A 57671-nucleotide genomic window follows, 5' to 3' on the forward strand; every position below is an offset into this window, starting at 1 on the left:
GGTGAAAACACCAACAATGGCATAAAAATGCGTATTCTAATTCACTCATTCAATCAAAATTCAATTATTGCAACCCGCTGCCTTGCGTTAAAGCAAACGTTAAAATGTTAGCACCCATCTGTAAGGCTTCGCGGCGTTTGTTTTCGGGGTCGTTGTGTACTTCGGCATCTTCCCAGCCGTTACCCAAGTCAGTTTCGTAACTATAGAAACACACTAATCTGCCTTTGTGCATAATACCAAAGCCCTGTGGCGGTTTGTTATCATGTTCGTGTATCTTGGGTAGGCCATTCTTAAAAGTATACTTCTGGCGGTAAATAGGGTGGTCGAAAGGCAACTCTACAAAGTCATACTCCGGGAATACCTTCTTCATTTCTTTGCGGATGTATTTATCCAGGCCATAGTTATCGTCGATGTGCAGAAAGCCGCCGCTGGTAAGATAATTGCGTAGATTTTGTGCATCCGCATCCGAGAAAACCACATTACCGTGGCCCGTCATGTGCACAAACGGATAGCTGTATAGTTCAGGACTACCGATCTCCACCACATCTTCGTCCGGCTTTATGTTCATGTTCAGGTTTTGGTTGCAGAAATTGATAAGGTTAGGTAACGATGTTTTATTCGCATACCAGTCGCCGCCGCCGTTATATTTTAGTTTGGCAATTTTTAAACTATAGCGTTGCGCCAGTAGTGGTGTAGCCAGCAGCAATGCAAAAAACAGGAGAAGGGTTTGTTTCATAGCTATAGTTTATAGTTCGATTTAATGTTACGCTGAATAGATCTCGTGCAATACCTGTAACGTGTGGCAGGCAACCAAGGCGGCAGTTTCGGTTCGAAGGCGGCTTTCGCCCAGTGTAACCGGACGGATACCCGCTTCATAAGCTGCCTTTATTTCATTTGGTGAGAAATCTCCTTCCGGACCTATCATAATGCAGTGCGGCTTTCCGGAGTCATAGTAATGCTTTATAGATTTAGTAGCATCTTCTTCTAAATGAGCAATAAATGTACGATCCTGTATAGACTGTTGTACAAATTTTGTAAAAGGAGTGAGGTCGTGCAGTAAGGGCAGATACCCTTTCTGTGACTGCTTCATGGCACTGATCGCGATCTTCTCAAGCCTGTCTAAACGCAGCTGGCGGCGCTCCGAATGCTCGCACAACAGGAATGTGATTTCCGTAACACCTATCTCAACTGCCTTCTCTACAAACCATTCCATACGGTCCATGTTTTTGGTGGGAGCTACGGCTATGTGCGATATGTAAGATAGTTTACCATATTCAGGCTGTTTTTCTATAGTTTGCAGCTTACATTTCTTCTGGTTGGCATCCTGAATAATGGCCGTAAACAAATTACCTTTCCCATCAACCAGGTACACGGTGTCGCCCTGCTGCAGGCGCAAAACACGAGTACAGTGCTTCGATTCCTCTTCGTTTAAGGTGTAGAATTCTGAATGTATATCCGGCGTGTAGAAAAGGTGCACTTGTTTAATTGTTAGATGGTTGATTGTTAAATTGCTACTGCCTTATAGTTAACCTGTTAGCTATAGTTAAGTTTACAGTTCTGATGTAATTATGAACTTTAGAAACTATACGGATAAATATACGAAACTATAGCCTTTACGCTAATATAGGTTTTCAATAAAAAGCCCCGCTACGTGGTGGCAGCGGGGCTTAATGTTATAGTTATGAGATGGTTAGTCTATGGTTACCTCAACCTGAGGTGCACCGGCCAGAATCTCATCGTTAGCGTAACTTGCGTATTTCGTAAAGTTCTTCACGAATTTAGTACCCAGGTCTGTCGCTTTTGCATCGTACTCTTCCTTATTTGCCCATGTGTTACGTGGGTTCAGGATCTCATCCGGTACATTAGGGCAGGTGTTAGGCATCTCTACACCAAAGATCGGGTGCTTGGTATACTTCACATCATTCAGTTCGCCGTTAAGCGCAGCCGTGATCATGGCACGCGTGTAAGGCAACTTCATACGTGAGCCTACACCGTAAGGTCCACCGGTCCAGCCTGTGTTAATCAGCCATACGTTTACGTTGTTCTCTTCCATTTTCTTACCCAGCATTTCTGCATATTTGGTTGGGTGAAGTGGCAGGAACGCCGCACCGAAGCAGGCAGAGAAGGTAGTTTGCGGCTCAGTGATACCAACCTCAGTACCGGCAACCTTTGCAGTGTAACCAGAGATAAAGTGGTACATGGCCTGGCTCGCATTCAGTTTAGAAATCGGAGGCAATACGCCAAATGCATCAGCTGTCAGGAAGAAGATATTTTTAGGAATATCTGCTCTTGATGGCTCCACAGCATTGTCGATGTGGTTAATAGGGTAGGCTGTACGTGTGTTTTCTGTTACAGAGCTGTTGGTATAGTCTACAGTTCTTGTTCCTTCGTAGAAACGCGTGTTTTCAACTATAGCTCCGAATTTAATGGCATCCCAGATTTGTGGTTCTTTCTCTCTTGTCAGGTCGATAACTTTTGCATAGCAACCGCCTTCAAAGTTAAATACTGAGTCAGCAGCCCAGCCATGCTCATCGTCACCGATCAGGCCACGGTTAGGGTCAGCAGAAAGAGTAGTTTTACCTGTACCTGACAGACCAAAGAAAATAGCAGTATCACCCTCCTGGCCAACGTTGGCAGAGCAGTGCATCGATAATGTGTTCTTTTCGTGTGGTAGGATATAGTTCAGCACACCGAAGATACCTTTCTTCATTTCGCCGGCATAACCTGTACCACCGATCAAGATCATGTTCTTGGTAAAGTTGATGATCGCGAAGTTTGGCTGGCGTGTTCCGTCTACTTCCGGATCAGCCTGGAACTCAGGAGCACATATGATAGTAAACTCCGGGTTGTGGTTGGCAATCTCTTCTTCCGTTAAACGCAGGAACATATTATTGCAGAATAGATTCTGCCATGCCTGGGTATTAACTATACGAAGGTTTAAGCGGTAATCAGGATGAGCACCTGCATACGCATCACGTACATACAGCTTCTTATCCTTCAGGAAATCCACCATTTTAGCCTGTAACTGGTCGAATTTCTCTGGGTCAAATGCGATATTGATATCACCCCACCAAACAGAGTTTTCTGTTTTGGCGTCTTTAACTACGAAGCGGTCTTTTGGGGAACGACCGGTAAATTTACCTGTATCGCACATCAATGCACCGGTATCGGTAAGGGCACCTTCGCCATTTTTAATGGCTTCTTCTACCAGCTCAGCCGGACTCAGGTTCCAAAGCACTTCTTTCGCCTCTTTAATACCTAAGCTGTCTAAACCTGCTGCATTAGATTTATGTCCAGATTCTTTCATTTGAAATTTATTGGGTTTATTAAAATAAGGTGATGTTTAATAACTAATTATGTGACAAAAATATGAAAAATAATATATCAACGTAATGGTTAGGTAATTTATAATAACATGGATATAACAGTTATACTATATAACGTAAAATATTTGCCAGTTTGTGTGTAAACTAATATATTTACCTTCTTTGTATGCGTAACTTCACTATTTAAACTAACAATCAACTAATCTAAATCTATGTCTGTCAACCTACAACACCCTGATGCTGCAGCGGATAAAGAAAATCTGAAGCATCCCAAAGGGCTGTACCTGTTATTCTTTACTGAGTTATGGGAGCGCTTCAGCTACTACGGGATGCGTGGCCTATTAATGCTATATCTTACAAAAACTGCCCTGGAAGGCGGTTTGGGCTACAGTGTAGCAGATGCAGCTTTAATTTATGGTTACTTTACCGGTTTCGTTTATTTTACGCCTATTATAGGTGGTTGGTTGGCCGATAAATTCTTAGGTCACCGACGCGCCATCCTGATAGGTGGTGTGCTGATGGCTCTTGGCCAGTTCAGTTTGTTCTCAACGCCTTACGTTGGCGTCGAAATGACCTACCTTGGCCTGTTACTGTTAATTATAGGTAATGGTTTCTTTAAACCTAACATTTCTTCTATAGTTGGTAACCTGTATGCCCAAGGCGACCCACGCCGCGATTCTGCTTTTACAATCTTTTATATGGGTATCAACATCGGTGCATTTTTTGCGCCACTGGTGTGCGGTTACCTTGCCGAAGATTATTTTGCTACAAAAGCTGTAATTAATGGTGTAGAGACTGTAACCAACTATGGTTTCCAGTATGGTTTCCTTGCTGCCGGTATCGGTATGGTTATCGGCCAGATCGTATTTAATACCTTAGGACCAAAGTTACTTGGTGATATTGGTCTGAAGCCAGTGAAAGCTGAGACTGACGAATCAACTGGACTGCCTAAGAAAGCGGATAAGCTTACAAAAGAGGAGATCGACCGTGTATCTGTAATCTTCATCATCTCAATCTTCGTTATTTTCTTCTGGGCTGGTTTTGAGCAGGCAGGTAGCTCGCTTACAGTTTACACAGATAAATACATCGATCGTGAAGTATTTGGTTACCTGATCCCAACTTCTTGGTTCCAGTCTGTTAACCCATTGTTCATTGTAATGTTTGCCCCACTTACTGCACAGCTTTGGTTGTTCCTGGCCAAGCGCGGCAAAGACCTGAGCATCCCAACTAAAATGGGTCTGGGTATGATCCTGCTTGGTGTTGGTTTCTTCTTTATGGTTGGTGCCGTAATGGAGCGTGGTGGCGTTGAAGATGAAACGATCAAAGCAAGCATTGCCTGGTTGATCGCCACTTATTTCTTCCATACTATTGGTGAGCTTTGCCTTTCTCCGATCGGTCTTTCTATGGTTACGCGTCTTGCACCAGTTACATTGGTATCTATGCTGATGGGTGTTTGGTTCCTGGCACCGTTCATTGCCCAGATCGCAGGTGGTTACATTGCTTCTTATGTTGAGGAACTGGGTGCCTTCACTATTTTCTCTGCCATCGGTGGTTTCGTGATCCTGGCTGGTTTAATACTGATAGCGCTTACCCGTAAGTTAATGTACATGATGCACGGTCGCGGCTAAGCATCGTTTTAAAATAATTTTATAAAAAAGGTCCTGCTAAAAATAGCAGGGCCTTTTTTATGTTATAAATTTTATACTTTTGCTTTATAGATGCGAAGCTTATAGTTGCTTAAACGTCAGGGATTTATATATACTATTGCATATACTTTAAAAATTAACTTATAGCCAAAATTTTACACTTTTAGCCCATGTTTTCTTTACCCGGAAAGTGGCAGCCATTCGTTGCGCTTTCGTTTATTGCCCTTGCTGCCTGCCAGACAGTAACCGTTGCCCCTGTGCCTAAAACAACAGAACCTGAAACTATAGTTTATACTATAAAAGAAGGGCAGCATAGTTCCGATTCCCCGTTTGTTATCCGAAATGTGAGTGAGCTTACGTTTGAAGCCACTTTTGATGCATCAGCCATTTACCAGACTACTGATAAAGCCAACCAGGCGGACATAAACAAACTATACGGCGTAGCCGATTGCCGCACCGACCACCACAGCAACAGCGCCCGTTTTGGCTGGCGCTGGTTCGACAACCAACTCGAGATACACGCTTATACTTACCTGAATAAAGTAAGGCACTCGAAACTGGTAGGTGCGGTAGAGCTAAATAAAGCTTATAGGTACGAGATAGGTTTACAGGATAATAAGTATGTATTTATACTTAACGGTGAGAGTGTAGAGTTGCCAAGGCATTGTAATGGCATTGCAGAGGGTTATCAACTATATCCCTATTATGGAGGAGATGAAGTTGCGCCACATGACATAACAATTGCTATCCGCGACATCTAAAAAATAAGCATTCACTAAATTAATATAACTTTACCTGTTTATAGTTGCCTTATAGGTTTAACAAAACGTAAGTAGGTAGCAAACTCTGGGCTTGTCAAAGTCCAGACTATGCTACCTGCTAACTATAAAACTATGGCAAACTATAGACTGATCCTGAATGGTATATTAGCACTCGGCTTAACTATTCTTTTTAGTGCTTGTGAACAAGATTCCAGTACAGATGTACGTCCGGGGTTAAGATCGCAAACTATAACTCAGAATGCCCGAAAGGTTAAACCTGCCGCGTACACAACTTATCTGATCCAGAAAGGGGAACATTCGGCTACGAACAATACATTTAAGAGCCTACGTACCAATACCCTGCGCTTTGAAGCTATTTTTGATCAGTCGGCTATTTATACTTCCATTGACCCGGTTAATCAATGGGACATAAATAAACTATACGGCATGGCCGACTGCAGCTCATCACATCAGACCAACAGCGCCCGCTTTGGCTGGCGCTGGCTGAATGATCAGCTAGAGATCCATGGGTATGTTTATCATAACGGCAATCGAGCATCGGCCTATATCAGTACAGTAGATTTGAACAAAGCCTATACTTATGAATTAAGATTGGATGGTAGTAACTATATTTTCAGGGTGAACGGAGCTGAAATTACTTTACCGAGAGGTTGCAGCGGAACGGGAAACGGCTACCAACTATACCCATATTTTGGCGGCGATGAAGTGGCTCCGCACGACATAACTATAAAGATAAGGCAGTTATAGAGTTTAGGAGTTAGTGAGTTAAAGAGTTAGAAATTTTGGAAGTTAGAAGGTTAGTAAGTTTGTGATAAACTACCGCGTTTTACAGATTTGGGAGTGACTTTGTGGAGTATGATAATAGGAGGTGCTAATCTGAATGAAGCCTATAGTTCTATTGCGATTGAACAAGCCTAATCCTGAAAATTCTTTTCAATCCTGTAAATCCTGATTCAGACAGAAAACAAAAATCCCCTGCACCAAACGCTACAGGGGATTTTTTTATATACTATTTACTATGGGATGTCTGATTACATCATGCCGCCCATGCCGCCCATGCCACCTGGCATGCCACCGCCCATTGGAGCACCTTCTTCAGCAGGCTCTTCTGATACTACACACTCTGTAGTAAGAAGCAGGCCAGCAATAGAAGAAGCGTTCTCTAAAGCAAGACGTGTAACCTTAGTAGGGTCGATGATACCAGCTGCGAACATGTTCTCATATCTGTCATCACGGGCATTGTAACCGAAGTCAGCTTTGCCTTCGCGGATAGCCTGTACCACTACAGAACCTTCGCCACCAGCGTTGGCAACAATCGTTCTAAGCGGAGCTTCCAGTGCAGTTTTAATGATGCTTACACCAGTCTGCTCGTCAGCATTGTAAACGTCGATGTTGTTAAGGGCATCCAGCGCACGGATAAGTGCAACGCCACCACCAGCTACAATACCTTCTTCAACGGCAGCTCTTGTAGCGTGCAATGCATCGTCTACGCGGTCTTTCTTCTCTTTCATCTCCACTTCAGTAGAAGCACCGATATAAAGGATAGCAACACCACCAGAAAGCTTAGCAAGACGCTCCTGAAGTTTTTCTTTATCGTAATCAGATGTAGTTGATTCCATCTGAGATTTGATCTGGTTGATACGGGCTACGATATCATCTTTAGAACCACCACCATTAACTATAGTTGTGTTGTCTTTGTCGATGATCACTTTTTCAGCCTTACCAAGATACTCCAGCGTAGCGTTTTCTAACTTGTAGCCACGCTCTTCAGAAATTACTGTACCGCCAGTCAGGATAGCGATATCCTCCAGCATTGCTTTTCTTCTGTCGCCGAAGCCAGGAGCCTTAACAGCAGCAATTTTAAGCGAGCCACGCAGTTTGTTAACTACCAATGTAGCAAGTGCTTCGCCGTCTACATCTTCAGCTACTATAACCAGGCCTTTACCAGTCTGAACAACCTGCTCTAATACCGGCAGAAGCTCTTTCATAGTAGAAACTTTCTTGTCGTAGATCAGGATGAAAGGATTGTCGAAGTCAGCTTCCATTTTCTCTGCATTCGTCACAAAGTAAGGAGACAGGTAACCGCGGTCGAACTGCATACCTTCTACAGTCTTCACTTCAGTTTCAGTACCTTTTGCTTCCTCAACCGTGATAACGCCGTCTTTACCAACTTTATCCATCGCATCAGCGATCATTTTACCGATCTCAGCGTCGTTGTTGGCAGAGATTGTACCTACCTGGGCAATTTCAGATGAGTTCTCGATCTTTTTAGACTGCTGGCGCAGGTTCTCAACCACAGCATGCACTGCCTTGTCGATACCACGCTTTAAGTCCATTGGGTTTGCACCAGCAGCTACGTTCTTAATACCCGCAGTGTAAATAGCCTGAGCTAGTACAGTTGCAGTAGTAGTACCGTCACCCGCCTGGTCAGCAGTTTTAGAAGCAACTTCTTTTACTAATTGCGCACCCATGTTCTCGATAGGATCTTTCAGTTCGATCTCTTTCGCAACTGAAACACCATCTTTTGTGATAGTAGGGGCACCGAATTTTTTGTCAATGATTACGTTACGGCCTTTAGGACCCAATGTAACTTTTACAGCATTCGCCAGTTTGTCTACACCGGCTTTAATTTTGCCACGTGCGTCGGCATCAAATGTGATGTTCTTAGCCATATTTTATATGATCTGATTAAGTTTTTACTTATTGAATAGATTAAAGTACTGCCAGGATATCTGACTCTCGCATGATCAGGTAGTCACCGCCATCTATAGAGATCTCAGTACCGGCATACTTGCCATACAACACCTGGTCGCCTACTTTAACTTGTGGCTGCATTAATGTACCTTGCTCTGATACCTTGCCTTCGCCAACGGCTACTACCTCACCACGCTGTGGTTTTTCTTTAGCAGTGTCCGGAATGATGATACCAGACTTCGTTTTTTCTTCTGCTGCAGCAGGAGCTACAATTACTCTGTCTGCTAATGGTTTAATGCTGATTGACATAGTTTGTTAATGTTATTAGGTTTTATGGTTGAAATTAAACTTTGAAACCGAAGAGTACTTATCACTTCTTGTGCCAAGCTGCTTTTAACTATAGTTTAAGCCAATTTTGCAGACTAAGCAGCTGTCATGCCTGACAATTTTGTCATTTTGTGACAGACAACGGAACTTTTTTGGTGAACAGGACCGAAATGATGGCAGAAACTATAAATAAAAAAGCCAACCTTATGCAGGTTGGCTTACTGATATTCTGAGGGTATAGTTACCTAGTTTCCGTTGTTTGCTGTGTCAACCATTGCTGGTATATCAGCAGGAGATGGAATAGCAGCAGTTGTATCTGTTGTTGAGCCTGGCAATGTAGCAGGAGCAGCACCCGGAACCTGCGACTGACGTGCACGCTCTTCGTTAATGCTGGTACCAGCAGCACCTTCGTTAGCTGTGCTAACCATCATGTGAGTACCAAGTGTTAATACTACCAGGGCAATTGCGAAACCCCAGGTTAATTTTTCAAGAAGGTCACCAGTACGTTTTACACCCATTAGCTGGCTGGTGCTACCTCCGAACTGGCTGGAAAGCCCGCCTCCTTTAGGGTTTTGTGCTAGCACAACCAGAATTAGCAACACGCAAATGAAAACGATAATACTGATAAGGGCGATGTACATCTTAGTTTATGTTTTGTAATTTTTCTATCTGTTCAGCAAAGTAACTCTTTTTTTCCGGATTTTTCAAAATGAGTTGCTCATATATTTTGATAGCCTTTTTAACTTTGCCTTGTTTTAAGAAGATATTAGCAAGGTTTTCGGAGGCCATTCCTTTTTTGATCTTCGAACTTTTAAGAGAAAGGTCTTCCTGCGGCTCTTCTTTAAGCTTGATGTTAGCCATTGTTTTCAGCCTTGGGTTAAGCTTAAGGAACTGATCAATGATATCCAGTTGCTCGCTTAATATATTCGTTGCAGGCTGAATGGCTTTCTCAAGTTCGTGGGTCTTATTGTATTCCAGTATCAGTTCCGGATGGAAAGCATATGGCTTAGGGCGTGTATAGTCGTTTTTAAGCTGCAACTGTTCACCCATTCTGCTCGAGCCCATCCAATAGCCCAGGGCATCTTCCGCGTACATGCGGTCTATCTCATCAAAGTTATAGTTTACCTGAGCATCTTCTGGATTATGAGCCGTTTTAACTTCCGATACATCCGCGTTAATTACTAAAGCAGGGGCGACAGGGGAGGCATCAACTATAGTTTCCTGTGATGTTATAGCTTCTGGTTGTAGCTCAATTTCTTGGAGCGCTGCTTCCGTATCATGCAAAAGCTGCGAGTTGTCTGTTGCTAAACTTTCTTCTGTTATCTCAGGATCAGGTGTTTGAGTGAGCAGGGCAGTAAATGAAGTATTCAGGCTGCTTATAGTCAGCAGATCTGCCAGTTCGGCATCCGAAGTAGCTACTGGTTCTGTTACTAAACTTGCAACGGCATCGGCCTGGTTCTCTATCTGCTCTTCGTCAGTAACTGATTCAGTAGGGTTAAGCTCCGTTTCAGTAAATATAGTTTCTTCTTCTATAGTTTGTTCTTCTAAAAGACTTTCAGTGTCAACTATAGTTTCGGTTTCATTATTATCCTGGCTGATTTCAGGAGCCTCTTCAATTATGGTTTCTGATTCTATTATGGATTCATCAACTATAATTTCCGGCTGATCTATAGTTGCTGTTTCTTCAAACTTCTTAACTATAGTTTGCTCTTCTAATATTGCTGCTTCGTCAAATTCCGGTGCCTGAACAGGCGAAGTGTAGATGACACGCTTCAGTAACTGGCGGTCGGTGGCGTAAGAGGCTGCCCGGCGCAAACGCTGTGTAGAAAGCATGCTTCCCTTGTCGTAAGCAGATTTGGCCAGGAGCAGGTGGGCAGTCTGGCAGTAGGGGAAGGCATGTGCTACCTTTTCCAGTTCCGCAGTCTGCAGGTCTGTAATGCTCGAAGCTTTCTGTATCAGTTCAAGAAAAGCTGATTTATTCATTAGGTGATCTGTACTTAAAGGGCTAAAAGTTACCAGTTTGCAACTGTTTTGTTAAACACATCCGTTACCAGACGCTCTGTTAAAGCTTCTATTTCTGCAGGCGATAGTTGCGTAACGTCCCTGTCCTGTGCAAAGTCCTGTGATATAGAGAACAGTTGGTCGAAATTCTCATCGGGGTTCATGTTGTTTGTAAAGCGAACCTGTATGCCCAACGTAAGCCTGTTCAGGGATGCCTGGTCAAGCTCGCCTTCTCGTTGAATAGCAGCCGGCGTAACGGTAAAGCTCACAATCTGGCCTTCGAGTTGCAGGTCGCCTTCCTGTTGCAATATATTAAGGTTAGTATTGCGGCGATAGTAGTCTTTGAAATTGTTTGTTACCAGCTGCGTTAAATTGGCAGGTCCTTCACCCGTCGGGTTCTCAAAGTTCTGAATCGAGATGGTTTTGATGTCCGGGGAGATGGTAGTACCGGTAAAAGAATATACTCCACAGCCGCTAACTATAGTTAGTAGTAATAGCAGGGGCAACATATAAAGTTTTGTTAGTTTATTCTTCAATTTCATACTGTTTCAGTTTTCTGTACAGCGTTCTTTCTGATATGCCAAGGTCCTGTGCAGCGTATTTACGCTTGTTGTTATGCTTCTTCAGCGCCTTCACGATCAACTCTTTTTCCTTATCTTCTAAAGATAGACTTTCTTCGGCATTTTCGTGCTGGATGTCCTCTATTTTTTGATCGTCATACTCGTGTGGCTGTGCCTGTTTCATTGGCAGGTAGAAAGCATCAGATTGTTCCTGGGTTGGGTAAGTACGACCTTCAAACTGACCAATATTTTCAAACAAATGTTCGTGTTCTTTCAAAAGATCAGCTTCAACCGGCTGTTGCGTGAGCATTTCAAACACAAGCTTTTTCAGATCCGACACGTCGCGGCGCATCTCAAACAACACTTTATATAAGATGTCGCGTTCCGAGAAAGGCTGTTCTGCAGCTTTTTCAGCATTCAGTAAAGCAGGAACATGGCTGGCCTGATCGCGTGGCAGGTAACGTTTCATTGTCTCTGCATCAATCTCACGCTCATATTCCAGCACCGAGATCTGCTCCACTATATTTTTTAGCTGACGAATATTACCAGGAAACCTGAAGGCAAGTAAAAGTTTTATTGCTTCTGGCGTAAGCGTGATTGGTTTAACACGGTATTTTTCAGCAAAGTCGCTGGCAAACTTGCGGAACAGCAGGTACACATCGTCGCCTCGCTCGCGCAATGGCGGTACTGTAATCGGAACCGTATTTAATCTATAGTATAAGTCTTCCCTGAAACGGCCTTTCTCGACAGCATTAAGCAAATTCACGTTAGTAGCAGCTACTACGCGCACATCTGTTTTCTGTACTTTAGATGAGCCAACCTTAATGAACTCACCATTTTCCAGCACTCTCAGCAAACGGGCCTGGGTTCCGAGCGGCATTTCACCTATCTCATCCAGGAAAATTGTACCACCATCTGTAACTTCAAAATAGCCTTTGCGGGTATCGTGCGCTCCGGTAAAAGAGCCCTTTTCATGGCCGAAAAGCTCAGAATCTATAGTTCCTTCCGGAATGGCGCCGCAGTTAATAGCTATAAACTGACCATGTTTGCGCGGACTAAGGTGGTGGATGATCTTGGAGAAAGACTCTTTACCACTACCACTTTCACCTGTTATCAGCACTGTCATTTCGGTAGGAGCCACCTGCGCCGCTACCTGTATGGCATAGTTCAGCTGCGGCGAATTGCCAATAATCCCAAATCGCTGTTTTATACTTTGAATATCGATGTTGCGCATTTTTATAGTTTGAAGATTTGGAAATGTGGAGATTTGAAGATGTGCTGAAGTAGAATTTTCACATCTTCAAATTTCCAAATCTAATCAATGGCTTCCCCGAAAAGGGTGCCTACGCTGCAATCGTGTACCAGCACGTTCACATAGTCGCCTTTTTTATAGTGCTTCTTATCGAAGATCACTACTTTATTCTGGTCGTTGCGTCCGCTCAGCTGGTCTTCCGATTTCTTGGATGTACCTTCCACCAATACTTTATGCACCTTGCCAATATCACGTTTGTTGCGTGCCAGGGAGGTTTCACGCTGCTTGTTAATGATCTCGTCCAGACGACGTTTTTTCACTTCCAGCGGAATATCGTCCTCCAGTTTGCGAGCTGCCAGTGTACCTGGACGCTCTGAGTAGAAGAACATGTAAGAGTAGTCGTACTGCACGTAATCCATCAGGCTCAAAGTGTCCTGGTGTTCTTCTTCGGTTTCCGTACAGAAACCAGCGATCATGTCTGAAGAGATACCGCAGTCTTCGCCAAGTATAGCACGTATGGCATCAACACGGTTAATGTACCAATCGCGGTCGTAAGTGCGGTTCATCAACTCCAGCACGCGGGAGTTACCACTTTGTGCTGGCAGGTGTATGTATTTGCAGATGTTGTCGTACTTTTTCATGGTGTAAAGCACTTCATCTGTAATGTCTTTCGGGTGCGAAGTAGAGAAACGAATACGCAGATCAGGGGAAAGCAGCGCTACCATTTCAAGCAACTGTGCAAAGTTCACGTTCTCAGTGCCATCTTCCGAAGCCCACTTATACGAGTCCACATTCTGGCCAAGCAGCGTTACTTCTTTATATCCCTGATCAACCAGTGCCTGGGCTTCACGAACTATAGAATGAGCATCACGTGAACGCTCACGGCCACGGGTAAATGGTACCACACAGAAAGAGCACATGTTATCGCAACCTCGCATAATCGAGATAAACGCACTTACACCATTGCTATTCAGTCGGATAGGATTGATATCAGCGTACGTTTCTTCGCGGGAAAGTAAAACGTTAACTGCCTTTTGACCGCCATCTACTTCGTTTATCAGGTTTGGCAGGTCGCGGTAAGCATCCGGGCCAACTACCAGGTCAACAATTTTCTCTTCTTCCAGCAATGATTTTTTCAGGCGTTCGGCCATACAGCCCAAAACCCCAACCATCATTCCCGGTTTTTTTTTCTTGAAATGATTGATCTGACCTAAGCGGTTACGAACCGTTTGCTCAGCTTTCTCACGTATAGAGCAGGTGTTTAGGAAAACCAGGTCAGCCTGAGCAATATCAGCAGTGGTATCAAAGCCCTGTTCAAACATGATCGACGACACGATCTCACTATCCGAGAAATTCATGGCGCAACCATAGCTTTCGATGTATAGTTTGCGGGAACGGCCTGTATTTGTCTCTTTCGAAACCTGCGTATCGCAGGATGCAGCCGCATTGGCTTGTTCCGGCGTACGATTATCTATAAAATCAAGATCTAGGATTGGATTCATGCTAATAAACTCTTTGAGCTACAAATATACTACATTCCGTTTTAAAACCGTGACAGAATGGCAGAGAGAATGATTAATTAATAATGATTAAAGAATAGTGATTAGTTCAAGGAAACTTAATTATAAGTATATCAGATTAATTACTCATTAGAACATTCATCATCGCCTGAGCTTTCAATAAACATTCTTCGTATTCGCGTTCGGGGTCGGAATCGTAAGTAATGGCGCTACCAACCATAAAGTTCAGGTATTTTTGTGCAGCATTATATTGAATACTTCGGATGACCACATTAAAATCGCAGTCCTGGGTTGGGGTAATGTAACCAAAAGCTCCGGAGTAAAGTCCACGCTTTGTAGCTTCTAGATCATCAATGATCTTCATGGCGCTGATCTTGGGTGCACCGGTCATGCTGCCCATCGGGAAGGCACCTATTATAACGTCTGAAATGCTATTCCCAGGTTTTATAGTTCCTGTTATAGTTGAGATCATCTGCCACACCTGCCTGAAACCATAGGTTCCAAACATTTCTTCAACGTTTACAGACCCCACCTCGCAGGTCCGGCTCAGGTCGTTGCGTACCAGGTCCACGATCATCATATTTTCGGCCAGCTCTTTTTCGTCGTGGCGCAACTGGTAACGTAGTTTTTCGTCTTCTTCAGGTGTTATGCCACGTCTTATAGTTCCTTTAATAGGCTGTGAAACTATAGTTGTACCAGCTTTTTTCAGGAAACGCTCAGGTGATGCGCAAAGCAGGTAGTTGTCGTCAAATTTCAGGTAACCGGAAAATGGAGTAGGAGACGTTTCGGATAAAGCCAGGTATAAAAATAGCGGGTCTATAGTTGCTTCTTCGGCAAAGAACTCCATGCAGTAATTCAACTCATAAACATCGCCTTCCAGAATGTGCTGACGTACCTTTTCAACCTGGGCCACATAGTCGGTTCTGGTAACGCGTTGCTGTATAGTTATGCCTCTCGGTTTTGCTGGTTGTGCTGCCGGAGCAGCCAATATATATTCAAGTACGTTCTGAATATAAAAACCTGAGTATTCTATAGTTATGCTTGCTTCATTAAAGTATAAAGTAATTTCCGGAACAAAGAAAAATATAGTTGGAAAGCCCAAACCATCAGGGTTTTTACTCTCCAGTTTTTCGATGTTATTCTTCAGGTCATAGCCTAAGTAACCACACAGCATTTGTTGCTTTTGAAGTTCATCCCGAAGGCTATCAAAAGGGTTGGTAGGATCAAAAACTATAGTTGCCCCACCAGATACAGCGAGCATGTGCTTAAAACCTTGGTGCGGGTATGGTATGTTGTGATCGTAATAATAGGCAACCTGCGGAAAAGCATCTGCCCAGGAAAGCGCTTTCAGCCGGAATTCCTCAGGAGTAACAGGTAGTTCTTTATAGTTTATTTCTAGAGACGGCATTGGGTGAAACTATGGGAGAGTGGAGAGCGCTAATTTAGCTTTGGCCTGGATACTGTTCTTGTAAGCATGGTTGCTATAGTTTTGTGCCTGCAGGTAATACTTTCTGGCTAGATCGTTTTTCTGTTGTTGCTGATAAATATAACCCAGCTGAAGCGATGCATGAGCAGAGAAATACAAAGGCTCATCAGCAGAGGCAGTTATAGTTTTTTCGTAGTTTTTAATGGCTGGTATTATTTGCTGCTCACCATGATAAATGCGGGCCTTACGGTAATAATATTCAGCACGAACGGGCAAAGGCGTTTCTTTTGTAATTTCCAGTTTGTTCACTTCTTTTAGCGCCTTATCAAAATACCCGCCATCTGAATGTAGTCGGGCAAGCAACAAATAACGATTCGGCTCTTCGTTTCTGCTGACATAGTTATCAGCGTATTTATCTTCTTCAGTTATAGTTGCACCCACTTGCCTTACTTGCTGGAAATGCCACTTTGCCTGCGGTTTATGGTTGCTTAGCCAGTAAGCCAGGTATAGTTTAAAGTTAGCCGCCTTCAGGTAATGTTTGCCCTTATGCTGTGCCAGAAAATAACGGTTCTCTTTTACAGATGCGTCATAATCTCCCCGGAAAAGGTACAGGTCTGCCGCCATATGATGCATGTATGGAAACGAACTATAATTGCCACTTGTTGGTCGGGTTTGATAAAACTGCAGCGCTACATCTGCTTTTTTGGCTTTTTTATGCAGCAATACAGCCACAAAGTTAAATAGCAGGTTGTCAGATTGCGCTTTAGCTAAGGCTGATATCTGTGGTAATGTAGATCTGGCATTATCCTCATCAAGTAGCTGCAAAAGCAGGGCGTGTAGTAATTTTGCTTCATCCTGGAAAAGGTTTGGTTCCGTAGCAGCTTGGCGCAGATTCAAAAGTCCGGCTGCCGTATTTCCACCCAGACCAACAATATTTAGAAACCATTTGTACTCGTCGGGCACCGAACCTAGCAGCACCTGCATTACGCCCAGCGTTTTCCGGTTAGGGACAAATTCAGGGTACTTTCTGGAGTTCGATTGAAACTGCAGATACGCTTTCCGGAAATCCCAGGCGGCAGCTACGCGGTTGCCAAACAGCAATTCGCTCATGGCAAGTTGCGCTCTTATTTCCGCCTTCGCATAAGCCACCCAAACCGACTTCTCTTTTAGATCATCGAGTTTATCTAGCCGTACTTCCTGTGCCTCTATCAGCTTATCAAGTTCTGTCTGGTCCTGTTCCGTGCAGATATCCAGGAAATCGTTATAGTTGGCAAGCAACAGCGAGACTGCATTCTTTTCGTTTTGCCGAAGTTCTTTCTGAACTATAGTTCTGCTGTTGGCCAGCTTTAGTTTCAGGGTTTCGGAATATGCTTTGGTTAGCTGCGCGTTAAGATACGAATTGGCAAAAGAGGGCAGGTGCAGGCAAAGGAGAGCCAGCAGTAACAAAAAAAAAGGATGGGGTTGAGCCATCCTTTTTACTATACTATGTGTGCGATTAACGCGCAAAATTCTGAATTAGAATACACGCTGCTCAACACCAGCCAGAATACGGCCGCAGTGTTCGCAAACGATAACTTTTTTCTGAGCTGCAATGTCAGCCTGGCGTTGCGGAGGAACTGTGTTAAAACAACCGCCACATGCATCACGCTTAACCTGTACAACAGCAAGGCCGTTGCGCACATTCTTACGGATACGATTGTAAGCAGAAAGCAGGCGCTCCTCGATATTATGTGAAGCAGACTCTCTGTCTTTCTCTAAAGCTTTTTCTTCTTCTTCGCTCTCAGATACGATCTGATCAAGTTCGTGCCTTTTGTTGTCAAGGTCTTTACGACGCTCTTCCAGGCGGCCTTTTGTACCTTCAATCTCAGCAATTTTCTGCTCGATCTGGTAGTGGGCTTCTCTGATCTTCTTTTCTGCTACCTGAATCTCCAGCTTCTGCAGTTCTATCTCTTTCGTGATAGCATCATACTCGCGGTTGTTGCGAACGTTCTGCTGCTGGTCTTCATACTTACGGATAAGTGACTCTGCGTCTTTGATAGACTGTTTGCGCTGCGCGATAGAATCGTTTAGGGCTGCAACTTCGTCATCAAACTTGCGAACACGAACCTCGTAGCCTTCAATCTCATCCTCAAGGTCCTGAACCTCTTCGGGTAAATCACCCCTTACGCGTCTAATTTCATCAAGCTGCGAATCGATGCTCTGAAGCTTTAGTAATGCTTCCAATTTGCTGGCTACCGTACTTTCCATGTATTAATAGGTGTATCTGATAGGGTTTGTGTTTATTTCTGATAAATAGACTGCAAAATTAGGAAAGTTTTTTGATATAGTACCATAAAAAATCTCCTTTGTATATACTTCGCTTTCATAATGGCCAATATCGGCTATCATCAGCTTGCCTTCCGCATCAAAAAACTCATGATATTTTACGTCGCCAGTCACAAAAGCATCAGCACCTGAGCGTATTGCATCTTTGATCAGGAAACTTCCGGCACCACCACAAACAGCCACTTTTTTTACCTTTTTATTTCCTATAGTTGTGTAGCGCAGGCCCTGCAGGTTCATTTTCTGTTTCAGGTAAGCCAGGAATGCTTCTTCTGTCAGTTCGTTCTCAAGCTCACCGATCATACCAATGCCTACTTCCTGGTTCGGGTTTTCGAGCACCGTCAGGAAATGGGCAACTTCTTCGTATGGATGCGCTTTAAGCAGGGCATCCATAATTATATGCTGCTTAAAAGCTGGGAACACCATTTCGATGCGGTTTTCCTGTACCTGTTCCGGTTTACCTCTTTCGCCTATAGTTGGGTCGGCATTTTCAGAAGGGGTAAAGCGGCCCGTTCCCTGCACCTGGAAACTACAGTCACTGTATTCCCCGATCTGTCCGGCGCCGGCTTCATGCACGGCTTCCAAAACTTTTTCGGTATCAGCAACAGGCACGAAAAAAGCGAGCTGCATTAACGTGTGAGATTTTTTGGAGAGAACTTTTACGTTTTTGAGTCCAATCTTTTCAGCGATCTTAGCATTTACGCCATTATGCACGCTATCGAGGTTGGTGTGCGAGGCATAAATGGCAATATTATTCTGAATGGCTTTAATAATAGTTCGTTCTACATAACTTTTACCGGTCAGTGATTTTACACCTTTAAAAATAACCGGGTGATGGGCTACCACCATGTTACAGCCTTTTTCTATAGCTTCTTTAATAACGGCTTCCGTGCAGTCCAGGCTCAGCAAAACTCCGGTAACTTCATCATTCACATCACCGGTTTGCAGGCCGGCATTATCGTAACTTTCCTGGTAAGCGAGCGGAGCATATTGTTCCAGTACACGAACTATATCTTTTATCTGTGGCATCGTTTATAGTTTATAATTTAGACAGCCTTTGTCAGGTCGTTAAAATTAATTTTAAATTTGCTTTCGATACAAACATACATGGATAAACTGAAACTGTTGCTCTGGCCTTTTGCTGCATTGTACGGTGGCATTACGTCGCTCCGGAATACGGCCTATAATAAAGGCTGGTTTACTTCTCGTAAGTTTGATATGCCTGTTATTGCGGTTGGTAACTTAACAGTTGGCGGAACCGGCAAAACGCCTCATGTAGAATACCTGCTTCGGTTGTTACATAACTATAAAGTAGCTACCCTAAGCCGGGGGTATAAACGATCTACTAAAGGTTTCGTGTTGGCAGATGATAAAGCTACTGCCACAACTTTAGGTGACGAGCCTTTCCAGTATCACTCAGATTTTCCGGAGGTGCAGGTCGCGGTTAGCGAAAAAAGGGTAGAAGGCGTAGAGCAGCTTTTACAAGGTAGCCCTAAACCGGAAGTTATAGTGCTGGATGATGCCATGCAGCACTGCGCCATTCAGCCATCTTTAAACTTGCTCATTACAGACCATAACCGCCTGTTTTTTAAAGATCACATGCTGCCGGCCGGTTTATTGCGCGAACCAAAGCATGGAGCCCGACGGGCCGATGCCATTATAGTCAGCAAGTGCCCTACAACTATACAGCCTTCCGAAATGGATAGCATTCGTTCACGCATCCATAACTATAGCCGACCCGATACGCCTGTTTTTTTTACAGGGTTCCGGTACGGACAACTGGTATCTATGGGGGCAGAAAAGCAAGTTAGTAAACACATCGTTTTGCTAACGGGTATTGCCAATGCCGAGCCACTAAAGCAATATCTGAAAGAACACCAGTTTAAGCTCCTGCATCATGCCTCCTTTCCTGACCATTACAGCTATAGTTCAACAGATCTGGTGGGGTTAAAGAAAGAACTAAAAAAGCTTCCTAAAGATACGATCGTACTAACTACCCGTAAAGATGCAGTAAAACTGATGGATGCATCGTTACAGAACTATAGTTTACAATTACCACTTTTTTATATACCTATAGAAGTCTACTTTTTGCGAGGTGGTGATGCCTTCAACGAACTGGTACTGCAACATGTACAGAGCTACACCGGCAGGTAACTATTTCGCTGTTTGTTGTGATAAAAACACTAATTTTGAACTGTGAGAATTAAAAGCTTCCCAATAATCCTGTTTTTGCTGGCCATACTCAGCCTAACTGAAACCTTTGCCCAGATACGACCCCGTCAGCGACAGCCTGAGCGCACCAATACGGCCAGACCTGCACAGCAAAATCCGCAGAGAACCCAGCAGCAACAGCAACCAAACCGGCCGGATCAGGATACAACCCTGACCAGTAAGCCGGGTAGTATTCTGGATGATACAACCAGAGCGTTATATGGTCCTAAAACTACGCTTCGCCTGTATGAGATTGATGTGCTGGAAGGCCGTTACCGCGAGCAACGCATTGATACAACAATTCAGAACATTCATAACCAACGCTACTGGTTTCAGGATACTGCTTATTACCAACACCTGGGAAATATTGGGACAGCATCGCAGCCCTTACTATATAAACTACCTACCCGCATAGGAGCAAGGTTCGGCAAAAACGCATTCGACCGGTATGCTTATAATCCCGACAATATAAATTACTACGATACCCGTTCTCCTTATTCGCATTTGTATTATGTGCAGGGCCAGCGCGGCGAACAGGTGTTTGAAGTTACCTATGCACGTAACATTACGGAGCGGTTTAACTTTGGCGTGGCTTACCAGATAATTGCTGCTAATAAACAAATCGGGCCGACTAACCTGCGCGACGACGGTCTGGTAGATAACCAGGCCGTGAAGGCATTTACACATTACCGATCTAAGAGCGAGAAGTATGAACTATTCTCGAACTATACCCACCTTAACCACGAGCATATCGAAACAGGTGGCCTGAAACCTAGTGATACTGACGATACCCCGGACAGCCTTTTCACTTATGAGAATGAACTGGTATTTCTAAATGAAGCTGTTACAGACGAAGTACGCCACAATTATCATTTGTTGCACATGCTCAAGATTGTTGGCGAAAACCTGAAAGCGTATCATCGTTTCGATTGGCGTAAACAAAATACTACCTACCGCGACGATCGTTTACCAGAGCAAGGAGATAGTATCAGAGATTTTTATTCGCAGGAAATTTATAGTTCGGCCCGAACACTGGATAAGACCAACTATAGAGAGTTCGAAAATGAGTTCGGTTTTGCGGGTAACACAAGTATCTCTTACTACAAAGCCTACATTAAACAACGAAACAGCAAAGTAGACTATAGCGCTATCCAAACTATAACCCCGGATACAACTGTAGTAGGCGACATTATTTCGGATGATTTAACTCAGAACCAGGTTTTTGTTGGCGGTAAGTTGCAGTTTAATTACCAGGACAAATACCTGTTGTTCGGAGAGGGGGAGTACCAGCTTGTAGACAACTACAGATTGCAGGCAGGAGCTCGTTTTAAGGGCCTGGAGTTACTTCAGACCAGAGTAAGACAATCGCCTTCTCTGCTGGAGCAGTACCATATCAGTAATCATTCTATCTGGGACAACCGCGACTTTAAGACAACTATAACTGACCAGAGCAAGGCAAGTCTGCGTCACCAATTCGGTACCCGCTTATTTGTAAAACTCAGTGGCGCCTATACCAATATCAGCAGGCTTGTAGTATATAACACGGATGCAGAGCCGATGCAGATCAGCGAAAGCCAGCAACTACTGGAAGCACAGTTTGTAAACCACCTTCGCCTGGGCAGTATCCACTTCGAGAACTTTATAAACTATACCAACACCGACAACGCAACGGCTATCCGCATACCGGAATGGCTGGTTAATTCTAAACTATACTTTCAGGGGCACATCTTCAAAAATGCTCTTTTTACCCAGATCGGGGTTGAAATGTATTTGCCGACTGGTTACAGAGCAGATGCCTATATGCCGGTAACGCAGCAGTTTTATTTGCAGAACGACTTCACAACCAAAACGTACCCGGTATTCGACGTTTTCCTGACAGCTGACATTAAAACGGTAAATGTTTTTGTAAAACTGGCCCACGCCAACTATAATCTATGGGAGCCTGGCTATTACGAAACTCCGGGGTATCCTGGTCTTCGCCGCAGCTTTACTTTTGGTCTTAAATGGATGTTCTTTGATTAAAAATTCTAATTGTTAAATGGATAAATTGCTTAATTGTTGAAAAAGTAAACTGAAACTAATTAAGTGAGCCATCTGATTAAACAATTAAACCTTCCAACAATTAAGCAATTAAGTTTAAATGTCTGAACTACAGCCTACCAAAACCATACTTCGCCTGCATTTGCCAACAGACCCGCGATGGGTCAATGTTGCCGAAAAGAACATTGAGGATATACTGGTTGATCATGCTTACTGCGAACAAAAAGCAGCTACTTCGGCTATCTCGCTTATAGTAAAGTACCCTGATAAAACGCGCCTGGTAGAAGAGATGACCGACCTGGTTGCTGAAGAATGGAGCCATTTTGAGCGTGTGCTGGAACAGCTTAAAAAACGAGGCTATGGTTTAGGCAGAAACCGGCCAGATGAATACGTGGTAGAACTGGCAAAGCATATCAGAAAAGGCAATAAACGCGAGCGGCAGTTGATGGACCATTTGCTCGTAAATGCGCTGATAGAAGCCCGCAGTTGTGAGCGCTTTAAACTGCTCTGGAAAAATATTGCTGACGAAGAACTTCAGAAATTCTACTATGAACTGATGGTGTCAGAGGCTGGGCATTATGTAAGCTTTGTAAAGCTGGCCAAAGAATACATGCCCGCCGAAGAAGTGGACGCAAGACTAAACGAACTCCTCGAGATCGAAGCCAACATCATTAAAAACCTTGAGCCCCGCCCGGACAGAATGCACTAATTCAGAAAACAGTTAACAATTATCATTTAGCAGTAAACTATAGCAAAAAGGCCACTGAAGTTCTCAATGGCCTTTTTGCTTTTTTTGGACTTACTCCATTATATCCATTAACAATTCTAACTCTCATCATTACATGTTAGTTGACAAATGATTACTGCTAATTGTTTACTGTTAACTGAAATCAAGTTTTCTGCTTCTTTTTCTTAGCTGCCGGGAAGAGAATGTTGTTCAGTATTAGCCTATAGCCCGCTGAATTGGGGTGCAGTGCAAGGTCTGTGGGGTCTTCGCCTACTAAATGCTGGTAATCTTCCGGGTCGTGGCCTCCATAAAATGTCCAGGTGCCTTTAGCGTAAGTGCCATGCATGTATCGTATCTCACCAAGCTCTTTATTTTCGCCCATAATTACTACTTCCGGTTTAACCAGGCTTTTTCTGAAGGCTGTGGTCTGGCCCATAAAGCCTTTTATAGTTTTGGCGTGGTTCTGCGTCAGCATGGTCGGGATCGGGTCCCATTTAGCTGAGAAGGTAAACAGCTGAAAAAAATCGTTCTCTTCTGATACAGGACGCTCCTGTGGCTGCACATCAATGTTTGAATACTCGTACTCCAGCGGGTTGCGTACCAGTTTGAAATCACGGAAGGCAAAGGTCTTACTGAAATCGAGCTTTTGCTGCGCATTCGGGTCAGAGCCGTCACCATCATACATCGACTCAATAAAATCAAGTCCTTCGGCTGCTAAGGCAATGTCATAGGTATCGGTAGCAGAACACATGGCAAACAGGAAACCACCACCGGCACAGAACTCCTTGATCTTGTTTACCACAGCTAGTTTCATCTGCGAGACTTTTTTAAAACCGTGCTTCGTAGCAGATTCTTCTGCATCGCGCTGCTGTTCCTGGTACCAGGGGTAATGGCGGAAACTGGCATAGAACTTACCATACTGGCCTGTAAAATCTTCGTGGTGCAGGTGAATCCAGTCGTATTTAGGGAGATCGCCTCCTAAAATTTCATCGTCATACACTATATCGTAAGGTATTTCGGCATACGTAAGCACCAGCGTTACGGCATCGTCCCAGGGCATTTTAGATTTTGGAGAGTACACCGCAATTTTAGGCACTTTCTCCAGTTTCATAATGTCCATATTGGCCTCCGGATCGGAGATCTGGTTTAGAATGGAATTGTATTGCGCATCAGAGATAACCTGGTAGGAGATACCTCTGACTATAAGCTCGTTCTCGATTTGGGGAGCGTGAGTAAAAGCAAAACTGCCGCCTTTAAAGTTCAGCAGCCAGTCTACAGATATATTTTTGGAAAGTACCCAATACGCCGCTCCATACGACTTGAGGTGATCTTTCTGAGACTCATCCATCGGTATCAGTACCGTGCTGGCAAAAGCTGTTACCTGCAACAAAAAAGCACAGAAAATAAGCGCGATAGTCCTTAAAATCATCGGGTTTGCAGTTAAAATCTTACTAAAAGTATAAATTTCAAATCTTAATTAAAGAAAAGAAGCTAACTTAGTTGCCAGCCTTTTGTTATTATAAACGATAAAAGCTCCAAAAGCGCACAAAGTAAACTATGAACTTCATCGAAAATATACGGGAAGGCCTTCGTGCTATCCGGAGTAACCTGCTCAGAACCGTACTTACCGGGCTCATTATCTCGATAGGAATCATGTCGCTGGTTGGTATACTTACGGCTGTAGACGGTATTAAGCACTCCCTTGACCAGACCTTTTCGAGCCTTGGCGCTAATGCTTTTGACATTGAACGCAAAGGAAACAATAACCGTGGTAACCGACAGGGCCGGGCCGAGAAAGTATACCCTGAAATTACGTACGAGCAGGCTACACAGTATAAAGATCTTTTAAGCGATAAAGCTAACGTGAGTTTATCGGCTTACATATCAGGGGCAACGGTTGTTAAAAGTGCGACTGATAAAACAAACCCCAACATTAATATCATTGCCGGCGATGAGCATTACCTGCTGGGCAAAAGCCTGGAACTGGAACAGGGCAGAAGCTTCTCAAACTATGAGCTTGAGTTTGGTGCTAATGTGGCCATTATCGGTAGTGAAATCAAAAAGAATCTTTTCCCGAAAACAAACCCGATCGGCGAGTATATTTCTTTTTTGGGTCGCAGGTTTAAAATTGTGGGCATGCTGGAAACGAAAGGAAGCAGCATGGGCGGCAATGCGGGCGATCGATCCATTATTATTCCGCTGGAAACAGGCAGACAGATACCACGTACCGGAAATTCACAACTGAGCTTTGAGATCAAAACCATCATATCAAAACCGGAAGAACTGGACTATGTTATGGGCGAAGCTACCGGTATTATGCGAAATGTGCGCCAGGACCCTTTGGGGCAGGCGGAGTCATTTGAAATACAGCGCAGCGACTCCTTACTGGAAAGTTTAAATGAGATATCCGGATATCTGAAGATCGGTGGCTTTGTGATCGGGTTTATTACGCTGCTAGGTGCATCTGTAGGTTTGATGAACATTATGATGGTGTCCGTAAACGAGCGTACCCGCGAGATAGGAGTAAGAAAGGCATTAGGAGCTACAGCTTTCCAGATCCGTCAGCAGTTCCTGATCGAAGCTATCGTTATTTGTTTGCTTGGTGGTTTTGTAGGGGTGATGTTGGGTATACTGATGGGGAATGGCATTGCATCACTTATAGGCGATGGCGGCTTTATAGTTCCGTGGCTCTGGGTTATAGTTGGCCTTACTATTTGTGTGGTTGTTGGCGTGATATCCGGTTCTTACCCAGCCTACAAAGCCTCAAAACTAGACCCAATAGAAGCACTTCGTTACGAGTAAACTATAGTTGAAACTATAAAAAGAACGGCCATTACATAACTGTAATGGCCGTTCTTATTTACATGAGTTCTATAGTTGGCTGTTAAATTGAATAGTTATGTCGTAACTATAGTTACCCATACTTTTTATGTATTGTCTATTGCTCGCAGGCAAAATGGAGAAATTGGTGTTCAGGACATCTGTTTCCGAAACTTTGCCTGCTGTCGACATCCTTGTCTGCATAAAAGGAAGGCTAACCCACGGGGACTAGGAAGTCCCTTGCAGAGCTCTTTCGGACTTGGAAGTCCGAAAGAGTTTTTCTCTCTATATTTCAAATTTACTAAGTCCCAAACTCCAACTCACTTAGTTGTTGTAAATAAAAAAGGCGGGAGTTACCCGCCTTTCCATTTATAGTTTGCTGAAGCTTACTTCTTCTTAGCTTCGGTTTTAGCTTCTTCTTTAGGAGCGTCTTTTTCTTTCGCGTAAGCTTCGTTCAGGCCTTTTAATACTTCCTGCGTTATATCCAGAGACTCGTCGCTGTAAAGGATAGCGCTGTTACCTCGCGAGTAAGAAAGCACCATTTTGTAGCCTTTCTCTTTGCTATAGTCTTTCAGGAACGTCTCTACTTTATCGTAGATCTTCTTCTGCTCCTCTGATTCTTCGCTCATCAGGCGGTTACTCTCAGACTGATTCAGGTTAGCTAGTTCCTGCTGACGACGGGCTAAACGCTGCTCAGTTACGGCACGCTGTTCGTTGGTCATGCTGGCTGCACGCTGCTGGTACTGGCCAACTTCCTTTTCAAAAGCTGTAGCTTTGCCTTTCAGATCTGATTCAGCTTTCTGTGCTTTGCCTTGCAGGCGGGTGCGCACATCTTTAAACAGGTCATAGTTTGCTAATAAGGTATCAGCATTCACATAAACCACATCTCCTATAGCTTCTGTTGCAGTACTATCAGATGTGGTGGTTGTAGTAGAGCCTTCTGTTTTTGCTGACTCCTGCTTACAGGCAGCCAGGGAAAGTGAGGCCAAGGTTACGCCAAGGGCAAGCTTTGTTAATTTCACAGGTTGGTTTATTAAGTTAAAAAGGTTGTTAGTCGGTAAATATAGTTAATGTTTTAAAACTTCAGTATAAGTTTCTTCAGCTTCCATTAACCCGGTTGCATTTATACCAGTCAGGCGAACATGCTTCATTTCGTTTACAAGAATCGGGTCGTACTTGGCGGCAACCCGTACATAATTCTCTGTCCAGCCTTCCATAACGCCATCTTTCACGTCATCTTCAAACAGCACCGTAAACTCGCGGCCTATGTTTTGCTCGTAAAAATAACGCTTCTTTTTTTCAGACAGGATGCGCAGCATATCCGCACGGCGGTTGCGCTCTTTAATAGTTACTTTGCCCGGCATATCAGGTGCAAGGGTATTTTCGCGTTCTGAGTATGGGAACACGTGGAGGTAACTTACATCAAGGCCATTTATAAAATTATAGGTCTCAATAAAGTCTTCTTCCGTTTCGCCCGGGAAACCAACTATAACATCTACGCCAATACAGCAATGCGGCATCAGTGCTTTTATTTTAGCAACACGGTCAGCGTATAGTTCGCGTTGGTAACGGCGACGCATTAGTTTAAGTATCTTGTTTGAACCCGACTGTAGCGGAATATGGAAATGTGGCATGAAGCGATTGCTCTGCGCTACATATTCTATGATCTCGTCTTTCAGCAAGTTTGGCTCGATAGATGAAATCCGGAAGCGCTCAATGTTCTCCACTTTGTCTAATTCTTTCACCAGATCAAAGAAAGTTTCAACTCGCTCACCATCCTGCAAACCAAAGTCGCCGGTATTCACACCTGTTAATACGATCTCTTTTACTCCAGATTCAGCGATCTCATTAGCAGAGCGAACAACATTCTCTATAGTATCGGAGCGGCTGTTGCCTCGAGCCAAGGGTATAGTACAGAACGAGCAAGAATAATCGCAGCCATCCTGTACTTTCAGGAACGTGCGGGTGCGGTCGCCGAAAGAGTAAGAGTTATGGAATGTGTTGGCTTCCGAAATAGGGCTGGCATAAATTTCTGCCTTATCCTTTTTAGTAAAACCCTCCAGTATATCTACCAGCTGAAACTTCTCAGCTGCGCCCAAAACGGCATCTACACCCGGAATTTCAGAAATCTCTTTTGGCTTAAGCTGGGCGTAGCACCCAAGTATAGTTATGAAAGCGTTTGGCGAGTGCTTCTGCGCTTCCTTCACAATTTTCCTGCACTTTTTGTCCGCGTTATCGGTAACAGAGCAGGTATTTATCACATAAATATCAGGCGTATCCGTAAACTCTACCTTCTCAAAACCACGCTCCTGGAAAATTCGCCCTATTGTGCTGGTCTCGGAATAGTTGAGTTTACAACCTAATGTATAAAAAGCTACCTTTTTCATAATCAACCGCAAAGGTACAAAAATTAAGGCTAAATGGTTAAATGGCTACATTGTTAAATTCCTGATCGTTAAATTCTGAAAAAAGTAATTTAGCCATCTAAAAATGTAACAATTACTTTTACTTCTTCACAAAATCGTCGAAGGAATATTGCAGGTAAGCTTTCCCCATCTCCAGTTGCTCTGCTGTTACAGCTTTATCCTGCGTTATCACTTTTTTAGAAGTATTGTCAAAAGTTACTTCTCCTTTAGGCGTGAGGTAGCCAAATCCATCCTGGAAAACATAAAAGGCAAAAGGGCTGGATGTTGGCGCCAGCAAATTTCGGCTCCAGGTATATTCGTTATGAGTCAAATCTAATTGAGTAAGTATAGTTGCGGCAATGTCTGTCTGTGTACCCAATGCATCTATAGTTAGGCCTTGCTTTGTAACTGCTCCACCGGTTAGTATAAAGGGTATATGAAATCTGCTAGGCACATGGTTCGGGTCTTTGTTGGGGTAAGGATGCCCATGGTCTGCTACTAACACAACCAACGTATTCTCCCACCAGGGCTCTTTTTTTGCTGCAGCTATAAAGTTGCCCAATGCCCAGTCGGTATAGTACACACTGTTTCGGTATTTGCTTACATCATCTGTAACCGGAAACTTAGGCTCTGTAGGGATCTCGAACGGTTCGTGGCTGCTTAGGGTGTAAACCGTACTAAAAAACGGTTCCTTTTCAGATTTCAGGTCTTTTAAAACACGCTCAAACAACACATGATCGTGGGCTCCCCATTTACTATTGTAGCTTTCTGCCGGAAACGCATATTTGTCGATCAGTTTGTCATACCCGCCATTCACGAAGTACGATTTAAGATTGGCAAACTCGAGTTCACCTCCATAAAAGAAACTGGTCTTATAACCATGCTGCTCAAAAGTCAGGCTCAACTGTGGGAGCTTTTCAGACTTTTTAGGGATCTTAACGATAGAGGTGGCAGGCTGAACAGGATAACCGCTCAAAATAGAAACCATTCCTTTCTGACTTCGGTCGCCGCTGGCGTAAAAATTTGTAAATGTAACTCCCTCGCGTGCTAACCTATCCAGGTTTGGCGTGATGCCTTTTTCTCCACCCAAATGCTCTACCATTTTAGCACTGTAACTCTCTAATATAATAAAGAGCACATTTGGCTTACCCGGCTTCACGAGTTGCTGCGAAGAGTCAGAAACTGCGGCGTATAGTTGCTTTACTTTATGTTCTACTGAGTCGGCTGGTAAGCACTGGTAAGGATTTGCGCTGTGTTCTCCATATTTCAGCATCGAGTGCATCATGTTCCAGGGCATATTCAGGCTGGCATGATTTGTAAATGGCCTGTCAGAAAAGTAAGCGATACTTTGGTTGATCGGGATCTGCTGCACACCTCCGCGCATTGGCAGCACTAACAAGGCAATAAAAAAAAACGACAAACCAGCTGTGATCCATGAAAAACGTTCTGATCTATAGTTCCGGAGATCGAAGTATAGTTTGTATAGCAACACAAAAATGCCGGTGAGGGCTAAAGCCACAAAACTTAACAAAAAGATAGGAGCAGAGCCTGCCGAAGCAGCCATTTCTGTTGGCGTATTGATGTATTGCAAAGGCGTGGCATCCATCCGGAAACCCCAGTGCGTGTAAAGTTCAAGGTCGGCAGCCAGTAAGACCGATACAATGCCTAACACCACAAAGGTATACCACCTGATAATACCTGCAGCCGGAAAGCGTTTCCAGAGTACACCAACGAAAGCAACTAAAAACGGAATAGCGCTAAGGTAAGAAGCAAACGAGAAATCGAGTTTGGAGCCATACCAAAATGTACCTGCCAGTTCATTTATAGTTAGCTCAGATGAGTTATCGGCATGATATAGCAGAAAAGCCGCCCTGGAAACTACAAAAAAGAGAACCCAGAACAGGAAGTATAGTGGTTGAAAGAATAAGGGTTTTTTCACGGGTGCAAAGATAATCACTTACCAACCTGATTTAACATCTCAACTATAAAGTTAATTCCAAGGCTGGTTAAACTATATGGCTTGTTAAATTAATGGGGGTTATTTAAAAAATTATTGCTTCGGTTACTTTGCCCCCTATTAAAAACAGGGGGCTTGGTTTGTAAAAGTATAAAAAACATTAAAACGCCCCTTGAAAATATATACCCCTATAGTTGACTTTTTTAATTTCCTCTTAACTTTGCATCATCAAATAAACATATCAACCCAAAAACCATGGCAACTCTTCGTTTTAAAGCGCTTGATCTTGTAAGTCGGCGTGAACCTTGTAAAGTAACACTGCCTGCTCAGGTTGCTTCAGAATACTTCGGCGAAAATGTGTTCAGCATGCAGGCAATGCGCGCCACGCTATCATCGGAATATTTTAAGAAACTAAAGCGAACTATAGATGCAGGCGAAAAAGTGGACCGCAACCTGGCCGATGCTGTTGCAGCTGCCATGAGAACCTGGGCCATGAGCAAAGGCGCCACGCACTATACGCACTGGTTTCAGCCACTAACCGGCGCCACCGCCGAAAAACACGATTCTTTTTTCGACCTGACATCAGAGGGTGAAGCCATTGAAAGCTTTAGAGGAAGCGCCTTGGTACAGCAGGAGCCGGATGCATCATCTTTCCCAAGCGGTGGCATCCGTAATACATTCGAAGCCCGTGGTTATAGCGCCTGGGACCCGTCGTCACCAGCTTTCCTGATCGAAAATGCCGGAGCAAAAACGCTTTGCATTCCAACGATCTTTGTTTCTTACACAGGCGAAGCACTGGACTATAAAACACCTTTGTTAAAATCGTTGAACCTGCTGGGCGATGCTGCTTTGCCGGTTTGCCAGTATTTTGATAAAGATGTCAGTAAAGTAAACACTACATTAGGTATTGAGCAGGAGTATTTCCTTGTTGACCGAGCGCTTTGGGAAGCCCGCCCTGATATGGTACTTACTGGACGTACTTTATTCGGACATGCTCCGGCAAAAGGGCAGCAGCTTGAAGACCATTATTTTGGATCAATCCCGAGCCGCGTGCACGCTTTTATGGTTGACTTTGAGAAGTCGGCTTTACGTTTGGGTATTCCGGTAAGGACCCGCCACAACGAGGTAGCCCCGAACCAGTTTGAGTGTGCGCCTACATATGAAGATGCTAACCTTGCTGTAGACCATAACCAACTGTTGATGGATATTATGGAGCGAGTGGCTGAGCGTCATCACTTTAAAGTATTGCTTCACGAGAAACCATATAAAGGCGTTAATGGTAGCGGAAAGCATAATAACTGGGCACTAAGCACAAACACTGGTATAAACCTGCTGAGCCCGGGCAAAAAACCGAAAGAAAACCTGCAGTTCCTGACGTTCTTCATCAACACGATGATGGCCGTTTACAAACACGCTGACCTGCTTCGTGCCAGTATTGCTTCTGCCAGCAACGACCACCGTTTAGGAGCCAACGAAGCGCCGCCGGCTATTATGTCGGTATTTGTAGGCCAGCAACTTACAGCAGTGTTGGATGAACTGGAGCGTACATCTAAAGTGCCAATGGAGAAAGGTGATAACATGTACCTGAAACTGGGCATCGACCGCATTCCGGAAGTGCTGCGCGACAACACTGACCGTAACCGTACGTCACCATTTGCCTTTACTGGTAATAAGTTTGAGTTCCGTGCCGTAGGTTCATCTGCTAATAGTTCCTCTTCTATGACGGTTCTGAACACTATAGTTGCTGACCAACTGATCGAGTTCCGCAAAGTAGTGGATGAACTGATCGATGTGAAAGGCATGAAGAAGGAGCTGGCTATTATACAGGTTTTACGTGAATATGTGGTAGCGTCAAAAGCGATCCGTTTCGAAGGAAATGGTTATTCTAAAGAGTGGGAAGAAGAAGCAGAGCGCCGTGGTTTATCAAATGTAAAGTCTACACCGTTGGCATTGGATGTGTACCACAGAACTGAAGTAAAAGACCTGTTCTCGAAACATGGTATATTTACAGAAGTAGAATTGGGAGCCCGCCATGAGATATTGCTGGAAGATTATATCAAAAAGATACAGATCGAATCGCGTATTATGGGCGACCTGGCTGTGAACCATGTTATTCCTACGGCAGTAGCTTACCAGAACAAGCTGATCCAGAATATCCGCGGCCTGAAAGAACTGGGCCTGGAAGATGAATACACGCAGACTACCCTGGAAGCTATCAAGAAAATGTCGCGCCATATTACAACTATACAGCGCAGCGTTGACGAAATGATAGAAGCCCGTAAAGTTGCCAATAAAGTGGAAGATGCCCGTGAGCGTGCCATTATGTACCGCGAGCAGGTGTTCAGCTACTTCGACACGATCCGTTACAGTGTAGATAAGCTGGAACTGATGGTTGATGATGAAGATTGGCCTTTAGTAAAGTATCGCGAACTTATGTTCCGTCATTAATAGTACTGAATTATCTCAAAAGGGGCGTCTGTAAAGATGCCCTTTTTTGTTTTAGGCATTTGTTATATCGAATGAAGTCGAGAAATCTTATGTGTCCTATAGTTTGCTTCATTGTCATTTCGAACAGCGTGAGAAATCTGGTTTCTATAGTTTGATTCACTTCTAACTTGAACCAAGCTATCCTTTCAAATCATCTCCAATCCTGGGAGCTTTACTCACCTATCGTTTCATGTCTAGCTTTGGTGCCCTCATGGCCGGGAGGCCCCGTCTTCGGGCATCGCGCTGCTGCTTTCTTGCTACCCTCGTTACCTCGGGTTGGCTGCGCCACCGCAATAAATCAAAGGCGCTCCACCCAAAGACTGAGATCAATTCGATAGTAAAAGCTAAACTATAGTTCAAACCGGTAAGCTTCGAGATTTATCGTGGTTGTATTTCCGTAGGGACAGGTCGCGACCTGTCCGCTTGACAGGCTGTGAATATAGAACTATAAATCCAACTATAGTAAGGCCGAAAAGCTCCCCGCCTTAGACAAGTCTTAGATCCCGGACTTGTTTCGGGAGAGGGGCTGGGGTGGTTGAACCACGACAACTATAAACCACTAATCATTACCTCTAAACTTACCAATTAAACTTCCACTGATCTTAGCCAGCACAAGGGGTAATACAACTATAGCTATGCCCACAGCAATAACTTTTCTTAGACCCAGGCGCATGATCAGGTTTGAAGCCACATGATCGCGGAGCTGCATGAACAGGAACTTGCCGGTTTTTGTCATCGGTTTCCCTTCCAGTACATCCTGCACGCCTTTCCAGTTACCTTTTTCCAGCTGTCGCTTCAAAAATCCAAGCACCGATTCTTTTGTGATCAGCATTATCTGGCTTATTTGCTCGTGTTTTAATTTGCCCCACTGCATCAGATCCTTAAGTCGGTGCTGTGTATTGGCGGTCATGTAAGCGCGCATGTGTATCATAAGTTGCTGATTTATAACTATCCATACGTAATTAGTAACACTTCCGGGGTGCTGGCTTATAGTTATGCCGAAAAAAAGTAATTTTACGTAATTTCCCCTTTGAACAAAGCAGACGCAACTTTAGTTAAGAGATAGATGAATTGCGAGATCGATCAAATGAATAAGAGCTATTGCCCGAGCCTGACAGAATATAAACGTCGTAAAACACGTGTTGTAAATATTGGTGGCGTACCCATGGGCGGCGATTACCCGATTCGGGTGCAGTCTATGACAACTGTTGATACCATGGACACGCTAGGTTCTGTGGAGCAGTGCATCCGCATGATAGAAGCTGGTTGCGAGTATATCCGTATCACGGCGCCAAGTATAAAAGAAGCCGAAAACCTGAAAAATATTAAGGATGAACTGAATAGACGTGGTTATAATGTCCCGCTTGTTGCAGACATCCACTTTACACCGAATGCCGCCGAAGTTGCTGCACGTATCATTGAGAAGGTTCGTGTAAACCCGGGCAACTATGCCGATAAGAAGAAATTCGAAGTAATAGAATATAACGACGAAACCTACCAGGCAGAGTTGGATCGAATTCGTGAGCGCTTTTTGCCGTTGGTACGCATCTGTAAAGAGCACGGTACCGCTATGCGAATCGGTACGAACCATGGCTCTTTGTCAGACCGTATCCTTAGCCGCTATGGTGACACACCACTAGGCATGGTGGAAAGTGCACTCGAGTTTATCCGTATCTGCGAAAGCGAAAGCTATTATGACCTGGTTATCTCGATGAAAGCGTCGAATACGCAGGTGATGGTGCAGGCATACCGTTTACTCGTTCAGAAACTGGATGAAGAAGGCTTGCAACCCTACCCATTGCACCTGGGGGTAACAGAAGCCGGAGAAGCAGAAGATGGTCGTATTAAATCGGCAGTTGGTATTGGTACCTTGTTGGAAGATGGCCTGGGAGATACTGTTCGTGTTTCGTTAACCGAAGCTCCGGAAGCCGAGGCACCTGTGGCAAAAGCGCTGATTGATCGTTATATCCATCGTGCAGAAAAAGCACAACCGATCAAGCCAATCTGCAATGTCCCGATCGATCCGTTTCAATATCACCGCAGAGCAACTATAGAAGTTGAGAACCTGGGTGCGCAAAATGTACCGCGTGTAATAGCTGACCTGAGCCGCCTGACGGATGTGCAGTATGCCGATCTGAAAAGTGTGGGGCATCTGTACTCAATGCTGCTTGATAAGTTTAACATGAACGACCTGGGTGCTGATTATATTTATACCGCTGATAACCCGATCACATTCATGTTGCCAAACGGACTGAAGGAGATCGTGAACTATAGTTCCTGGCAAAAAGCAGAGCATAGCGAACACCGTCATCCGCTGTTAACTACTGAACAATACCTTTCTGATCAGCCTCGTCATGCTAAAATCAATTTTATCATGGCAACTATAAACGACTTGACTTCTGAAGTTTTAGAAAAATTAAAAACCGATGGAACAGCCGTTCTGATGCTGCATACGACCAATGAACATGCCATGCCGGAGTTGCGCAAATGCTTTTTCAGACTGATGAATAATGATGTGCAGGTACCGTGTATCATTAAAAGAGAATACGGACAGCTTACTTCAGACGAGGTGCAGCTTTATGCCTCTACCGATGTGGGTGGTTTGCTGATCGATGGGCTGGGAGATGGTATAATGCTGGGAACAGAACTTTTGCCGGAGCAGGAAAAAGGAGTGTGGCTTCAAACTATAGATGCGCTGAATAAACTGAGCTTTGGCATACTGCAGGCGGCTCGCACGCGCATGAGCAAAACCGAGTACATTAGTTGTCCAAGTTGCGGCCGCACCTTATTCGACCTGCAGGAAACTACCGCCATGATCCGTAAACGCACCGATCACCTTAAAGGCGTAAAGATTGGGATCATGGGTTGTATCGTGAACGGCCCGGGTGAAATGGCCGATGCTGACTATGGTTATGTGGGTGTAGGTAAAGACAAGATCGCGTTATACCGTGGACAAACAGTAGTTAAAAAATCTGTACCAGCCGATCGCGCCGTTGATGAGCTGATAGAACTGATACGCGAAGATGCCCGCTGGATTGAACCTGTAGTTCTGGAAGAGTAATACTTGCTCTTAACCAGTGTTTTTTTAAGGATTACTGAACTTTGATAACTGTTAATGATATGAAGGGATTATTTGATTTCACAGAAGTAGCTACTTACTTTTTCCGTAAAAAAGACCCGAACCGCAAAAGTAATTTTAACCTCCGTGCCATGCATACCATCAATAAAATATCGATTTTGATGTTTTTGGCCGCAATAATTTACTTTATCATCAAGCATATTTAACCAAGAAAACTATAGTTACAAAATAATAATAGGGGAGCTGCAAGGTTCTCCTTTTTTATTACCTTACAGTAATTGTTTACGCCTTTTCAAAAATGCATATAGAAACTTTCAGAGATTATTGCCTGGCGAAGCCTGGCACAACAGAAGAACTTCCTTTTGACGAAGACACGCTGGTTTTTAAAGTATGTGGCAAGATGTATGCTTTATGCAGCATCTCTGAATTTGAGAAGGGCATAGCTTTAAAATGTGATCCTGAACGAGCAGTGGTGTTACGGGAACAAAATCCACAAGTAATGCCCGGCTACCACATGAATAAACTGCACTGGAACACCGTGTTACCTGAAGCTGGCTTATCCGAACAACTACTACAGGAACTTATCGATCATTCGTATGCACTCGTCGCAGCCAAACTCACCAAGGCGCAAAAACAGTCTATTAATTTCCATAATCAGTAACCTTATTTAACTATAGAAGTAGAAGGTAATCCTTTTGAAGGCTGAACTATAACATCGGATATTCGGAATATGAACGAACTGGGTATTATAGTTTTGCGTTGAAAATGTAGTTGGTCGATGAAAAAGTGGTATTCGGATGATTTTTTTAGCCGTTTACCGTTTTTTATTCAGAAATTTTAAGTATAATTGGGGCACACCTTAGACTAAATTATGCATTTTGAGAATGAAGTTGGGATTAAGATCCGCAACGAATGGCAGAAGGCTAGCTTGAACCTTCTCTATACTTCGGGATTCCTGTTTAACGGGTATGAAAGTTTTTTTAAACGTCATGGCCTCACTACACAACAATACAATGCATTGCGTATTCTAAGGGATCAGTATCCTACTCCAATTTCAACTTCCGGTCTCCGCGACAAAATGCTGGACAAGATGTCTGATACATCAAGGTTAGTCAGCCGTTTAAATGCAAAGGGTTTTGTAGATGTGAAACAGAATCCGCATGATAAGCGCTTAGTTAATATTATACTTTCAGATAAAGGGCATGAGTTAATGGCTGGTATTGACCCGGAGTTAAGCCTGTTGGATAGTTTGTTGAGTGAACTGAATGAAGAGGAAGCAGCACAACTAAGCGAGCTACTCTCAAAAGTGCGGAAATCTATCAAGCATGCATCTAAGCGTATGCGTACTACTCCGGTACAGATTTAGATATAACTTACACACCAATCAAACTTTAAAGAGGTGATGATGCGATGCATGGTCACCTTTTTTATTTAGGATCTTATGGAATTATATAAACCGAAAGCCGCCAGAATAGGTTATCTGACGGCTTTCAGCGAGTTAGTTGGTAAAATGGAATACTCTTATACTACCACGTTAATAATTTTGTTAGGTACTATAATAACTTTCTTTGGTGCTTTTCCATCAAAAAACCGGATAACCTGCTCATCTGCTAATACAGCTTTTTCGATCTCTTCGCGTGGAGCATCTGTTGCAAATGATAGCTTATGACGTGTCTTGCCATTTACAGATACCGGGTACTCAAAAGTATTCTCAACCAGATGCTCTTCTTTCCATTGCGGAAACGCAGCATAGCTTATACTTTCGGTGTGGCCCAGTAGTTGCCATAATTCTTCGGTAATATGCGGCGCGTAAGGAGCCAGTATTATAGTTAGTGGTTCGAGAATTGCACGCTTATTTGTTTTTAGCTGCGTCAATTCATTTGCACAGATCATAAATGTAGCAACCGATGTATTAAACGAGAAACGCTCGATATCTTCTTCTACTTTTTTGATCGTTTTGTGTAAGGCCTTCAGTTCTTCCGCAGTAGGCGTATCCTCAGAAACAGAGAAGTTACCGTTGTTATCATGGAATAGTCTCCAGTATTTTTTCAGGAACTTGTGTACGCCATCCATGCCGTTGGTATTCCATGGCTTGAACTGCTCCAACGGCCCCAGAAACATCTCGTACATACGCAGTGTGTCAGCACCCATGCGCTCTACCAGGTCATCAGGATTAACTACATTGTACTTAGACTTCGACATCTTTTCGATCTCTACGCCAACGTTATACTTGCCATCCTCCAGAATAAATTCCGCATCAGCGTTCTCTGATCTCCATTTCTTGAAGGCTTCCAGATCCAGCACATCATTCTCGACAATGTTCACATCCACGTGCAGGGGCGTAACATCATACTGATCTTTCAAGCCAAAAGACACATACTTGTTTGTGTCCTTGATACGATACACAAAATTAGAACGGCCCTGGATCATGCCCTGGTTGATCAGTTTTTTGAACGGCTCTTCTTCCACTACTAACCCAAGGTCAAACATGAATTTGTTCCAGAAGCGGGAGTAGAGCAGGTGACCCGTTGCATGTTCTGAACCACCAATGTAAAGGTCTACATTACGCCAGTATTCGATCTTATCTTTCGAAGCAAAATCGGAGTCGTTCTGAGGATCCATGTAGCGGTACCAGTACCAGCTGCTGCCTGCCCAACCTGGCATAGTGCTTAGCTCATATTCATACTGATTCAGGTATTTCCAGTTTACGGCGCGGCCGAGTGGAGGCTCACCAGTTTCTGTTGGCAGGTAAGCATCAATCTTAGGCAACTCCAGTGGTAATTCGCTATCCTGTAATAACTGCGGAATACCATCTTTAAAGTAAACCGGCACCGGCTCACCCCAGTAACGCTGGCGGCTAAACACTGCATCGCGCATACGATATTGTACGCGACCCTTGCCAACTCCCAGTTCTTCGGCTTTAGCTATACCTGCTTTTATGGCATCTTTTACATCCAGCCCGTTCAGGAAACCGGAGTTAATGATCTTACCTTCTTTTGCTGCGTAGGCTTCAACATCTACATTACCACCGGCTACAACTTCTCTGATCGGTAAATTAAAATGCTTAGCAAAAGCATAATCGCGGGAATCGTGACCCGGAACGGCCATTACAGCACCGGTACCATATCCAGCCAATACATAATCAGCAATCCAGATCGGCACACGTTCCTCTGAGATAGGGTTGATGGCATAGGCACCGGTAAACACGCCGCTTACAGTTTTCACATCCGTCATACGCTCTCGCTCCGAACGGTTTTTGGCTATGTTAACATAGGCATCAACCGCGGCACGTTGTTCATCGGTCGTAATTTGTGCTACCAGGTCATGCTCTGGTGCCAACACTACAAACGTTGCCCCGAAAATAGTATCGATACGGGTAGTGAATACTTTAATATGTCCGTCGCCTTCAATAGCAAAGTCCAGCTCGGCACCAACCGATTTGCTGATCCAGTTGCGCTGCATTTCTTTTACAGGCTCCGGCCAGTCTATAGTTTCCAGGCCTTGCAGTAAACGTTCGGCATACGCGGTAATACGCATCATCCACTGGCGCATTTTTTTACGCTCTACCGGGTAACCACCACGCTCCGAAACACCACCTACAACTTCATCGTTCGCCAGTACTGTACCCAACGCAGGACACCAGTTAACGATGGCTTCGGCCACATAGGTCAGTCTGTATTTCAGCAACATTTCTGCTTGCTGCTGCTCGTTCATAGTCTTCCAAACTTCAGCAGAAAAGGCAGGGGTGTCTTCGTCGCAGGCAGCGTTTATAGTTGCGTTACCGTTTGTTTCAAATTCAGCGATCAGTTTATCTATAGTTTCGGCTTTGTCGGTGCTATAGTTATAGTAGCTGTTAAACAGCTGCATAAAGATCCACTGCGTCCACTTATAGTAACTTGGGTCAGAGGTGCGCACTTCGCGTTCCCAATCAAAAGAGAAACCGATATTTTTAAGCTGCTCTATGTATCGGGCAATGTTCTGCTCGGTAGTAATGGCAGGGTGCTGACCAGTTTGTATAGCGTATTGCTCAGCTGGCAAGCCAAACGAGTCGAAGCCCATTGGGTGCAATACGTTAAATCCTTTCAGACGCTTGTAACGGCTAACTATGTCAGAGGCAATATAACCAAGCGGGTGACCCACATGCAGACCGGCACCAGACGGATACGGGAACATATCCAAGGCATAATACTTTGGTTTATCGGTGCTTTCGTTGGCTTTAAACGTCTGGTTTTCTTCCCAGTAACGCTGCCATTTTTTCTCAATCTCGCTGAAATTATATTCTGACATAGTCTATTCTGAATTCGCTTGTTCTGACTTAAACCGCTAAGATAATTGTTGCTTTGCTAAATGGCTAAATTGTTGGGTGGTTAAATTGCTGAAATCATAAGTTATAGATGTCATTATAGAGATCAACAATGTAACAATCGATCAATTAAACCATCTAATTCTTACCTTTGCAGCATAAAACAGAACTATAAAATGGAGAAATACGACCTACTGGATGTGCCGCACCTGATCTATGTAATGGATCCGATGTGCTCGTGGTGCTATGGTTTTGCGCCGGTTCTGCACCGCATTAAACTGGAGCAGGAGGGTAAACTTAATTTTAAACTGGTACTGGGCGGACTTCGTGCGAACACAGAGCCGCTGGATGCAGAAAATGTAGCTAAAACAAAGCAACACTGGCAGGATGTGGAACAGGTTACCAGTCAGCCTTTCGACTATAGTTTCTTCGACCGCACAAACTTTATCTATAACACCGAGCCTGCCTGCCGTGCAGTAATTACTATGCGTTACTTAAAACCGGAGGCTAAATTGGAAATGGCCGAGAAGATACAAATTGCTTTTTATGCCGGCAACAACGATGTAACTAATGAATTAGTACTTGCTGAGATCGCTACCACATTTGGTATTGAGGAAGATGCTTTCCTGGAGAAATTTAACACAGATGATATAAAAGAGAAAACGCAGCAGGATTTTTTGATCGCGCGCCATTTGCAGGCAGTTGCTTTCCCGAGCGTGTATATCCTGAATGGCCATGAAGTAAATGTGCTTAGCCGTGGGTACAGAACTTACGAAGCCATGAACATGCTGCTAGAGAATGCCATGAAAGTTATCAATAAACCTAAATAGCTGTAACTCATGCCGCTGGTATCTGTTTCTGCGTATGGCAAGTTAGGGTTATGCTTGAAACTACATGAAAATGCATCGTAACTACAGCGGCGTTTGCCAGATAACCGGAAAACATCTGCCCATGCAGCAACTGGTTTCTGGCACAAGTATACGCAAGAGCATCCTGGATCTGATAAAAGCGGACCATCCTGATTTTGATGAGAAGAATTTGGTTTCGATTGCGGTGCTGAATAAGTATCGTAACAGATATCTTGAAAATATGCTTACCAGTGAGTTAGGCGAATTGTCAGAGCTGGAAAAAGAAGTAGTTCAAAGTATAAATCAGCACGAACTGCTTTCTTCTAACATAGAAACCGAACTTTCTGAAAATCTTACCTTCGGGGAACGGGTTTCAGATAAGATTGCTTCTTTTGGTGGTAGCTGGACATTTATTATTATCTTCTTTTCCTTTATTTTTCTGTGGATGGCAATAAATGTATATTTTATGGCTACCCGTCCATTTGACCCGTATCCTTTTATACTTTTAAACCTGATACTGTCTTGCCTGGCCGCTATACAAGCACCTATTATTATGATGAGCCAGAACCGTAAGGAAGCAAAAGACCGGCAACGCTCTGAGTACGATTACCAGGTAAACCTGAAAGCTGAACTGGAAATCAGATTACTGCACGAAAAGATCGATCACCTGATCATTAACCAGAACCAGCGCCTGATAGAAATACAACAGATACAGGTAGACCTGTTGGAAGATATTATGGCACGGTTTAAACATTAGTGCTATAGTTGGGCTATAGTTGCGTTTAGCGGGTTAGTGCCGTTCCAGGTGCCTTGGGTTCTGGTAACTATAAACCGGGCAAATAACTCTTCAGAATACCAGTTCTCGGCGCGGGTTCGCTTAATTACTTCCTGGTGTTTCGGGTTACGGTACGCATAATTTTTCATGGCCTCAGCCGACTCCCAGATACTGAACGTTGCCTGCCTTATTAATGGCAGTTCGCCTAAACCGATTGAGCACAACAAGCCTTCAGCGTCATCCAGGGCCTTGCTGGACTGGGGTACAAATCTCCAGAAATTAGGCAATGCTTTCCAGTTTATGCTTGCCCGCGTTATTACTGCCAATGGGCCGGAACTATAGTTTATAGTTGTGGTAGGAGTGAAGGGTTCTTGTTTATCCCATTGCCCATGGCTTTGCAACGGGTGCAGGTAGCAGGTCCATGATTCGAACGTGTGCGCTTTATATTGCTGCATCAACTCCGATCGCTCAAAAAAGTCGGCAGCTGCTTTCTCATCCCGCCAGGTACATATTAAACCGTAGCGATATAAGTTAGGTTTAATACTAAAGCCTTTGCCATGTCCGCTGCCCAGTAATTTATAAAATAACAGACCCGGGACCTTTTGTAAATGTGGTCCTGATGTGCCCATTTGTGCCAGTCCCCAACGCACATGCCCGGGCTTGATACCAAACAAAGTAAGGGTTGTAAGTCGGGGTGAATTGATTGTGGTTTCTGACAAGGGTGTGGTTTTTATAGTTTAGAAATTAAAGTTATGCGTTCTGACATAAAAACATAACCGGATTACGCAAAAACACCTGCCAGACGGGAGTATGGCAGGTGCTGCTTTCAAGCTATAGGTACTCTTTATACTTATAGGTTTATCTTTTTGTTTTCGCCTGGATGGGCCGGCTCACCAGTTATGGCTGATTTTACAAAACCATACAACTGCACAACAGCGCTGTTCGGAGAGTCCCAGTATTCAGCTTTATCGATCGTAACTTTTATCAAGCCAATATTCGGATCATCCTTGCCTTCCGGGAACCAGGCTTTAAGTGCCGGCGACCATAGTTCATCAATTTTAACTTTATCTTTAGAAAGCGATGCCCTTCCTGACACTGAAACATACAGGTTATCGGAAGGTTTTGCATAGCTCAGATTTACGTGTGAGTCGTTCTTGATCTCATGGGATTTTGCTGACTCATAACCTGTAAAGAACCAAATAATTCCGTCTTTACCTACTTCCTGGGTGCTCATCGGTCGGCTTCTAAGGCTGCCATCGTCGTCCACGGTAGTCATCATCGTGAAATCAACATCCTTGATCTTATCTATCAGTTTCGCCAGGTTTTCGTTCTGTTCGTTATTCATAGTTTTATTTTGTTGGATTTGTAATTTGGTTACGCGCCCATAAACCATAGGGTTTATAGTTGACGAGTTATACCTTTAAAACAATACAAAGTATAAGATGTTTAGAGCCTGTATATAAAACCATAATTTGAATTACCTCGCCCATCTGTATTTATCCGGTAATGATGAAGAACTGCTGCTTGGCAATTTCATTGCTGACGCTGTAAAAGGCAAACAAGCACTGCATTATAGCCACGGCATTGCACGCGGTATTTACCTGCACCGCCTTATAGACACGTATACCGACACACATCCTATTGTTGCTGAAACCAAAATCCGGCTAAGGGATAAGTTTAAAAAGTACGCACCTGTTGTGGCAGACCTCTATTACGACCATTTCCTGGCCAAACATTTTGAACGTTTCGCCAACGAAACCTTAGACTCTTACACCCAACGAACCTATCATTTGATCAACAATCATTTGCCTGATTTACCGGAGCGGGTGCAGTATTTCTTTCCGTACATGATGGCCCAAAACTGGCTGCTGGGCTATGCAGAAGTAGAAGGAATTTCGCGTGCTCTAACCGGCCTCAGCCGTCGGACAAGTTTTGAATCTGGTATGGAAAAAGCAGGAGAGGAGCTAACTATAAACTATATTTTTTATGAGCAGGAGTTTGAGTTATTTTTCCCGGAGTTGGAGAAATATGTGGAAGTAGTGAAAAGAGAGATATAGGTATTTTGGGTGCTGAAATGAATCTGCTATTACAAGAGAATTCCCTCCTTGAGGAGGGTAGAGAGGTGTTTTTTTTGGTTACAGATTTCCAACAACCCTCACCCCCTCTCCCGAACCAAGTCCGGGATCTAAGACTTGTCCAAGGCGGGGAGCTTTCTGCTTTTTACTTTGTCATCTCGAACAGCGTGAGAGATCTGGTACAGTTTAACATCCCCCTTCACCCCCTTCAAAGGGGGACTTTCTGCTATTGCTATAGTTAGGTTTATAGTTCTATAGTTGACGATATTGAACGGACAGGTCGCGACCTGTCCCTACGGAACTACGGCCAAGATAAATGTCGAAGCTTACCGGTTCAAACTATAATTTAGCGGTTTCTATGCGAAACTTCTCAGTCTTTGGGTTGAGCGCCTTGTAGATTTCCGGTGCCGTGAGGCATTTCGAGGTACGAGAAAAGGAAATGTACACAGCGCGATGCCCGAAGACGGGGCCTCCCGGCCGTGAGGGCACCAAAGCTGGTTTGAAATGATAGGCAAGTGAAGCTCCCAGTATTAAAAGGGATTTGAAAGGATAGCTTGGTTCAGGAAGGACAGACTACAACTATAAGCTGAAATAGATTTCTCACGCTGTTCGAAATGACAGTTAAGTAAACAATAGGACATATAAGTTCCCTCAACTTATCTCCAAAATACAATCAAATGGCAATAAAAAAAGCAGCACAAGTTAAAACCCATGCTGCTTTCTAGTAAGTCGATTTAACGATTAATGATGATGACCACCTGCGCCGTGCACATGACCATGATCTAACTCCTCTTTTGTAGCTTCACGAACCTGTGCAACTTTACCTTTAAAATAAAGTTCTTTGCCAGCAAGCGGATGATTGAAGTCCATCTTCACATTTGTGTCTGTAACTTCAGCAACACGGCCCTGTAACTGGTTGCCTTCGCTGTCAGTCATTGGTATAAAGTTTCCTACTTCCAGCATATTATCCGGAACGGCACCTTCTACTTCAAATACATTCATCGGCAATTCAACTACAGCATTTTCATCGTACTCGCCGTAGCCTTCTTCAGCATCGAGTTTAAAATCGAAGTTATCGCCTTCGCTTAAGTCGCTCAGGTTTTCTTCAAACTGGTCTGGCAGGCCGCTCATGCCGTAAATAAAGGCCATTGGTTGCTCTTCGTTTGCTATTTCTATCACGCTCTGGTCTCCGTTCTCGTTTTGCACACGTAACTCGTAGGTAAGCGTTACTACTTTGTTCTTTTCAATTTTCATTTTATGTTGATTTTTTTGATGGTAGCAAGGTAAAGAATTATACTTGCTTTCTCATCCTTCGGTTTAAATTATCGGTTAAGGCAGGCACTCGGTCAGCTCCCAGGCGCTGCGGTAAGCGTTAATGCTTTCGGTGTATTTTATAAAAGCGTCGTAGTAGGGGTGGTGCGTTAACGTAGCGCTGTCGCCAACTATAACCAGTTTCTTTTTGGCACGCGTCATGCCTACATTCATTCTCCGGATATCACTTAAAAAACCAATCTCGCCAGTCTCGTTGCTACGCACCATGCTGATGTAAATGATATCACGTTCCTGCCCCTGGAAACTATCTACGGTACCCACCGATAACTCACGTTTTTTGTATAGTTCGTGCAAGTGTGGCATATGCTCTACTTTGTCCTGCAGGTAATTAATCTGTGCTCTGTAAGGGGCAATTACACCAATTCGCAACGGAGCAACTTCTTCATCCTGCACATAATCTTTCAGCAACAATTGCAGGTGATTAAGTAATAGATCAGCTTCTTCGGGATTGGCAGAGCTTTGTGCTTCCGGGTTTACCACTTCGTTATACCCACACCCGGCAGTATCTATAAATTCTACGGCCAACCCGGGTTTAAAGAAGGTGTCGTAGCCATGCAGGTCGCTGCTATGTACGCTTTCGTGGGCAGTGAGCTCACCGTTATAAAACTGCTCGTTCGAGAACTGCATGATGTGGTGGTGCATGCGGTACTGCGTTTTTAGCATCACCGAAACTTCTGGCTGCCTTGCTATACACTTCTCAAACAGCGTTGTACTTAAACCTTTCTGATCCGCTAAAAAAGACTTAACGGTAGGCGGTAACTGGCAATGGTCACCGGCCAGCACTACACGGTTGGCCCTTGAGATTGGCACCCAGCAGGCTGGTTCCAAGGCTTGTGCAGCTTCATCTATAAAAACAGTATCGTAATGTAGGTGGCGGATAGCTTTGTTTGCTGTACCCACCAGCGTACACGTTATCACCTGCACATTATCCAGCAGGTCCTCAGTAATGTAATGCTCAATGTTATCGGCTTCGTCGAGCAGGCGGTTGCTTTCGGCTTTGTATAGTTGGCGCTGCATACGCTCTTCGTGGCCAAATTTACGCTTAAACTGGTAAGCCATGCGCTTGTATTCTTCCGCAGTTTTACGAACCGTTTTGAGGTCTTTATAGGCTTTATGCTCCATTATCTGGGCGTCCAATGTATGCTCCAATAACACATCCGAAACCCGCGATGGGTTACCGATCCGGATCACATTCACACCTTCATTAGCCAGTTTTTCTGTAAGCAAGTCTACTGCCGTGTTGGAAGGGGCTGTAACTAAAAGGCGCTTCTGGGTTTTTAAGGTGTATAAGATAGCATGTACCAACGTAGTAGTTTTGCCGGTGCCCGGAGGACCATGTATGATAGCCACATCTTTTGCCTGGGCCACTTTGCGAACAGCATCGTTCTGAGAATCATTTAAGGCAGGAATCTCCTCAACTTTAATATCCGTGAAAGCAGGAGCCTTTACACCCAGCAAAATATCGCGCAACTCGGCAAGGCGGGTTTTATCTGTTTCGATGACCTTCTTCATAGCGAACTCCATTTCGCGGTAGCTCATTTCATCAAAAGTCAGGTCAATACCCAGTTTGCCATCATCGATCCAGTCGGGGAGGTCTTCTTTGTTGGTTGCCAGTAAGACCTTGTTGCGCTTCAGGCCAACTATAACTCCATTCAGGGTATTTCGGTCGCCGTTGTTACTGAATAAAGCCGCCGCCTTACCTGTCTGGAAAAGGTGTAGTTGGTCGCGACCCGAAGTGCGTTCCAGTTCAATCACCACTTTATTTCCGAAACCGATCTCTTCTTTTGAAATTACGACCGGATACCAGCAAAATCCCATGTCTTTACGCTCCTGTATAGAGCTTTTCAGGCTTTTAATTTTGTATTGCTGTCGATCTTCTTCCTGTTCTATTTTAAGCAGTTCCTGTACCTGCTTCAGTTCTTCAAAAATATCTCTCATCTATATCAAAAATAAAGGCTGGAACATTCACGCCAGCCCTTGCATTGTGTTAGCAGTTGTATACGTGTGCATGCCACAGGGCAAGCAACTTATAACATACTTTTTATATTGATTAATTCCGAAATCTATAGTTTAAACTGTAGTTAAGCCGCTTTTTTTCGGGTTGTTTTTGGTTTTGCTTTAGCGTTGCTCAGGCGAACCTGGAGCATGATGGCATACAATAGCAGTATAACCGAAATAACAGCCAGCACCGTGATAACTTTGTCTTTACCATAGCGCTTTTCCTGTGCTTCCTGTAGTTGTATCTCCAGGTCTTTTACAATGGCTTCACGCCTTTTTAACTGGTTTTGTAAGCCATCAACCTGGTTCTGCAAGCCCTGTATCCGGTTATTGATCTGGCGCTGGTCTACCACAATCTGCTTGCCCGACCGCTGATTCTCAACAGTGCTTTTAGCTATTTTTTTTATGCTGGCTTCCTTTACAGCAGCTATCAGTTCTGAGTCTTTGCGGATAAGCTCTTTAAGCGTATCAACTATACTGAGCAGGTCTTTTTTTGATTTATTACCCCAAAAGCTGTTGTTCTGCTGGTTCAGGTACTGGTATTCGAGCACAAGTTGCTCGCGTTCGCTCATCAGGCGGGCAATTTTGTCTTCCTGTGCTTTCTCTTTTTCCTGCGACGGGGCATTCTGAGCTTGTATGGTACTAACTACAGCACATAGCAGCACCAACAGCATTAATATGTTTTTCTTCATTGTAATATAAGTTGCCATGTTACTTACACGCAAATATGGCAAGCATATTGGATAAAGCCCGATATTTTTTCATCAAAGCACCTAAATAAGAAGTTCAGAACTATAGTTTGCTTTAAGTGATCAACATCATGTTGTGTATTTCGTATTTTGGCTATCTTTACTTCCGAAACAAATATCAATACAAACGAATTAATCCCGGTATCATGAAAAAATTAGTACTTGTTTTAGCACTGGCTGGCTTTATGGGTGCCGGCGCAACTCCTGCCATGGCCTGCGAAGGCGGTAAATGCAAAATGGAGCATGCTGATAAAGACAAAAAAGGTAAGAAAGATAAAAAAACGACAGCTTCTGCTGAGAGCTGCCATATGAAATCGGAAACAGCTGACGCTGGTAAACCGGCTTCGTGCTGCGTGAAAAAAGATGCTAAAGCAGACGCTTCAAAAGCTGCTAAAGCAACGAAAGATATAAAGTAAACTATAGTTTTATAGTTACAGTAAAAGCCTGCTGCCAAACGCAACAGGCTTTTTTGTTTTTTGCATTTGATAGGCTGATTTTAACTCTTAACTTTCAACTCTTAACTATAGCTCTACAATCTCATGAAGCAATATTTAGACCTGATGCAACACATCCTCGATAACGGGGTGAAGAAAGAAGACAGAACCGGTACTGGTACCCTGAGCGTTTTTGGTTACCAGATGCGCTTTAACCTGGCCGATGGATTTCCGTTGGTTACGACCAAAAAAGTGCATCTAAAGTCTATCATACACGAACTGCTCTGGTTTCTGAAAGGCGACACAAATATTGCCTACCTGAAAGAGAATGGCGTCAGTATCTGGGACGAGTGGGCAGACGAGAATGGTAATTTAGGTCCGGTTTACGGTTCTCAGTGGCGCAGCTGGCCAACCCCCGACGGCCGCCACATCGACCAGATAACTCAGGTAGTAAACCAACTAAAGAACAACCCCGACTCACGCAGAATTATAGTTAGTGCCTGGAACGTGGCTGAGATAGAGAACATGAAGCTGCCACCTTGCCACGCCTTTTACCAGTTTTATGTAGCTGAAGGCAAACTAAGTTGCCAGCTTTACCAGCGGTCCGCGGATGTGTTCTTAGGAGTACCATTTAACATTGCTTCCTATGCCTTATTAGTACTGATGATGGCACAGGTTACAGGCCTCGAACCCGGCGAATTTATATGGACCGGCGGCGATACGCACTTATATACCAACCACCTGGAGCAGGCGCAACTACAGCTAACCCGTGAACCACGCCAACTGCCAACTATGGTTATTAACCCGGAAGTTAAAGACATCTTCGATTTTAAATTTGAAGACTTTGAGTTGGTAAACTATAACCCGCACCCGGCTATTAAAGCGCCTGTGGCAGTATAGTCATGAAAAGATTCGCTTTAACTCTGATCGTGCTCATAAGCGCGATTGCAGTTTTTAACCTGACACAATTAAATTATGCAGATTTAACTGCGGATAATAATTATATGCTATACCTGAACCTGGCAGGAAATATTTTGATATTGATCTCACTGGTAATTAGTTATGTCCGTTTATCAAAAGAAACTATAAAAGAGCACAATGAAGCGTAACCTGATTAAAGATCCGACCCTAACAGTGCTTTTGCTTTATGTTATTGCCTGGCTGGTGGGTAATGGGCTTTTACTTTATGTAGTAACAGATGGCTTTATAGAAAGTCCTTTCGATGGCAAAAACCTGATGTTGGGAGTGCTTTTCATTTTTTCGAGCGCTGCAACTATAAAGGTGATGCGCAACTATTTTCAATCTAAAAAGGCAGGTCTGTAAGTTTTGCAGGGAATTACGTAAACAAAAAGCTGATATTATACTTTATAGTAACAACCACTAAAACTTATACTATGAAATTTAAAGCTTTCTTTACCTTATTTTTAGCAGTGGCTATTCTTCAGGTACAGGCACAACAGCCTAAAGCCGATATGATCAAAACCGAAAAAGGTCAGCTGAAGATACAGCCTATAACACATGGCTCGCTGGTACTGCAATGGAACGGCAAGACTATTTATGTTGACCCATACGGCGGGGCAGAACTATACAAAGGTGTTGCCAAGCCTGATCTTATTTTAATCACAGACATACACGGCGATCATCTTGATGCGAAAACACTTGATGCGTTAGATACCAAAAAAGCCGTTATAGTTGCGCCACAAGCCGTAGCCGACCAGATACCGGAAAAATATAAAAATCAGGTTAAAGTTATCAGTAACGGGCAAAGCATAAACGAAATGGGTATTCCAATTGCGGCTATACCTATGTATAACTTGCCAGAGACAGACGATTCTAAACACCCGAAGGGCAGGGGCAATGGCTATATCCTGAACATTGGTGGCAAAAACATCTACATTTCCGGTGACACCGAAGATATACCTGAAATGCGTGCCTTGGAAAATATTGATGTCGCCTTTGTGAGTATGAACCTACCTTACACCATGGATATAAACCAGGCAGCCAGCGCGGTGCTTGAGTTTAAACCAAAAGTGATGTACCCATACCATTACCGTGGCACCGAAGGCCTGGCCGATGTAGATGCTTTCAAGAAAATGGTGAATGAACAGGATAAGAATATTGACGTGAGGTTACGTAACTGGTACCCGATGGAGGCAAAGAAGAAATAAGCTATACTTTCCACTCTAACAGAAAAGCACAGTCCAATGGTCTGTGCTTTTCTGTTTGTAGTCAACTATGGTTAAGAGAACAAAGCTCTTCGCAGCTGCTGCACTAACACTTCATCTATACTTACCGACTCACTGTTTATAGTTGCTATACTTCGGATGCCGGTTACATTACCTGCAAATATGGTGTCTGCTTTTAGCAAATTAGTCACATCATAATATGCTTCTTTCGTCTTGATACCGGCATCCCGGCACCAGCGCAAAATATTCTGTCTTACAATTCCCTGCACACAGCCCGTATCTATAGCAGGAGTAAACAAAACACCATTCTTTAGCCAGAAGATATTAGAAGAGGTTAGTTCAGAAACTATACGCTGGCGGTTTAGCAACAGCATATCATCAAAGCCTTGTTCCTTTTTCTCGATACCAGCCATTACATATAGTAGCGCATTGGGACCTTTAAAAAATGAGAAAGAGCTATAGTTAGTGTTTATAGTTTCGCAGATGCCAATGTGCAGGGGAGTTGTGGTAGTCGGAGTTGTAGGAACTATAGTTGCCAACCAGTCTGCCTGGTTTGTTTCCGGAGTATAAAGTCCTCCGCCGCTACGCCATAGTTTAAGTTTTAGCCGGCCATAGTTTGCCGCATTATTTTGCTTAGCCAGTTGCAAAAGCATTTCTTCAAGCTCTCCGGAAACTATAGTTTGGGGCAACTCCAATTTCAAAACCTGAGCCGCCGCTTGCATTCGAGCCACATGGTCCTTCCAGAAACGCAGCTTACCATCGGCAACTATAGCCGTCTCAAAAAAACCATCATTGAACTGAAAAGCCCTGTTAGCTATTGGTAGATGAAGTTTAGATTCAAGTATAAAGTCGCCGTTATAAATCAGCATTTGGTTTAGTTATGATTTCAGAATTGAAAGTTAAGAGTTAAATCTTAATTCTGAGTAACCAATAACTAACAACCAACTTACCGGATCAACCCAAACCGCTTACCCGGCATTGCCTTCACCATCCCTTTAAATTCTAAGGTCAGCAGAACCGATGCCAGCATACTTACCGGTATCTGGGTCTTCCAACTGATGTTGTCCATTTGCTCATCCTGGCTTTGTTGTAGTAGCGTGAGTACTTTAAGCTCATCGGCAGAATATTCGTCAGGGGAGAAGGTCTGTGACTTTTGCTTTCGGACCTGCGCTTCATCTTCCAGATCCCAGTTCATCAACTCCACCAGGTCCTGCACCGAAGTATAGATGGCTGCTTTATGGTTTTTGATGAGATGATTTGGGCCTTCGGAAACTGGAGACGTTACATTGCCCGGTACAGCCATTACTTCTTTGTCGTATCCATGCGCTAAATCAGCAGTAATGAGTGTGCCGCTTTTCAGGGTAGCTTCCACAACTATAGTACAGTCGCTCATGCCGGCAATAATACGGTTACGGGCCGGAAAACGAGGTGCATCTGGTTTGGTACCGAAAGTGTTTTCAGAAAGCAATCCGCCTTGGGTAAGCATACGTTCCGCATATTTACGGTGCACAGCCGGGTAAATGATCTCTGGTCCGCTGGCCATCACGCCTATAGTTGACAAACCTGCCTGTATAGCCGCCCTATGCGACACGATATCAATCCCATAAGCCAGTCCCGAAACTATAAGCACGTTGTAAGGTGCCAGGTCGGCTACGATTTTTTCGGTCATCGCCTGACCATAGTTGCTTACCTGCCTTGTTCCAACTATAGAAATTATGCGTCGTTGGTTCAGGTTGCCGTTGCCTCTAAAGTATAAGAGGGTAGGAGCATCGGCTATTTGCTTCAGCCGGTCAGGGTATTTGGGGGAAGTATAAAACAGCAACTGTACGTCATGCTCTTCGGCCTTCTTCAGAAGCTCTTCAGCTTGCAACAATGCCTGCTTTACGCCCTGCGTTATGTTTTTATAAGCGGCCGGACCAATCCCAGGAATCTTCTGCAGCTTACCTGGCGGCGCCTGAAATACCCCTTTTGGTGAGCCACAATAACTTACCAACTGGCGCGTAAGCTGTGGCCCGATACCGTGTATCTGGGTAATGGCAATTTCGTATAGGTTCTGGTTATCTCCCATGGTTAGGGAAATACGCAGCTTTTAGGCTTTAGTGTTCAGTTGATTTTTAATACCTACCAGAAACGACCGTACTTTCTCCAGCGAATCGATGATCTCCATCTTATCCTTGGTCTGTACTGACTTGTTCTTCATCACATCCTTAGCGCCCTGTATCGTATACCCACGCTCTTTTACCAGGTGGTATACCGTGCGAAGCGTTTCAATATCCTGTTTGGTATACTGGCGGTTACCTTTCTTGTTTTTCTTAGGGCGGAGCTGTTCAAATTCTGTCTCCCAGAAGCGGATAAGCGATGCGGCAACATCAAACATGGCAGCAACTTCACCAATTGTGTAATACTGCTTCTCTATTTCTTTTTCTTTATAAGGCATAAGGCTATGGCTAAACTATAAACTACACTACAATTTTCGCGGATATGCTACTGTTTACAGCTAAAATATGCTACTTTTGCTAGTAATTGGCTTACCGGAACGCGAAAATTATCCGTGCTTCTGAAAGGCAAAAATTCTATATTTTTTGTTCTTAAACAACAAGTATAGCAGATAGTATCTAAAGGCTTAATAATCATAGATGAACTCAGCTGAGATAAGACAAAAGTTCCTGGATTTCTTCGCTTCCAAGCAACACCAGGTCGTGCCATCGGCACCGATAGTGGTTAAAGACGACCCAACCCTGATGTTTATCAACTCGGGTATGGCCCCCTTCAAAGATTATTTTTTGGGCAACAAACCTGCGCCGTATAAGCGCATCGCCGATACCCAGAAATGCCTTCGCGTAAGTGGCAAGCACAACGACCTGGAAGAAGTAGGTTACGACACCTACCACCACACCATGTTCGAGATGCTCGGCAACTGGTCGTTTGGCGATTACTTTAAGAAAGAAGCCCTGGAATGGTCGTGGGAACTGCTGACTGAAGTATACAAACTGCCAAAAGACAGGCTGTACGTTTCTGTATTCCAGGGCGATGCTTCCGAGAACCTGCAAATGGACCAGGATGCCTATAACATCTGGAAATCTATGATCGCGGAAGACCGCATCCTGATGGGTAACAAGAAGGACAACTTCTGGGAAATGGGCGATACCGGCCCATGTGGTCCGTGCTCGGAGATACATGTGGATTTGCGTACTGATGAAGAGCGTGCGCAAGTGGATGGTAAGTCTTTAGTAAACAACGATCACCCACAGGTTGTCGAGATCTGGAATAACGTATTCATGGAGTTTAACCGCCTGGCGGATGGCTCGCTGGTAAAACTGCCTGCACAACACGTGGATACCGGTATGGGCTTCGAGCGTTTGTGCATGGCTATCCAGGGCAAGCGCTCTAACTATGATACCGATGTTTTCCAGCCACTGATCCAGTTTGTAGCTAAGGAAGCTGGCGTAGTGTATGGCGAGAATGAAAAGACAGACATTGCCATCCGCGTAATCTCTGACCATATCCGTGCCATTGCCTTTACCATAGCTGATGGACAGTTGCCATCTAACAACAAGGCTGGTTATGTGATCCGTCGTATCCTGCGCCGTGCGGTACGTTATGGCTTCACTTTCCTCGATTTCAAAAAGCCGTTCCTGTATAAACTGGCTGCCGTACTGGCCGACCAGATGGAAACTGTTTTCCCGGAACTGAAGCAACAGTTGAGCTTCGTGCAGCGCGTGATCGAAGAAGAAGAGAACGCTTTCCTTAGAACTTTAGAAAATGGTCTGAAAAGACTGGATGCACTGGAAGCTAAATTCAAAGAGAACAACAATACTATCGATGGCAAAACTGCTTTCGAACTATACGATACCTTCGGTTTCCCACTGGATCTCACTGCGCTGATCGCCCGTGAAAAAGGCCTGACAGTGGACGAAGCTGGTTTTGGCGTGGAGATGGAGCAGCAGAAGAACCGTTCGCGCAACGCTTCAGCTTCAGAGCAAAGCGACTGGGTTATAGTTCAGCCGGATGTAACTACCGAGTTTGTAGGCTACGACTGCAATGTTTCAGACTCGCATATTGTGCGTTACCGCCAGGTGAAGACCAAGAATAAGAGCGAGTATCATATCGTGCTTGATAAGACTCCTTTCTATGCTGAGAGTGGTGGTCAGGTAGGTGATACGGGTTATTTGGTTTCTGATTCAGAGCAGATCGAAGTGCTGGATACAAAAAAAGAGAACGATCTTATACTTCATATCACAACGAAGTTACCACAGAACATCGAAGCTGCTTTCCGTAGTGAGATCGATTTTGAGCGTCGTAACTACATCCGTAAGAATCACTCTGCTACGCACTTACTACATGCCGCTTTACGTAAAGTTTTAGGTGAGCACGTGCAGCAGAAAGGCTCTCTAGTAAACGAAAAAGTATTGCGTTTCGACTTCTCGCATTTCGCGAAAGTAGAAGATGTCCAGATCCGTGAGATAGAGCATATCGTGAACGAACGAGTGCGCCAGAGCATTCCGCTGGAAGAGCAGCGCAACGTACCAATTGCCGAGGCCAAAGAAATGGGAGCAACCGCTTTGTTCGGCGAGAAGTATGGCGAGTATGTTCGTGTGATCGCTTTCGACAGTAAGCACTCGGTAGAGCTTTGCGGTGGTACGCACGTGTATAATACAGGCGAGATCGGTTACTTTAAAATAGTATCAGAAAGCTCTGTAGCTGCCGGTGTTCGTCGTATTGAAGCCGTAACTGCTACACTTGCCGAAGAATTTGTACAGGCCCAGTTAGATGAATTACATGCTGTCCGTGAAGTGCTGAACACCCAAAGCAATGTATCAGGTGCGGTGCAGAAACTACAGGACGATAATAAAGCCCTACAAAAGCAACTGGAGCAATTCGAATTGAAGCAACTAAGCGGCCTGAAAGATACCTTAGCCCAGAAAGCACATCAACTTAATGGTGTAAACTTAGTAGCTGAGCAGGTTGAAGTGAGCAACGCTGATCACCTGAAAAAGCTTGCTTTCGATATGCGCCAGGTAGTAGACAACCTTGTATTGGTACTGGCTGCTGAAATTGACGGCAAACCACAGATCGCGGTAATGTTATCTGATAACCTGGTTGCTGAAAAGAATATGAATGCCAGCCAGATGGTACGCGAACTTGCCAAAGAAATTAAAGGCGGTGGCGGTGGTCAGCCATTCTATGCAACTGCCGGCGGTAAAGATACTGCAGGCTTGCAGGCTGTACCGGGCAAAGCAGTAGAACTTGTAAAGACTTTAATGAATAATTAGTAATGAGTAATGAGTAAAGGCTCAACTATAAATTAGTCCTAACTCATTCGTCATTAATCATTAAAAAAATGGATAAAGCGATAAGAGATAAATACCAGGCAATCATCGGTCTGGAAGTGCACGCACAGTTACTGACGGAGAGTAAGGCTTATAGTTCTGACTCGACGGAGTATGGTATGCTGCCAAACACCAACCTGAGCGCCATCACACTTGGTCACCCTGGTACATTGCCGCGCATTAACAAAACCGTTGTAGAGATGGCTGTAAAAATGGGTCTGGCTACTAACTGCAACATTACGCGCTACAACATCTACGCCCGTAAAAATTACTTCTATCCCGATCTTCCGAAAGGTTACCAGATCACACAGGATAAGACACCTGTTTGTACGGCTGGCCATATAGTTGTGAAAGATGCGGAAGACAATGACAAGCGTATTGGCATTACCCGCATCCACATGGAAGAAGATGCTGGTAAGTCGATGCACCTGGCAGGTGAAACCGAAACGTTGGTTGACTTTAACCGTGCCGGTGTACCGCTTATCGAGATCGTATCGGAGCCGGATATCCGTGATTCTGTAGAAGCTTATAACTACCTGACCGAAATAAAGCGCCTGGTGAAGTACCTGGACATTTGCGACGGTAACATGGAAGAAGGTTCGCTGCGTTGCGATGCTAACATTTCTGTGATGCTGAAGGATTCTCCGCTGTGGGGTACGAAGGTAGAAGTGAAGAATATGAACTCCTTCCGTAACGTACAGCGCGCCATTGAGCACGAGATCGAACGCCAGATAACGGTGCTCGAAAACGGTGGTACAGTTGACGGTGAAACACGTAACTTCGATGCCAACACGGGTTCTACTACGGCCATGCGCTCTAAGGAGACCCTGAACGATTACCGTTATTTCCCTGAACCGGATCTTCCGCCGCTGGTAATTGAGCAGGAGTGGCTGGAGCGTATTAAAGAAACGATGCCGAGTCTGCCGCAGGAACTATACAAGCGTTTTACGGAAGAGTATGGCTTGCCTGAATATGATGCTAACGTACTGACCGATGCGAAGGAAGTTGCCTTATACTTTGCGGAGCTTTGCAAGTATACTTCTAACTATAAGGCGGCCTCTAACTGGGTAATGGGTCCGGTAAAATCGTACCTGAACGAGTTGCAACTGCACATAAAGGATTTCCCGCTGCAGCCACATAGTATTGCTGAGATTATTGCATTGGTTGATGAGAACAAGGTAAGCCATTCTGTCGCTGCAAAGAAGATCTTCCCTTACATGCTGGAGAACCCGGGAACACCGGCACACCAGGTAGCAGAAGAGCAGAACCTGTTGCAGGATTCTGATGCAGGAGCACTGGAAGCAATTATTGCTGAAGTGGTGGCTGGTAACCCGCAGAAAGTGGCTGAATATAAAGCTGGTAAACAGAGCCTGGTAGGTATGTTCATGGGCGAGGTAATGAAGAAAACAAAAGGCAAAGCTGATCCGAAAGTTGCAAACAAATTGCTTATTGAGCGCCTTAACGCATAATTAGTTAGATAAAAGACTTGATGACAAAGGACAAAAGAAATTAGTTTTTTGAAACTTTTGTAAATCAGTCTTTTGTCAAATTTTTAAATAAACGGTATGAAGAACTATAAGAACTACCTGGTTTTAGCCTCAGCCATAGCAATGTTAGCTAGCTGCCAGGGTAATAAGTCTGCTACAAATGGCGAAGATGGCTATACCATACAAGGTAAGCTGAGCAATGCGGCAACAGGCAGCAATATTTACTTGTTTGAACTTGATAAACAGCAGTTCGTACCGCGTGATACAGCACAGGTGGAGGAGAATGGCGTTTTTAATTTTGAAGGCGAATCTTCAGAGCCATCTTTTTACCGTGTAACTATAGACCAGCGTGACGGTGTAATCCTGGTATTGGATAATGGAACAGACATTAAGCTGGAAGCCGATGCCAAAGACTTGAATGGAACTTCCAAGATCGAAGGTTCAGATGATTCGCAATTGTTTCAGGAACTGAATAAGATGGTGAATGAAACGCAGATGGAGAAAATGGGCTTGGAACAACGTTTTATGCAGGCCAATTCCGAAGGCAAGACAGAAGAAGCTGAAGCTATTAA

51 protein-coding genes (1 of these 51 only partly in view) are annotated in these 57671 nt (G+C 44.1%); 23 read left to right on the top strand and 28 right to left on the bottom strand.

What is annotated here, in order from left to right:
* Positions 1 to 64: 64 nt before the first annotated feature.
* From ABS362_RS12315 to pckA, 3 genes are all read right to left on the bottom strand, one after another.
* Positions 65 to 736, bottom strand: a complete 672-nt coding sequence (locus ABS362_RS12315; RefSeq protein ID WP_350412781.1) for a DUF4159 domain-containing protein — start codon at positions 734 to 736, stop codon at positions 65 to 67.
* A 27-nt stretch (positions 737 to 763) separates the two neighbouring features.
* The gene (locus tag ABS362_RS12320; protein ID WP_350412782.1) at positions 764 to 1477 is read right to left on the bottom strand and encodes a 16S rRNA (uracil(1498)-N(3))-methyltransferase; all 714 of its coding nucleotides are present in this window, start codon (positions 1475 to 1477) and stop codon (positions 764 to 766) included.
* 213 nt (positions 1478 to 1690) lie between these two features.
* The gene (pckA, locus tag ABS362_RS12325) at positions 1691 to 3307 is read right to left on the bottom strand and encodes a phosphoenolpyruvate carboxykinase (ATP) (RefSeq protein WP_350412783.1); all 1617 of its coding nucleotides are present in this window, start codon (positions 3305 to 3307) and stop codon (positions 1691 to 1693) included.
* Between the two features lie 231 nt (positions 3308 to 3538).
* On the opposite strand from pckA, the gene ABS362_RS12330 reads away from it, so the two are divergent.
* The 3 genes from ABS362_RS12330 to ABS362_RS12340 all read left to right on the top strand — a co-directional run bounded on the left by ABS362_RS12330 (position 3539) and on the right by ABS362_RS12340 (position 6501).
* Positions 3539 to 4954: a peptide MFS transporter gene (locus ABS362_RS12330; protein WP_350412784.1), complete on the top strand. Its 1416-nt coding sequence runs from the start codon at positions 3539 to 3541 to the stop codon at positions 4952 to 4954.
* Between the two features lie 188 nt (positions 4955 to 5142).
* Positions 5143 to 5733, top strand: a complete 591-nt coding sequence (locus ABS362_RS12335) for a hypothetical protein (protein WP_350412785.1) — start codon at positions 5143 to 5145, stop codon at positions 5731 to 5733.
* A gap of 132 nt (positions 5734 to 5865) precedes the next feature.
* Positions 5866 to 6501 carry a hypothetical protein gene (locus tag ABS362_RS12340; protein ID WP_350412786.1) on the top strand — a complete coding sequence of 212 codons (636 nt, stop codon included), beginning with the start codon at positions 5866 to 5868 and terminating at the stop codon, positions 6499 to 6501.
* A 284-nt stretch (positions 6502 to 6785) separates the two neighbouring features.
* Here the strand turns inward: ABS362_RS12340 and groL are convergent, their stop codons facing one another.
* From groL to ABS362_RS12395, 11 genes are all read right to left on the bottom strand, one after another.
* Complete coding sequence (gene groL, locus ABS362_RS12345) at positions 6786 to 8426, bottom strand: chaperonin GroEL (protein ID WP_350412787.1); 1641 nt, start codon at positions 8424 to 8426, stop codon at positions 6786 to 6788.
* 40 nt (positions 8427 to 8466) lie between these two features.
* Positions 8467 to 8757, bottom strand: a complete 291-nt coding sequence (gene groES / locus ABS362_RS12350) for a co-chaperone GroES (RefSeq protein WP_199111582.1) — start codon at positions 8755 to 8757, stop codon at positions 8467 to 8469.
* A gap of 263 nt (positions 8758 to 9020) precedes the next feature.
* On the bottom strand, positions 9021 to 9416 hold the full coding sequence (secG, locus tag ABS362_RS12355; RefSeq protein WP_350412788.1) for a preprotein translocase subunit SecG: 396 nt from the start codon (positions 9414 to 9416) through the stop codon (positions 9021 to 9023).
* Position 9417: 1 nt separating this feature from the next.
* Positions 9418 to 10758, bottom strand: coding sequence for a tetratricopeptide repeat protein (locus ABS362_RS12360; protein ID WP_350412789.1), 1341 nt, complete (start codon positions 10756 to 10758; stop codon positions 9418 to 9420).
* 29 nt (positions 10759 to 10787) lie between these two features.
* Complete coding sequence (locus ABS362_RS12365) at positions 10788 to 11318, bottom strand: LptE family protein (protein WP_350412790.1); 531 nt, start codon at positions 11316 to 11318, stop codon at positions 10788 to 10790.
* A complete protein-coding gene (locus ABS362_RS12370; protein WP_350412791.1) occupies positions 11302 to 12570 on the bottom strand; it encodes a sigma-54 interaction domain-containing protein in 1269 nt (422 codons plus the stop codon). The genes ABS362_RS12365 and ABS362_RS12370 overlap by 17 nt, the downstream gene beginning before the upstream one ends.
* An 80-nt stretch (positions 12571 to 12650) precedes the next feature.
* Positions 12651 to 14090, bottom strand: a complete 1440-nt coding sequence (miaB, locus tag ABS362_RS12375) for a tRNA (N6-isopentenyl adenosine(37)-C2)-methylthiotransferase MiaB (protein ID WP_350412792.1) — start codon at positions 14088 to 14090, stop codon at positions 12651 to 12653.
* 136 nt (positions 14091 to 14226) lie between these two features.
* Positions 14227 to 15516 (bottom strand): anthranilate synthase component I family protein, encoded by a 1290-nt coding sequence (locus ABS362_RS12380; RefSeq protein WP_350412793.1) that lies wholly within the window; start codon positions 15514 to 15516, stop codon positions 14227 to 14229.
* A gap of 9 nt (positions 15517 to 15525) precedes the next feature.
* Positions 15526 to 17004, bottom strand: a complete 1479-nt coding sequence (locus ABS362_RS12385; RefSeq protein WP_350412794.1) for a tetratricopeptide repeat protein — start codon at positions 17002 to 17004, stop codon at positions 15526 to 15528.
* A 45-nt stretch (positions 17005 to 17049) separates the two neighbouring features.
* On the bottom strand, positions 17050 to 17781 hold the full coding sequence (locus ABS362_RS12390; RefSeq protein WP_350412795.1) for a zinc ribbon domain-containing protein: 732 nt from the start codon (positions 17779 to 17781) through the stop codon (positions 17050 to 17052).
* A 3-nt stretch (positions 17782 to 17784) separates the two neighbouring features.
* Positions 17785 to 18885, bottom strand: a complete 1101-nt coding sequence (locus tag ABS362_RS12395) for a Nif3-like dinuclear metal center hexameric protein (RefSeq protein ID WP_350412796.1) — start codon at positions 18883 to 18885, stop codon at positions 17785 to 17787.
* 78 nt (positions 18886 to 18963) lie between these two features.
* On the opposite strand from ABS362_RS12395, the gene lpxK reads away from it, so the two are divergent.
* From lpxK to ABS362_RS12410, 3 genes are all read left to right on the top strand, one after another.
* Positions 18964 to 20010, top strand: a complete 1047-nt coding sequence (lpxK, locus tag ABS362_RS12400) for a tetraacyldisaccharide 4'-kinase (RefSeq protein WP_350412797.1) — start codon at positions 18964 to 18966, stop codon at positions 20008 to 20010.
* A 42-nt stretch (positions 20011 to 20052) separates the two neighbouring features.
* Entirely contained in the window at positions 20053 to 22089 is a 2037-nt protein-coding gene (locus tag ABS362_RS12405) for a putative porin (protein ID WP_350412798.1), read from the top strand.
* Between the two features lie 118 nt (positions 22090 to 22207).
* Positions 22208 to 22816 (top strand): MiaE family protein, encoded by a 609-nt coding sequence (locus tag ABS362_RS12410; RefSeq protein ID WP_350412799.1) that lies wholly within the window; start codon positions 22208 to 22210, stop codon positions 22814 to 22816.
* Positions 22817 to 22997: 181 nt separating this feature from the next.
* Here the strand turns inward: ABS362_RS12410 and ABS362_RS12415 are convergent, their stop codons facing one another.
* Entirely contained in the window at positions 22998 to 24263 is a 1266-nt protein-coding gene (locus ABS362_RS12415) for an asparagine synthetase B (RefSeq protein ID WP_350412800.1), read from the bottom strand.
* A gap of 128 nt (positions 24264 to 24391) precedes the next feature.
* On the opposite strand from ABS362_RS12415, the gene ABS362_RS12420 reads away from it, so the two are divergent.
* Positions 24392 to 25636, top strand: coding sequence for an ABC transporter permease (locus ABS362_RS12420; RefSeq protein WP_350412801.1), 1245 nt, complete (start codon positions 24392 to 24394; stop codon positions 25634 to 25636).
* 404 nt (positions 25637 to 26040) lie between these two features.
* Here the strand turns inward: ABS362_RS12420 and ABS362_RS12425 are convergent, their stop codons facing one another.
* The 3 genes from ABS362_RS12425 to ABS362_RS12435 all read right to left on the bottom strand — a co-directional run bounded on the left by ABS362_RS12425 (position 26041) and on the right by ABS362_RS12435 (position 29998).
* The gene (locus ABS362_RS12425; protein WP_350412802.1) at positions 26041 to 26676 is read right to left on the bottom strand and encodes an OmpH/Skp family outer membrane protein; all 636 of its coding nucleotides are present in this window, start codon (positions 26674 to 26676) and stop codon (positions 26041 to 26043) included.
* Between the two features lie 45 nt (positions 26677 to 26721).
* Positions 26722 to 28041: a tRNA (N(6)-L-threonylcarbamoyladenosine(37)-C(2))-methylthiotransferase MtaB gene (gene mtaB, locus ABS362_RS12430; RefSeq protein WP_350412803.1), complete on the bottom strand. Its 1320-nt coding sequence runs from the start codon at positions 28039 to 28041 to the stop codon at positions 26722 to 26724.
* Positions 28042 to 28159: 118 nt separating this feature from the next.
* Positions 28160 to 29998, bottom strand: coding sequence for an LTA synthase family protein (locus tag ABS362_RS12435; protein WP_350412804.1), 1839 nt, complete (start codon positions 29996 to 29998; stop codon positions 28160 to 28162).
* 273 nt (positions 29999 to 30271) lie between these two features.
* On the opposite strand from ABS362_RS12435, the gene ABS362_RS12440 reads away from it, so the two are divergent.
* Positions 30272 to 32464, top strand: a complete 2193-nt coding sequence (locus tag ABS362_RS12440; RefSeq protein WP_350412805.1) for a glutamine synthetase III family protein — start codon at positions 30272 to 30274, stop codon at positions 32462 to 32464.
* A 598-nt stretch (positions 32465 to 33062) separates the two neighbouring features.
* On the opposite strand, the gene ABS362_RS12445 is transcribed toward ABS362_RS12440, so the two are convergent.
* Positions 33063 to 33434, bottom strand: a complete 372-nt coding sequence (locus ABS362_RS12445) for a hypothetical protein (protein ID WP_350412806.1) — start codon at positions 33432 to 33434, stop codon at positions 33063 to 33065.
* 156 nt (positions 33435 to 33590) lie between these two features.
* Here ABS362_RS12445 and ispG point away from each other — a divergent pair, with 156 nt between their 5' ends.
* The 4 genes from ispG to ABS362_RS12465 all read left to right on the top strand — a co-directional run bounded on the left by ispG (position 33591) and on the right by ABS362_RS12465 (position 36948).
* Entirely contained in the window at positions 33591 to 35564 is a 1974-nt protein-coding gene (gene ispG, locus ABS362_RS12450; RefSeq protein WP_350412866.1) for a (E)-4-hydroxy-3-methylbut-2-enyl-diphosphate synthase, read from the top strand.
* 59 nt (positions 35565 to 35623) lie between these two features.
* Positions 35624 to 35788 carry a DUF6728 family protein gene (locus ABS362_RS12455; protein WP_340325494.1) on the top strand — a complete coding sequence of 55 codons (165 nt, stop codon included), beginning with the start codon at positions 35624 to 35626 and terminating at the stop codon, positions 35786 to 35788.
* 92 nt (positions 35789 to 35880) lie between these two features.
* On the top strand, positions 35881 to 36243 hold the full coding sequence (locus ABS362_RS12460; RefSeq protein ID WP_350412807.1) for an MmcQ/YjbR family DNA-binding protein: 363 nt from the start codon (positions 35881 to 35883) through the stop codon (positions 36241 to 36243).
* A 210-nt stretch (positions 36244 to 36453) separates the two neighbouring features.
* Positions 36454 to 36948: a MarR family winged helix-turn-helix transcriptional regulator gene (locus ABS362_RS12465; RefSeq protein ID WP_350412808.1), complete on the top strand. Its 495-nt coding sequence runs from the start codon at positions 36454 to 36456 to the stop codon at positions 36946 to 36948.
* 155 nt (positions 36949 to 37103) lie between these two features.
* On the opposite strand, the gene leuS is transcribed toward ABS362_RS12465, so the two are convergent.
* On the bottom strand, positions 37104 to 39869 hold the full coding sequence (leuS, locus tag ABS362_RS12470; RefSeq protein ID WP_350412809.1) for a leucine--tRNA ligase: 2766 nt from the start codon (positions 39867 to 39869) through the stop codon (positions 37104 to 37106).
* Positions 39870 to 40061: 192 nt separating this feature from the next.
* Here leuS and ABS362_RS12475 point away from each other — a divergent pair, with 192 nt between their 5' ends.
* Positions 40062 to 40715, top strand: a complete 654-nt coding sequence (locus tag ABS362_RS12475) for a DsbA family protein (RefSeq protein ID WP_350412810.1) — start codon at positions 40062 to 40064, stop codon at positions 40713 to 40715.
* A gap of 70 nt (positions 40716 to 40785) precedes the next feature.
* On the top strand, positions 40786 to 41490 hold the full coding sequence (locus ABS362_RS12480; RefSeq protein WP_350412811.1) for a DUF1003 domain-containing protein: 705 nt from the start codon (positions 40786 to 40788) through the stop codon (positions 41488 to 41490).
* A 2-nt stretch (positions 41491 to 41492) separates the two neighbouring features.
* On the opposite strand, the gene ABS362_RS12485 is transcribed toward ABS362_RS12480, so the two are convergent.
* Both ABS362_RS12485 and ABS362_RS12490 read right to left on the bottom strand, forming a co-directional pair.
* The gene (locus tag ABS362_RS12485; RefSeq protein ID WP_350412812.1) at positions 41493 to 42227 is read right to left on the bottom strand and encodes a spheroidene monooxygenase; all 735 of its coding nucleotides are present in this window, start codon (positions 42225 to 42227) and stop codon (positions 41493 to 41495) included.
* 131 nt (positions 42228 to 42358) lie between these two features.
* Positions 42359 to 42853 (bottom strand): pyridoxamine 5'-phosphate oxidase family protein, encoded by a 495-nt coding sequence (locus tag ABS362_RS12490; protein WP_350412813.1) that lies wholly within the window; start codon positions 42851 to 42853, stop codon positions 42359 to 42361.
* Positions 42854 to 42980: 127 nt separating this feature from the next.
* On the opposite strand from ABS362_RS12490, the gene ABS362_RS12495 reads away from it, so the two are divergent.
* On the top strand, positions 42981 to 43565 hold the full coding sequence (locus ABS362_RS12495; protein WP_350412814.1) for an acyl carrier protein phosphodiesterase: 585 nt from the start codon (positions 42981 to 42983) through the stop codon (positions 43563 to 43565).
* 759 nt (positions 43566 to 44324) lie between these two features.
* On the opposite strand, the gene ABS362_RS12500 is transcribed toward ABS362_RS12495, so the two are convergent.
* The 3 genes from ABS362_RS12500 to ABS362_RS12510 all read right to left on the bottom strand — a co-directional run bounded on the left by ABS362_RS12500 (position 44325) and on the right by ABS362_RS12510 (position 47605).
* Positions 44325 to 44837 (bottom strand): FKBP-type peptidyl-prolyl cis-trans isomerase, encoded by a 513-nt coding sequence (locus tag ABS362_RS12500; protein ID WP_350412815.1) that lies wholly within the window; start codon positions 44835 to 44837, stop codon positions 44325 to 44327.
* Positions 44838 to 44912: 75 nt separating this feature from the next.
* Positions 44913 to 46853: an AAA domain-containing protein gene (locus tag ABS362_RS12505; protein ID WP_350412816.1), complete on the bottom strand. Its 1941-nt coding sequence runs from the start codon at positions 46851 to 46853 to the stop codon at positions 44913 to 44915.
* Positions 46854 to 46996: 143 nt separating this feature from the next.
* On the bottom strand, positions 46997 to 47605 hold the full coding sequence (locus ABS362_RS12510; protein WP_350412817.1) for a hypothetical protein: 609 nt from the start codon (positions 47603 to 47605) through the stop codon (positions 46997 to 46999).
* Between the two features lie 116 nt (positions 47606 to 47721).
* Between ABS362_RS12510 and ABS362_RS12515 the strand changes: the two genes are divergently transcribed.
* The 5 genes from ABS362_RS12515 to ABS362_RS12535 all read left to right on the top strand — a co-directional run bounded on the left by ABS362_RS12515 (position 47722) and on the right by ABS362_RS12535 (position 50264).
* Entirely contained in the window at positions 47722 to 48078 is a 357-nt protein-coding gene (locus tag ABS362_RS12515) for a hypothetical protein (RefSeq protein ID WP_350412818.1), read from the top strand.
* 123 nt (positions 48079 to 48201) lie between these two features.
* Positions 48202 to 48996, top strand: coding sequence for a thymidylate synthase (locus tag ABS362_RS12520; protein ID WP_350412819.1), 795 nt, complete (start codon positions 48202 to 48204; stop codon positions 48994 to 48996).
* A 2-nt stretch (positions 48997 to 48998) separates the two neighbouring features.
* The gene (locus tag ABS362_RS12525; protein WP_350412820.1) at positions 48999 to 49205 is read left to right on the top strand and encodes a hypothetical protein; all 207 of its coding nucleotides are present in this window, start codon (positions 48999 to 49001) and stop codon (positions 49203 to 49205) included.
* Positions 49195 to 49419, top strand: coding sequence for a hypothetical protein (locus ABS362_RS12530; RefSeq protein WP_350412821.1), 225 nt, complete (start codon positions 49195 to 49197; stop codon positions 49417 to 49419). The genes ABS362_RS12525 and ABS362_RS12530 overlap by 11 nt, the downstream gene beginning before the upstream one ends.
* A 71-nt stretch (positions 49420 to 49490) precedes the next feature.
* A complete protein-coding gene (locus tag ABS362_RS12535) occupies positions 49491 to 50264 on the top strand; it encodes an MBL fold metallo-hydrolase (protein ID WP_350412822.1) in 774 nt (257 codons plus the stop codon).
* 71 nt (positions 50265 to 50335) lie between these two features.
* On the opposite strand, the gene ABS362_RS12540 is transcribed toward ABS362_RS12535, so the two are convergent.
* The 3 genes from ABS362_RS12540 to ABS362_RS12550 all read right to left on the bottom strand — a co-directional run bounded on the left by ABS362_RS12540 (position 50336) and on the right by ABS362_RS12550 (position 52719).
* Positions 50336 to 51151, bottom strand: a complete 816-nt coding sequence (locus tag ABS362_RS12540) for an aminotransferase class IV (RefSeq protein WP_350412823.1) — start codon at positions 51149 to 51151, stop codon at positions 50336 to 50338.
* A gap of 77 nt (positions 51152 to 51228) precedes the next feature.
* Positions 51229 to 52350, bottom strand: coding sequence for a DNA-processing protein DprA (gene dprA, locus ABS362_RS12545; RefSeq protein ID WP_350412824.1), 1122 nt, complete (start codon positions 52348 to 52350; stop codon positions 51229 to 51231).
* A 21-nt stretch (positions 52351 to 52371) separates the two neighbouring features.
* Positions 52372 to 52719: a MerR family transcriptional regulator gene (locus tag ABS362_RS12550; RefSeq protein WP_350412825.1), complete on the bottom strand. Its 348-nt coding sequence runs from the start codon at positions 52717 to 52719 to the stop codon at positions 52372 to 52374.
* A gap of 199 nt (positions 52720 to 52918) precedes the next feature.
* On the opposite strand from ABS362_RS12550, the gene alaS reads away from it, so the two are divergent.
* From alaS to ABS362_RS12565, 3 genes are all read left to right on the top strand, one after another.
* Positions 52919 to 55555: an alanine--tRNA ligase gene (gene alaS, locus ABS362_RS12555; RefSeq protein ID WP_350412826.1), complete on the top strand. Its 2637-nt coding sequence runs from the start codon at positions 52919 to 52921 to the stop codon at positions 55553 to 55555.
* 68 nt (positions 55556 to 55623) lie between these two features.
* Positions 55624 to 57081, top strand: coding sequence for an Asp-tRNA(Asn)/Glu-tRNA(Gln) amidotransferase subunit GatB (gatB, locus tag ABS362_RS12560; RefSeq protein WP_350412827.1), 1458 nt, complete (start codon positions 55624 to 55626; stop codon positions 57079 to 57081).
* 96 nt (positions 57082 to 57177) lie between these two features.
* Positions 57178 to 57671, top strand: partial view of a redoxin domain-containing protein gene (locus ABS362_RS12565; protein ID WP_350412828.1) — the beginning only. It continues 628 nt past the right edge of the window; 494 of the gene's 1122 nt are visible here — the first part of the coding sequence; its start codon is at positions 57178 to 57180; its stop codon lies beyond the right edge, outside the window.

The organism is Pontibacter populi (genome assembly GCF_040278685.1).
Lineage (GTDB): Bacteria > Bacteroidota > Bacteroidia > Cytophagales > Hymenobacteraceae > Pontibacter > Pontibacter populi.

Excerpts from the sequence above, each read along its gene's own strand:
- ABS362_RS12420 (WP_350412801.1), top strand. The coding sequence starts at position 24,392 with ATGAACTTCATCGAAAATATACGGGAAGGCCTTCGTGCTATCCGGAGT.
- ABS362_RS12480 (WP_350412811.1), top strand. The coding sequence starts at position 40,786 with ATGCATCGTAACTACAGCGGCGTTTGCCAGATAACCGGAAAACATCTG.
- gatB (WP_350412827.1), top strand. The coding sequence starts at position 55,624 with ATGGATAAAGCGATAAGAGATAAATACCAGGCAATCATCGGTCTGGAA.
- groES (WP_199111582.1), bottom strand. The coding sequence starts at position 8,757 with ATGTCAATCAGCATTAAACCATTAGCAGACAGAGTAATTGTAGCTCCT.
- groL (WP_350412787.1), bottom strand. The coding sequence starts at position 8,426 with ATGGCTAAGAACATCACATTTGATGCCGACGCACGTGGCAAAATTAAA.
- ABS362_RS12445 (WP_350412806.1), bottom strand. The coding sequence starts at position 33,434 with ATGATACACATGCGCGCTTACATGACCGCCAATACACAGCACCGACTT.
- ABS362_RS12540 (WP_350412823.1), bottom strand. The coding sequence starts at position 51,151 with ATGCTGATTTATAACGGCGACTTTATACTTGAATCTAAACTTCATCTA.
- ABS362_RS12490 (WP_350412813.1), bottom strand. The coding sequence starts at position 42,853 with ATGAATAACGAACAGAACGAAAACCTGGCGAAACTGATAGATAAGATC.
- ABS362_RS12510 (WP_350412817.1), bottom strand. The coding sequence starts at position 47,605 with ATGAAGAAAAACATATTAATGCTGTTGGTGCTGCTATGTGCTGTAGTT.
- ABS362_RS12390 (WP_350412795.1), bottom strand. The coding sequence starts at position 17,781 with ATGGAAAGTACGGTAGCCAGCAAATTGGAAGCATTACTAAAGCTTCAG.
- ABS362_RS12440 (WP_350412805.1), top strand. The coding sequence starts at position 30,272 with ATGGCAACTCTTCGTTTTAAAGCGCTTGATCTTGTAAGTCGGCGTGAA.
- ABS362_RS12465 (WP_350412808.1), top strand. The coding sequence starts at position 36,454 with ATGCATTTTGAGAATGAAGTTGGGATTAAGATCCGCAACGAATGGCAG.
- ABS362_RS12315 (WP_350412781.1), bottom strand. The coding sequence starts at position 736 with ATGAAACAAACCCTTCTCCTGTTTTTTGCATTGCTGCTGGCTACACCA.
- ABS362_RS12530 (WP_350412821.1), top strand. The coding sequence starts at position 49,195 with ATGAAGCGTAACCTGATTAAAGATCCGACCCTAACAGTGCTTTTGCTT.
- ABS362_RS12335 (WP_350412785.1), top strand. The coding sequence starts at position 5,143 with ATGTTTTCTTTACCCGGAAAGTGGCAGCCATTCGTTGCGCTTTCGTTT.
- ABS362_RS12550 (WP_350412825.1), bottom strand. The coding sequence starts at position 52,719 with ATGCCTTATAAAGAAAAAGAAATAGAGAAGCAGTATTACACAATTGGT.
- ABS362_RS12410 (WP_350412799.1), top strand. The coding sequence starts at position 22,208 with ATGTCTGAACTACAGCCTACCAAAACCATACTTCGCCTGCATTTGCCA.
- ABS362_RS12360 (WP_350412789.1), bottom strand. The coding sequence starts at position 10,758 with ATGAATAAATCAGCTTTTCTTGAACTGATACAGAAAGCTTCGAGCATT.
- ABS362_RS12395 (WP_350412796.1), bottom strand. The coding sequence starts at position 18,885 with ATGCCACAGATAAAAGATATAGTTCGTGTACTGGAACAATATGCTCCG.
- ABS362_RS12535 (WP_350412822.1), top strand. The coding sequence starts at position 49,491 with ATGAAATTTAAAGCTTTCTTTACCTTATTTTTAGCAGTGGCTATTCTT.
- ispG (WP_350412866.1), top strand. The coding sequence starts at position 33,591 with ATGAATAAGAGCTATTGCCCGAGCCTGACAGAATATAAACGTCGTAAA.
- ABS362_RS12340 (WP_350412786.1), top strand. The coding sequence starts at position 5,866 with ATGGCAAACTATAGACTGATCCTGAATGGTATATTAGCACTCGGCTTA.
- mtaB (WP_350412803.1), bottom strand. The coding sequence starts at position 28,041 with ATGAAAAAGGTAGCTTTTTATACATTAGGTTGTAAACTCAACTATTCC.
- lpxK (WP_350412797.1), top strand. The coding sequence starts at position 18,964 with ATGGATAAACTGAAACTGTTGCTCTGGCCTTTTGCTGCATTGTACGGT.
- leuS (WP_350412809.1), bottom strand. The coding sequence starts at position 39,869 with ATGTCAGAATATAATTTCAGCGAGATTGAGAAAAAATGGCAGCGTTAC.
- pckA (WP_350412783.1), bottom strand. The coding sequence starts at position 3,307 with ATGAAAGAATCTGGACATAAATCTAATGCAGCAGGTTTAGACAGCTTA.
- ABS362_RS12370 (WP_350412791.1), bottom strand. The coding sequence starts at position 12,570 with ATGCGCAACATCGATATTCAAAGTATAAAACAGCGATTTGGGATTATT.
- ABS362_RS12380 (WP_350412793.1), bottom strand. The coding sequence starts at position 15,516 with ATGCCGTCTCTAGAAATAAACTATAAAGAACTACCTGTTACTCCTGAG.
- ABS362_RS12505 (WP_350412816.1), bottom strand. The coding sequence starts at position 46,853 with ATGAGAGATATTTTTGAAGAACTGAAGCAGGTACAGGAACTGCTTAAA.
- ABS362_RS12520 (WP_350412819.1), top strand. The coding sequence starts at position 48,202 with ATGAAGCAATATTTAGACCTGATGCAACACATCCTCGATAACGGGGTG.
- secG (WP_350412788.1), bottom strand. The coding sequence starts at position 9,416 with ATGTACATCGCCCTTATCAGTATTATCGTTTTCATTTGCGTGTTGCTA.
- ABS362_RS12385 (WP_350412794.1), bottom strand. The coding sequence starts at position 17,004 with ATGGCTCAACCCCATCCTTTTTTTTTGTTACTGCTGGCTCTCCTTTGC.
- ABS362_RS12525 (WP_350412820.1), top strand. The coding sequence starts at position 48,999 with ATGAAAAGATTCGCTTTAACTCTGATCGTGCTCATAAGCGCGATTGCA.
- ABS362_RS12475 (WP_350412810.1), top strand. The coding sequence starts at position 40,062 with ATGGAGAAATACGACCTACTGGATGTGCCGCACCTGATCTATGTAATG.
- ABS362_RS12455 (WP_340325494.1), top strand. The coding sequence starts at position 35,624 with ATGAAGGGATTATTTGATTTCACAGAAGTAGCTACTTACTTTTTCCGT.
- alaS (WP_350412826.1), top strand. The coding sequence starts at position 52,919 with ATGAACTCAGCTGAGATAAGACAAAAGTTCCTGGATTTCTTCGCTTCC.
- ABS362_RS12365 (WP_350412790.1), bottom strand. The coding sequence starts at position 11,318 with ATGAAATTGAAGAATAAACTAACAAAACTTTATATGTTGCCCCTGCTA.
- dprA (WP_350412824.1), bottom strand. The coding sequence starts at position 52,350 with ATGGGAGATAACCAGAACCTATACGAAATTGCCATTACCCAGATACAC.
- ABS362_RS12415 (WP_350412800.1), bottom strand. The coding sequence starts at position 24,263 with ATGATTTTAAGGACTATCGCGCTTATTTTCTGTGCTTTTTTGTTGCAG.
- ABS362_RS12500 (WP_350412815.1), bottom strand. The coding sequence starts at position 44,837 with ATGAAAATTGAAAAGAACAAAGTAGTAACGCTTACCTACGAGTTACGT.
- ABS362_RS12460 (WP_350412807.1), top strand. The coding sequence starts at position 35,881 with ATGCATATAGAAACTTTCAGAGATTATTGCCTGGCGAAGCCTGGCACA.
- miaB (WP_350412792.1), bottom strand. The coding sequence starts at position 14,090 with ATGAATCCAATCCTAGATCTTGATTTTATAGATAATCGTACGCCGGAA.
- ABS362_RS12330 (WP_350412784.1), top strand. The coding sequence starts at position 3,539 with ATGTCTGTCAACCTACAACACCCTGATGCTGCAGCGGATAAAGAAAAT.